Here is a 57,671-nt window from a genome sequence, read left to right as displayed (position 1 = left end):
GTGGATGAGTGTCAGTTTTTGAGTAAAGAACAGGTTAAGCAGCTGACGCATGTGGTCGATAATATTGATATTCCTGTACTCTGCTATGGCCTAAGAACGGACTTTCAAGGCGAACTTTTTAGCGGCAGTCATTATTTATTAGCTTGGGCCGATAAATTAGTTGAGTTGAAGACTATTTGCCATTGTGGACGTAAGGCTAACATGGTGGTGCGTCTTGATGGTGAAGGCAAGGTGATGCGCGAGGGTGAGCAAGTGGCGATTGGTGGTAATGAAAGTTACGAGTCTGTCTGTCGCAAACATTTTCGTGAATTTATCTGGGATGCGCATGAATATGTGGGATGAGGCTTCGTTAATAGCGTGTAATTATTAAGCGACTCATTCTTTTTATGCGACTTAAATTAGTTCGTTTTGTTTTTAAGTCATACTGTCTGTTGCCTTAATCGCTGAAAATACCTTGATATCAACAAATTAATATTTGGCAAAATGTACTATCAGCTTAACATGAGTATTGATTAGTGGCGGTTGTGGGTCACAGGCACCCTTCTTTACAGTGAAGTTAGGTTTGATAAAGTGTGGAACATAATGGGTACTAAGACTAATTAATAGAGCCGGATAATGGCTAGATGAGTTTGATATCTTGCTTTACTGAGTGGCAACGGATTTGCTGAGTTGCATGAAAGATGAATATTTTAGTGTTTTTTTGGAGCTGTTTTGCCTAATTCCACATCAGAGATGAAGTTCGAAAATTATCGTCCTCGTCCACCACAACCTGAGCCTAAAGCTAAGGTTAAGCCGCCGCGTAAAGCCAGATCAAAGGGCAGGGTCTGGTTCTTATTTTTCATTCTGATTTGCTGCGCTGCATTGCTGATTGGACTTGAGGTTAAAACTTCGTTTTATCAAGCAAAATTCATCAATCAATATGCTAAGACGCTCACCTATGAATTAGAAAGCTCACCGAGCCAAGCGGTTATTTATCCTAGTTATGGTCCTTTCGATGAGCGCCATGGCTACAGTAAGTTACCTCAGTATATTGATAGGTTACTGCAACGAAATTTTCAGGTAACGCAACAAGTGGCGTTTTCGCCAGCGTTGCAGGAATACGCTCAACTTGGATTTTTTCCGCCTTACCATGAAAAGGCCCAATCTGGATTGACGCTGCTCGATTGCCGCAATACTGATTTATACGAATTTGCCTATCCTAAACGGGTTTATCAGGACGACGATAAGATCCCCAATGAAATCGTTAATACTTTACTGTTTATTGAAAACCGCGAGTTATGGACGACGGAAGAGAAACTCAATCCTGTGATCGACTGGCCACGCTTTGTGGTGGCAGGTATGAGTCAAATTGCTGAAATGGTTGGTATGAATGTCTCTACCGCGGGTGGCAGTACACTCGCGACTCAGATTGAGAAATTCCGCCATTCTTCCCAAGGTTTAACCTTGAGTATTAAAGATAAGTTACTGCAAATTGGCTCGGCCAGTGTGCGCGTGTACCAACAAGGTGAAAACACTGAACCTGCTCGTAAGCGCATCGTTCAAGATTATCTGAATACCGTGCCATTATCTTCGGCGCCAAATCATGGTGAAGTTCATGGTATTGGTGATGGATTGTGGGCGTGGTTTGGTACCGATTTCGATACTGCAAACAAGCTGTTAGCATCGCCGCAGATCAAAGGTAATGCCACCAAGCGCGGACAAGTATTCCGACAAGTGGTTGCCTTGATGATCGCCCAACGTCGTCCGTCCTACTATCTATTACAAGGTCATGAAGATCTTGAAAACTTAGTCGATAGCCATATCCGTTTACTCGGCCAGTATTATTTGATTGATCGTGGTCTACGTGATGCTGCACTCGCGCAGAAATTGCAGTTTAAGGTCGCCAAGCCGCAACGTAATACCCAATCTGGCGCAGATAAGGGCGTGAACACAGTTCGCATTCGCACCGCAGGCATGTTAAATGTGGGGCTGTATGATTTAGACAGGCTCGATTTGACGGTCAATAGTAGCTTACACAGTGACTTACAGCAGAAAGTCAGTCACTACTTACGCAGTCTGGCGCAAGTGCCTACCGCGGAGAAAGTGGGTCTGCTTGGCGAACGGTTACTCGACCCAAGTCAACTGCAAAACGTACTGTATAGCTTTACGCTTTATGAGCGCACTGAGACCGCCAACCGAGTTAGAGTGCAGACGGATAGTACCGATCAGCCTTTTGATATTAACGAGGGCAGCAAGTTGGAATTGGGCTCAACCGCTAAATTGCGGGTGATGGCGACCTACTTAGAAATCATTGCCGAAATCCACGACAAGTATTCCAAGAAACATGGGATTGAATTGGAATCCATCATTATCGAACCTAGGGATCATTTAACCCGTTGGGCGATTGATTACTTGATTTTGAATCCCGACAGACGTTTAGACCGCATGTTAGATGCGGCGTTACAGCGAGAATATTCAGCCTCAACCAGTGAACAGTTTTTTACCGGTGGTGGGTTGCATGTGTTTAATAACTTTAAAAAAACAGAAGATTTAAAAACGCCAACACTTTACCAAGCCCTGCAGGATTCGGTTAACTTGCCGTTTGTGCGCCTCATGCGCGATATCGTGAATTACAGCAGTAGTATGCAAAACGAGGGCAATATGGCCCAGTTGCTGCGTAATGATAAAGATCCGCGCCGTGACGAATATCTGCGAGTATTTGCTGATAGAGAAGGTAATACCTTCGTTACTAAGTTTTATCGTAAGTACAATAAAGTGGCTGCGAATGAGCGTTTCGACATATTTTTTGATGGTTTGTCCCAGTCGGAGCAGCAGTTGACGGCAGCGTATCGCTATTTACTGCCCGATGAATCTATGGCGTCATTTAAGGCTTTCTTGAAGCAAAGATTGCCGCAGGTGAGCTATACCGATGGTCGTATTAAGAGCTTATATAACAAGTACGGTCCGGATAAATATAATTTGCCAGATCAAGGCTATATCGCACGGGTGCATCCCTTAGAATTGTGGGTGCTGGATTACCTTAATCATAATCCTGATGCCAACTTGAACGATGTTAAGCAGGCGAGTGAAGCACAACGTCAAGAGGTTTACCGTTGGTTGTTTAGGACGCGGCATAAAAACGCCCGTGACGTACGAGTGCAAGTGATGCTTGAAGTTGAAGCCTTCCTTGACATACATCAACGTTGGGCGCGTTTAGGTTATCCCTTTGATTCTATGGTGCCATCCTTAGGCTCAGCGCTGGGTAGCTCGGGTGACCGACCCGCAGCCTTAGCCGAGCTGATGGGCATTATTCAAAATGATGGCTATCGTTTGCCCACAGTGCGTATCAATCAGCTGCATTTCGCCGCAGATACGCCCTATGAAGTGAGATTACAGAATCAGAACACCCAAGGTGAGCGGGTAATGCGCCATGAAGTAGCACAAGCCTTAAAAGCGGCGCTGGCGAACGTAGTGCAAAACGGCACCGCACGTCGTTTAAAGGGCATTTTTACCGATGAAAAAGGTGGCATGTTAGCCATAGGCGGGAAAACCGGCACCGGTGATAACCGTATTGTGACTCAGATGCAGCAAGGTAAAAAAGTGGCGACTACGGCGATGAACCGCACCGCGACCTTCGTGTTTTATCTAGGTGACAAATACTTCGGTACTTTGACCGCCTTCGTGCCAGGCAGTAAATCCGATGATTTTAGTTTTACCTCGGCGCTGCCATTGCAGGTGATGAAGGGCATGATGCCTATTTTAGCTCCCTATGTACAAACCGAGCAGGGCATGTGTGTGGTGAACGAATAAAGGCATGAATTAAGTGCCACGCCAACGACAAAGAGTGTTCCTGATGAACACTTTTTGTCGTTTTAAGGCTTAAATTCTCTATCGATTGAGTTTATTGCTGTGGTTAACATGGTTTAGTTAAAGCACTGTGATAAAAGTGCAGCGATTAAGATTACTGCGGCGATAACTGGTAAATTTTTGATTTAGCTTCATCGGTTACGAGATAAATCAGTCCATCTGGCCCTTGCACGACTGAGCGCAATCTTTGCCCTAATTCAGTTTTCAGTAGCCGCTCTTCTTTAATTATCTTGTCGCCATCAAGCACTAAACGCACCAGTGTTTTTCCCTTTAGGCTGGCGAGTAACAGATTATTTCGCCACTGTGGAAATTTATCACCTGTGTAAAACATAAAGCCCGCCGTGGCAATAGAGGGAACCCATTTGTAGACGGGTTGCTCCATTCCTGTCTTATGGGTGCCTTCGCCGATGTTGCCGCCACCATAATTCTCACCATAGGTAATCACTGGCCAGCCATAGTTTTTAGCCGCTTGGTCAATATTGAGTTCATCGCCGCCCTGGGGCCCATGCTCGCCCGTCCACAATACTTTGCTGACGGGATTAATCGCCGCGCCCTGCATATTGCGATGACCAATAGACCAGATCTCGGGTAAGGCGCCAGCCGTATTGACGAAGGGGTTATCCTTAGGCACTGAGCCATCGGCATGAATACGCACCACTTTGCCTAAATGATTGTCTAATGTTTGGGCGCTATCTTTTTCGCTGTAGCGATCGCCAAGCGTGATAAACAAAGTGCCATCAGGCGCCCACACTAAACGAGATCCAAAATGGTGGCCGCTGTTGACTTTAGGTTGTTGACTAAAAACGCGAGTGAGATTTTCAAGCTTGTTACCATTGAGCGTGGCAAAACTGACCGCTGTGCTATTGAGCTCACTTGCATCACCTTCAGCGGGTTCTGAATAACTGAAATAGATTTTTTTGCTGCTGGCAAAATCTGGCGCAAGCACGACATCAAGTAAACCACCTTGACCTTTGGCATACATAGGCGGTAAACCCGTTAAGGGTTCACCCACTTTGCCTGCGGTGCTGACAATGCGCATTCTGCCAGCACGTTCAGTCACGAGCATACTGCCGTCGGGTAAGAATGCCATACCCCAGACATTCTCTAACCCTTGGGCTATGGTTTTTACCTGAATATTACCCGTTTCCGTTTTGACGCTAATGGTCGCTGCGCTAGCGGTTTCGGTGTAAATAGCCGGTGAGCATGCAATAAGACACAGGGCAAGATTTAAGGTGCTTAGCTTCAAGGTCTTTGGCATTAATTTACTCAGTCTTAAGGTCCTCAGCTTCAAGGTCATCAGTTTCATCGCTATCCTTAATCACACTGTTCTCCTATAGGATGGATCAGAGTAACAAGTCAGTCACATAAGGGCAATTTATCGGCGAGACCTTATATCAAAACTCGCCTGTCCAGCTTTTATGAGCTTAAGCTTCACAAATCAAAAGTCTAACGTATGAAAACTAACGCATGAAAAACTAGCGCATGAAAAAGCCTAAGGCCATCGCTAAACCGACGATCACAATAAAGCCGCGTAGCAAGGGCTGTGAAATACGGTAGGCCAGCGCCGCCCCCACATAACCACCGACAATCGTCATAACGGCAAGCAGCAACAGATATTGCCCATCGATCACATTGCCCGCGGCATAAACCACAACGGCGATGGCGGTGAGCAGGGCTGAAATCAGATTTTTAAGTCCGTTCATCCCATGTAGATTGGTTTGCCCCATCAGGCCAAAACTTGCGAGTAGTATGATGCCTAAGCCACCATTAAAATAACCGCCATAGATACACACAGCCGACAGCATTATCAGTGCCGTCATCGGACTTAACATTGGCGTAGAGGTGTTTTCGCCTTGCTCAGCGATTCTTCGTTTGAGTAACCAAGGGCCAACAATAAAGGCCGCGGTGGCCAGTAGAATTAGCCAAGGGATCAGCTTTGCGAAGACTTGCTCGCTGGTGGTCAGCAAAATACCCGCGCCAATACTCCCGCCAATTAAAGCAATTAAGATCAGATTCTTAAGGCTAAGACTCGCCGGATATTCGATATCCTTTCTAAAACGCCATGCGCTGGCGATATAACCGGGCAGCAGCGCGGCTGTCCCCGTGGCATTCGCCGCAATCGGTGGAACCCCGACAAACACTAACGCTAAAAGGGTAATAAAACTGCCACCACCGGCAACTGCATTGAGCATGCCGCCTAAAAAGCCAGCGAGTGCAATAATAAGCCAGTCCATAGATACCGCTCCTTTGGACAATGAGAGAGATAAACAGAGCGCTAAAAATGTGTCTGTTATTATGAGTCAATCTAAGCACTCACCCTAACAGGATGATTTCGATATTGAAAGTCGCGTAATGATTCGTTACATATCGCCATTCGTGAAGGTGAAGATATAGGATGAGTGAGCAGGCTTTTACTTGCTTAGTGCTAGGGTACTTGATCCCAAATACCAGACATAAAAATAACCGCTGCTATGGCTTCACTTTGCTCGGTAAAAATATCTTCTCCCCAACAGTTTTGCCCACGTTCTTGGTAGTAAACATGAAAGGTACTGAGCATAGGTGTTCGAATGCAATACCAACCATCGAAGGTATTCTTAGCAAAATTGACCCAATACTGCGCATCAGCAGTTTGGATTTGCTGAACAAGTAATTCATTTTGCGATAGCAAAGCCACAAGCTCATTCTGGGTGGTGATTTGATGCTCGGCTTTTATAGCCTCGAGAAGATTTTTAAGTTTTATCATGGGATCCTTTTCATTCATCGAGAGTATCTACATCACTTTTAACGAATGGCCGCGGAGATGGAGGATTGGATTAATGCTTCAAAAATATCTGTTTGCCCGGCAGGAATAAGCTGCCTGTGAATTTCGCGGCGTTTCGCACTGTCGAATAAACGCTCCGCAACCCAGCCGGTTAAATAGAGTGAGGAAAGGCAGCCGCCCGCAGTGGCAATATTGCCATTAATCACGAGGGCGCAGTCTTCTACATCGACGCCCATGGCAACTAGGGCAGGTTTTGCATCGGGGTGAGTCGTTGCCGAGAGATTGTCGAGTAGCCCTAATTTGGCAAAGAAGAATGACCCCGCGCAGATACTGCCAAGCAATTGTCGTGTGGGATCTAATTTAAGGGCGGACATAAACTCAGTATCAGCAAGTGCCGCAGGTACGCCTTTGTAACCACTGCTGAATAATACCACGTCGGCATCAGCGACTTCGGCCACATGACCATCGGTTGCAACCGTCATCCCCAAGCTTGATATGTGGCTAGGTTTGGTCCCGAGTACTTTTACTGTCCAATCGGTTTTTGTACGGCCGAGAATATCGCGCATTAAGAAGAAATCGATATCGGTAAATTCATCAAATATCACAATCGCAATCTGGTACATAAGCTTTCCTCTGGCTTACATTGTGGATGACTTAAGGCTTGAATATGCTCAACCTTAAGCCTTGGGTCCTCAATATGAATAGAATCATGATTTTATTGGTTATCCATTTTTTATGAAAATTTGGTTAATCAAAATCTTAACCAGCACTAAACGATGGCAGTCGCTTGGCGAAAATAGCATGGGCATCAAAATCTTGGCTTTGCATTCTGGTTAATGTGTTGGTTAACACTTCATCGGCTGCATCTTCAATCCGCAGGATCTTCTCTGCTGCGACATAGTCGCTAAACGCTGTGCAGACTTGTTCAAACAAAGCCGTTACATCGCCAAAGGCCGGATGACTGAACTGCGGATTAGGCAAGCCCCTGAGGTCACGAAGCTTTAGCAGCATTAACGCCGTCAAGGGTATGTATGATAGATGTCCATTGTGGAACTCAAAAAAACACTTTTTATCCCCGATGATCGCTTGTTCTACCTGATCATTGCAGAGGGTTTGCAGCATAGTGCTGATGAATTCGATATCCTGTGTATCCCAGTTATCTAAAAATGACGCATAGGGGAAAGGAGCAGTTTTTCGCAGTGTCACTTGCACTTCAGTGGTAAAAGGCGGCTCGATATGCCCCAGATAACGGCCATACAGCTGCACCAAAAAATCGCCAATAAAGCCATGGGAGCGAACAATCCAGCCCGAACACCGCGCGGTTGCATCAGCGTGGTACAGCTCGTCCGCCTCGCGTTTAAGCCCAGCTAACAGCATCAGCACAAGCCGAAACACGCTGATTGTAGACCACATAGCGTTTGCTATCCCGCCAGTTTTTTCTATCGATGAGCAATATTTATAGTAATCAATGGCGGTTGCAAAATAACCGTAAGCGAGCGAGCGCATCAGCGGCTTAGGCTCAAGCAAGCCCGATTCAATATAGGTAAGTTGGGCTACATAGCCCCAATGACACTCGGGTACACCAAACTCAGCTCCAAATAATTCCCACTGGCGAAAATCCTCATCAAACTCACGATATTGTTTCACTCTCTCGAAACCATCTGTCATCCCACTGTCGATATAATCGGTCAGTAAATACTGGTCATATTCAAAGACGTTTTTGGCATAATCGCGCATATGTTTACGACTGCGCTTATTGAGAAACTTGGCTAACATCTTGAGCATCCTTATTATTTAGGCTGCGGCAAGTTTACCGCAACGGCGCTAAATATCACTATCTGTAGCACTTTTGAAGCAAGCATTAAGCGACTCCGTTGTAGCGATGGTGAACACACATTCGCCAGCAAAGAACCTTGCTAACATATGGTGTTATCAGTTTAATGCGCGACATTGTTCATTATTGAATATGCTGGGATGGGGAGTAAACCGCACTAATGCGTTGGCGACCATCGGAAAAAGGGACTTTTTCGTTGAGCCCCCAAGGATGGGTTTACGACGTGTCGCCAGAGCATTAGTGCTGTTTATGGCGATAAGCTCTCAAAAAGTTCCTAGACTGCAAAAGCTCACAAAAAACAAGGTTTGTAGTGAACAAGCTGGTGGTGAATTTTACTCATGGTTCCCCGTTTTCGCGGGGATGACAAAAGCAACGAGGCCCAGAATCATTTTTTGGGCCTTGTTGGTATCGTAAAACGTCGGTTAACGCTCAAAATTCTTTAGGTTAAAGCTTCAAACTAACTTGAGTTTCAACCTTAGCCGCTATACGTTACTTGCGCATTTTAGAGAACGCTTAAAACACCATTTCTGGTACATGCTCTGGCACGATTAATTTGCCAGCAGTTTTGCTGACGATTTCTTCTACGCTCACGCCTGGGGCGCGCTCTAGTAGATGGAAAGCGCCATCTTTGATTTCGATAAAGGCTAAATCTGTGACAACGCGTTTAATGCAGCCGTAACCTGTTAGCGGCAATTCGCACACGGGTAGCAGCTTAGAATTGCCGTATTTATCGGCGTGCATCATAGTCACGATAATGTTTTCGGCGCCCGCGACTAAATCCATCGCGCCGCCCATGCCTTTGATGAGTTTGCCGGGGATCATCCATGAGGCGATAGAGCCGTTCACATCGACTTCAAAGGCGCCGAGTACGGTTAAATCCACATGGCCGCCACGGATCATGGCAAAGCTTTCCGCCGATGAAAAAAATGAAGCGCCTTTGACTGCGGTAACGGTTTGTTTGCCCGCATTGATTAAATCGGGATCTATGGTGTCTTCGGTGGGGAATTCACCCATGCCGAGTAGGCCGTTTTCTGATTGCAGCATGACTTCCATGCCTTCGGGAATGTAGTTGGCCACCAGTGTTGGAATGCCGATACCGAGGTTGACGTAGTAGCCGTCTTTTAATTCTTTGGCGACGCGCTGAGCCAGTTGTTCTCTTGATAATGCCATGATATCTATCCTTTCTATTTGGCTTTGACGCTTTGGCCTTTACTCTTAGGTTTTTACCCTTAATTTTTTACTTTAGGGAGCTAAGTGCCAATTGCGTTAACTGTGTTTCAAGGTTTTGCCAGCGCCTTTTATTTCGCGGCTTTTACCGTGCGCTGCTCGATACGTTTCTCGAACGTGCCTTGAATAACGCGGTCAACATAGATGCCCGGCGTGTGGATATGATCTGGGTCTAGCTCACCTGGCTCAACAATAAACTCGGCTTCAACCACAGTGATTTTGCCCGCGGTCGCCATCATAGGGTTAAAGTTGGCAGCGGTTTTACGGAATACCAAATTACCCATGGTATCGGCTTTCCATGCGCGCACTAAGGCAAAATCTGCGGTCAGCGACTCTTCTAACACGTAATGGCGACCTTTGATTTCGCGGGTTTCTTTACCATCAGCGACTGGCGTGCCGTAGCCTGTAGCGGTGAAAAATGCCGGAATACCTGCGCCGCCTGCGCGGATCTTTTCCGCCAGCGTGCCTTGGGGCGTTAAAATCACGTTCAGTTCGCCAGAGAGCATTTGCTGTTCAAAGGTGGCATTTTCACCCACGTAAGAGGCGATCATAGTGGCGATTTGGCGATGTTTTAACAGTAAGCCAAGGCCGAAATCATCAACGCCCGCGTTGTTCGAAATCGCCGTTAAGCCGTTAACGCCCATCTTAACCATTTGATTGATTAAGCCTTCTGGAATGCCGCATAGGCCAAAGCCGCCGACCATAATGGTCATGTCGTTTGATAAGCCTGCTAACGCTTCTTCATAGCTGCTGACGACTTTATTGAGTCCTGCCATTGTGATGTCCTTTTATGCTTTATAAAACGCGCTGCGAATGACGCGCATTTTTAATAACGGTTGTTGGTGTCGTTAATTATTGTTGTTCTATTTTGCTAACAGGGCTGTGGCCACTTTCGAACCGTTTTTACGATTCAACTGCGTGCTGATCGCTTGCCCTGCTAACGCGAGTTTTGGTAAATCGATACCCGTTTCGAATCCCATGCCGTGCAGCATATACACTAAGTCTTCGGTGGCAAGATTGCCCGATGCGCCTTTGGCATAGGGGCAACCACCAAGACCCGCAACCGAGGAGTCAAACACCCGCACACCTAAGTCTAAACAGGCCAAAATGTTGGCTAATGCTTGGCCATAGGTGTCGTGAAAGTGTAGCGCCAGTTTATCCATAGGCACACGTTCAGCCACTGTTTGCAGCATTCTACGGGCCTTTTGCGGCGTGCCTACACCGATAGTGTCGCCGAGTGATATTTCGTAACAGCCCATTTTGTAAAGGATTTCAGACACACGGGCCACTTCACTGACCGCTATCTCACCTTCATAGGGGCAGCCGAGCACACAGGACACATAGCCGCGCACCGGAATATTGTGTTTTTTTGCTAATTCCATCAAAGGGATAAAGCGTTCAATCGACTCTTCTATCGAGCAGTTGATATTGCGCTGACTAAAGCTTTGTGAGGCGGCGCCAAATATTGCCACCTCACTCGCTTTTGCATCCAGTGCCAGTTCAAAGCCTTTGACGTTGGGTGTGAGCGCGCTATACACCACGCCGCTTTGACGCTGTATTTGCTTGAGCACATCGGCAGAATCGGCCATTTGTGGCACCCATTTAGGTGACACAAAGCTGCCTGCTTCGATACGCTTAAGCCCCGCACCTGCCAGCGATTCAATCAAGGCGATTTTAGCTACCGTCGGCACAGCGACTTCGTTTTGCAGGCCGTCGCGCGCGCCCATCTCGAAGATGCTGACCCTGTCTTTGGCGTTCGCTGCTTGGCTTAGATTGGCTAACGACATCTTAGGCTTCCTTGGTCGCAGTGGGCTCAGCTTCAATCCCATTTAATGACGCTAGGTTTAACGGCTCAACGTTAAGCAAGGTTGCGCCATCGGTGACCAGCTCGCCCGCTTTAAAGTAGAACTCAGTGACTATGCCATCAAAGGGGGCTTCGATGGTGTATTCCATCTTCATGGCTTCCATCACCAGCAAACCTTGGCCCGCTTTAACTTGTGTGCCGACATCGACTAAATGGGTCACTACCGTGCCGTTCATGGGCGCTTTTAACTTGTCAGCATTGCTGGCTTGTTCTTCGACCACGAGTGTTTGCACAGCTTTAAAGTGGTAACTGCCGGAGGATAAAAACAGCGTAAAGTCATCACCTTGGGCGCTAACGGGCACTTTACTCTTATGGCCGTTGATTTCGGCGAGCAGTAAATCTTGTTTCAGCTCGCCATTTAGCAACCAATCTTGTCCGTGCAGCGGTAGCTGATACATGCCGCCTAAATCGAGCATCACTAACTGCTGCAATTCATGGGCATCATCGAGCAGGGCAATATTGTGCTGGCTGCAGCTGTTGAGTCTAAAGCCGCTGACTTGACCCCAAGGCGAGTAAGGATCGGCGCTGTTGATCGCTTGTGCTTTGGCGGCTTCTTTACGGGCAAGCACTTGATACAGCGCGGCAAAGGCAAGGGCAGTGTCAGCTTCGCTTGAAGCTGTGCCAATTAAGGTGTCGCCATAACGGCCAATAAAGTCAGTGCTAAAGTCGGCATTGGCAAACGCTGGGTGTTCGGCAATGTTCGCTAAAAACTCAATGTTGTGCTTAAGGCCGCTGATTTGATACGACTCTAAGGCATGCACTAAACGTTGCAGGGCGCGTGGGCGCGATTCATCCCAGACGATAAGCTTGGCAATCATAGGATCGTAGAAGTTACTGATCACATCGTTTTCACGAATGCCCGAATCGATACGCACGTATTTGCTTTGCTCGGGTTCGCGCAAAAAGTTGAGCTTACCGCTGGCGGGTAAAAACTCATTCTGTGGATCTTCGGCATAAATACGCACTTCAAAGGAGTGGCCGTGAATACGTACTTCATCTTGCTTAAGGGGCAGTGGCTGACCACTGGCGACCATCAATTGCCATTTCACTAAATCTTGGCCTGTGACCATCTCAGTCACTGGATGCTCAACCTGCAGACGGGTGTTCATCTCCATAAAATAGAAGCTATTGTCTGTATCTAGCAGAAACTCTACAGTCCCCGCGCCAACATAATCGATGGCTTTGGCTGCCGCGACGGCTGCTTCACCCATTTGGGCGCGCAGTGCATCGCTTAACCCTGGCGCTGGCGCTTCTTCGACCACTTTTTGGTGGCGACGTTGAATCGAACAATCGCGATCCGATAAATAAATCGCGTTGCCAAAGGTGTCGGCAAACACTTGCACTTCGACGTGGCGCGGCTGGCGTAAATAACGCTCCATCAATAACTTATCGTTACCAAAAGAAGAGGCCGCTTCACGGCGCGCCGAGTTAACGGCTTCCATGATTTCGCCTTCATTCTCGACGATACGCATGCCTTTACCGCCGCCGCCATAAGCCGCTTTGATCAGCATAGGGAAGCCGATTTTCAGTGCCTCCGCTTTTAAGGTCGCATCGGTTTGGTCATCGCCGTGGTAACCGGGCACTAAGGGCACGTTTGCCGCTGTCATAATAGATTTAGCGGCGCTTTTACTGCCCATGGCATCGATAGCATCGCTACCTGGGCCAACAAAGACGATGCCTGCGGCTTCACATTTACGGGCAAAGTCGGCGTTTTCAGATAAGAAACCGTACCCAGGGTGAATGGCTTGGGCGCCGGCTTTTTTGGCGATATCGATAATCAAATCGCCCTTTAAATAGGAGTCTGCCGGCGCACTGCCGCCTAGATAGAAAGATTCGTCGGCCATGGCGACATGGCGCGCTTCTTTATCGGCATCGGAATATAGGGCAACGGTGCGAACGCCCATGGCATGGGCCGTTTTGATGATGCGACAGGCGATTTCACCGCGGTTAGCAATTAATAGTTTAGTAAACATGTGCTTGGTCAACATCAAAGAGCTCCTTGGGTATCACTTGGCTTTTGCATGGGCTTGGAGGGCGTTGAGTGTGCTTGTTGCCAGTTAGGCTGACGTTTCTCAAAAAAGGCGTTTAAGCCTTCTTGGCCCTCGGTCGATACCCGAATGCGGGCGATACGCTCGCTAGTGTAATCAATGGTTTTTTGGTCTATCACGCCGTCTTCAAGATGCGACAGCAGTGTTTTTACCCATGCCATGCCTTGCGGGCTATTGGCTAGTAGCGCGTCAATCATAGGCTTTGCGGCGGCGTCTAAGTCATCGCTGATCTCATGAATGACGTTAAGCTTTAATGCGGTTTCTGCACTAAAACGCTCGGCGGTCAGCATGTAGCGGCGCGATGCACGGATACCCATAGCGCGGGCAACGTAAGGGCTAATTACCGCAGGAATTAATCCGAGTTTTACTTCGCTTAAGCAAAAGCTGGCGCGCGTCGTGGCGATAGCGATATCGCAGGCGCAAATCAGCCCCAGTGCGCCGCCAAAGGCTGCGCCTTGCACCAATGCAATGGTGGGTTTTGGAAAGGTATCTAAATCCTGCATCAGTTTTGCTAAGGCTTTGGCATCATTTAGATTTTGCTCAAAGTCCATTTTGGCTTGTTTGCGCATCCAATTGAGATCGGCGCCGGCGCTGAAGTTTTTGCCGTTTGCTTTGAGTACCAGCACTTGGCATTGCTTGTGCTCAGCAAAATAGCTAAGGACGCTAATCATCTCGCTAATCATCACTTCATCGAAGGCGTTGTGTACTTCTGCTCGGTCAAGAATAAGCTCGGCAACGCCGTGATTGAGCGCATGGCTCACGTGCTGTAAGTTGCTTAAATCTTTTGTGCCGCTAGCGCTGTTTAATGTGTCTGTCATTATTATTTTCCTATCTTCTTGTGTGACATATGTTTTTCACATGTGCCTTTTACATACGGAATACACCAAAGCGGGTGTCTTCGATAGGAGCATTTAATGCTGCCGATAGGGCAAGGCCGACCACATCACGGGTTTGCGCTGGGTCGATAATGCCGTCATCCCATAAACGGGCACTGGCATGATACGGATGACCTTCTTTGTCGTACTGGGCGACAATCGGCGCTTTAAAGGCTTTTTCATCCTCAAGTGACCATTCTTCACCTTTACGGGCTAAACCGTCGCGGCGCACTGTGGCGAGAACGCCTGCGGCTTGCTCTCCGCCCATCACAGAAATACGGGCATTAGGCCACATCCACATCATGGTCGGTTCGAACGCGCGGCCACACATGCCGTAGTTACCCGCGCCGTAGCTGCCGCCAATAATCACAGTAAATTTAGGTACATTGGCGCAAGAAACCGCGGTTACCATTTTGGCACCGTGTTTGGCTATGCCTTCGTGTTCGTACTTTTTACCCACCATAAAGCCAGTGATATTTTGTAGGAACAGCAGCGGAATTTTGCGCTGGCAGCACAGTTCGATAAAGTGCGCGCCTTTTTGCGCCGACTCCGAGAACAGAATGCCGTTGTTGGCGACAATGCCGACTGGGTAGCCGTGAATACGGGCAAAACCGCACACTAAGGTCGCACCATAGTTGGCTTTAAACTCATCAAAATCAGAATCATCGACGATACGGGCGATCACTTCCTTGACATCAAAGGGCTTTTTCAAATCAGTGCCGACAATGCCATACAGTTCGCTAATATCGAACTTTGGCGGTTTGACAGGACTTAAGAGTGATTTGATTTCTTTTTGATGATTCAGGCGTGATACCGCGCGGCGGGCAAGCTCTAACGCGTGCTCATCGTTTTGGGCTAAATGATCCGCTACGCCGGAAATTTTAGTGTGCACTTCGGCGCCGCCTAACTCTTCGGCGCTGACTTCTTCACCAGTGGCCGCTTTGACTAATGGCGGGCCTGCTAAGAAGATAGTGCCTTGATCTTTTACGATAATCGATTCATCCGCCATGGCCGGCACATAGGCGCCGCCTGCAGTACATAAGCCCATCACCACTGCAATTTGCGGTATGCCTTTAGCGGACATTTGCGCTTGATTGTAAAAGATGCGGCCGAAATGGTCGCGGTCGGGGAAGACTTCATCTTGGCGGGGCAGGTTAGCGCCGCCCGAGTCGACTAAATAGATGCAAGGCAAGTGACAACGGCTGGCAATATCTTGGGCGCGAAGGTGTTTTTTAACGGTAATCGGGTAGTAAGTGCCGCCTTTAACCGTGGCGTCGTTGGCGATGATCATGCACTCGACACCGCTTACGCGGCCGATACCGGCGATAATACCCGCAGCGGGGACTTCTTCGTCATAGACTTCAAACGCCGCGAATTGCGATAGCTCTAAAAAGGGTGAGCCGGCGTCGAGCAGTTTTTCAACCCGTTGACGGGGAAGTAATTTACCGCGGGATAAATGACGCTCAAGCGCCACTGGGCCGCCGCCGAGTTCGATTTTGGCTAGTTTAGTTTTAAGATCGGCCACGAGGGCGGCCATATCAGCGGATTTCGCTTTAAATTCATCGCTACGGGCGTTAATACGACTGCTTAATTGCGTCACTTTGGTTGTCCTTCTCAAGCGGAAATTCGGTGTGTAGAGCTATCGATTTTGAGTGTTTATCGATACTTAGGGCTAATGGCGCGCAGTGTCCATTAGCCCTATGGCGACCTATTTAGTCTCGTTAAATAGCTCGCGGCCAATCAGCATGCGGCGAATTTCAGAGGTGCCAGCGCCGATTTCATACAGCTTGGCATCGCGCAGTAAACGGCCGGTGGCGTATTCGTTGACGTAACCGTTACCGCCTAGCAGTTGAATCGCATCCAGTGCCATTTTAGTGGCGAGCTCTGCGCTATAGAGGATGGCGCCCGCCGCATCTTTACGGGTGGTTTCACCGCGATCGCAGGATTTTGCCACGTTATAGACATAGGATTTGGCGGCATTCATGCCTGTGTACATGTCGGCTAACTTGCCTTGCACTAGTTGGAATTCACCAATCGATTTACCAAATTGCTCACGCTCGTGGATGTAAGGCACAACGATGTCCATACAGGCATTCATGATCCCCAGCGGACCGCCAGACAGTACGACGCGCTCGTAATCGAGGCCGCTCATCAGCACTTTTACGCCGTTATTGAGTCCGCCTAAAATGTTTTCTTCTGGTACTTCTACATCTTCAAACACCAGTTCGCAGGTGTTAGAGCCGCGCATGCCGAGTTTGTCGAGCTTTTGCGCTTGGCTAAAACCTTTCGAATCACGTTCAACGATAAAGGCGGTAATACCGTGTGCGCCTTTGGTTAAGTCGGTTTTCGCGTAAATGACATAGGTGTGTGCATCTGGACCGTTAGTGATCCACATTTTGTTGCCGTTTAAGATGAATCGGTCGCCTTCTTTACGGGCATGCAGCTTCATCGAAACCACGTCAGAACCTGCGTTTGGCTCACTCATGGCCAGCGCGCCAATATGCTCACCGCTCACCAGTTTTGGCAGGTACTTGGCTTTTTGCGCTGCATTACCGTTACGGTTGATTTGATTGACACACAGGTTTGAGTGGGCGCCGTAACTTAGGCCGATAGAAGCGGATGCGCGGGAGATTTCTTCCATTGCAACGACGTGGGCTAGGTAGCCCATGTTCGCGCCGCCGAACTCTTCGGGTACAGTTACTCCGAGCAGTCCCATTCCTCCAAGCACAGGCCAAAGTTCATTGGGAAAGGCATTGTCGTGATCCACTTTCGCGGCAATTGGGGCGATTTCATTCGCGGCAAAATCCTGCACTGCATCGCGCAGCATATCGACGTCTTCGCCTAGGCCAAAATTCAGACTTGTGTAGAGAGAGTTCATTGCTTGTGTCCTTTCAGATGTTCTAATTTCAGATTGTTATAGTTTTTATGATTTTTAGGTGCTTGAGTCTTTTAAATCTTGTACTTAAATCCGTAGTCGTTATCGCTATCAAATTGATTTGATTTTGTGTCAACGGGGATTTAGGCTTTTGCCGTTTTGTTATCTTCTAAGGCTAAACGGCACTGCTGCTCGGCGGAATTGAGTTCCATCAATACGACTTTGATGTCGTCCATTTGCTGTTGTAGGGCGGACTTTTTTTCTTCCACTAGCGCCAGCATGGTATTGAGCTGTGAGGTGCTGCTCTTGTCGGCATCGTATAATTCGAACAAACGACGGGTTTCTGCCAAAGAAAAGCCCAAGCGTTTACCGCGCAGAATGAGCTTGAGACGCACCCTGTCTTTGAGGCTATAAATACGGGTTTGACCGCGGCGTTTTGGCTTAAGCAAACCTTGGTCTTCGTAAAAACGAATACTACGAGTAGTGATATCAAACTCTTTTGAGAGATCACTGATCGAGTAAGTCGTTTGTGGTGTGTTCGTTGCGCTCATTCATGCACCCTAAATAATCAGTTTTAAGCAAGATATATGAAGTTTACGTAAAGGTAAAGATTTTGGCTTTTATTCTGTTGGCAAAAAAGTGTCAATCCCAATTGCCATAAGCCTGTGCAGCGAGATTAAAACGTATGCTTTAAATTAGTGTTCTCACATAAAACCACAAATATCTTCTGGTTATAGGCTAACGTCTAATAGTGGGCTTTAGACCTCCTTGCTAATAATAGAAGCAGGAAGGGGTAGTTATTGCGGCTGACGATGTGAGTCGCAGTCCTGATTGGAGGACATATGTTGACCGAACAGCAAAATGCATCTTTAGCGCAAGCCACAAATCAAAAACAGAACCAACAAAAACATCAAGCGTTGCACCAAGCATCCTTGCTTAATAAAGCCGAATTCTGGGGAGAAGCGGCGAAGACGCTCGATTGGATTAAACCGGCGCAAACGGTGCTCGATGAATCGCAGGCACCGTTTTATCACTGGTTCGCCGATGGTGAGATGAACACTTGTTATAACGCCGTTGACCGCCATGTGTTGGCTGGACGCGGTGACCAAGTGGCTATCCAGTATGTGAGCCCAGTGACAGACACTGAATACGGCATTAGCTATGGTGAGTTACAGGCTCAAGTGAGCCGACTCGCGGGCTTTATGCAATCTATTGGTATAGGAAAGGGCGACCGTGTGGTGATTTATATGCCTATGGTGCCGGAAACCGCCTTCGCTATGCTGGCCTGTGCCCGCATAGGTGCGATTCATTCGGTGGTTTTTGGTGGCTTTGCTGCCAATGAGCTCGCGACTCGGATCAATGATGCTAAGCCTAAATTGGTCTTGTCGGCATCTTGCGGCATTGAGCCTTCGGGCGTGATCCCTTACAAGCCTCTGTTAGATAAAGCGTTAGCTCAGTCAGTACATCAGGTTGATCACTGCCTAATTTTGAATCGTAGCCAGTATCAGGCCGATTTATTTGAGGGCCGTGACTTAGATTGGCAAGCCGCATTAGCAACTGCACCTAAGGCCGATTGTGTTGCGCTTAAGGCTACCGATCCCTTGTATGTGCTTTATACCTCAGGCACCACGGGTCAGCCTAAAGGTGTGGTACGCGATAATGGTGGCCATGCCGTGGCTCTGGCTTGGTCGATGCAGCATATTTACGATATTCAAGCGGGTGATGTGTTTTGGGCTGCGTCCGATGTGGGTTGGGTTGTGGGTCATTCTTACATTGTGTACGGACCGCTGCTGGTGGGCGCTACAACCTTAATGTATGAAGGCAAACCTGTTGGTACGCCAGATCCCGGCGCATTTTGGCGCACGATTGCCAAATATAAGGTCAAAAGCTTCTTCACCGCGCCGACGGCCATTCGCGCAATTAAGCGTGAAGATCCTGACGGTGAATATCTACAAGGTGTTGATTTAAATTGTCTTAAAAATGTGTTTTTGGCGGGGGAGCGTTGCGATCCCGACACTTTAGTTTGGGCACACACTAAATTCGCTAAACCTGTTATTGATCACTGGTGGCAAACCGAAACGGGCTGGCCTGTCGCAGCAAACTTGATGGGTACAGCACCGGTTACCATTAAACCAGGTTCGCCAGCTTTACCTGTACCGGGTTATGCGGTTGAAGTGCTGGACGAATTAGGTGAGCAAGTTGCGGTCAATACTTCAGGTAATGTGGTTATTAAATTGCCTCTACCGCCGGGAACCTTAACGACACTGTGGCAAAATGATCAACGCTATCAAGATAGTTACTTGTCTATGTATCCAGGTTATTACTTAACTGGCGATGCGGGTTATACCGATGAAGACGGCTATCTCTACATTATGAGTCGTATTGATGACATCATAAATGTGGCGGGGCACAGGTTATCGACCGGACGTTTTGAAGAAGTCTTGTGTCAACATCCTGATGTGGCCGAAGCGGCTGTGATTGGTGTGGATGATCAGCTTAAAGGTCAGGTGCCTTTAGGATTAGTGGTGCTGAAAAAGGGCGTGACGATCAGTGATGAAGAGCGGCATAAACAGCTTATTACCTTAGTTCGTCAAGAGATTGGTCCCGTCGCCTCCTTTAGGTTAGTGAGTGCCATTCAAAAATTACCTAAAACGCGCTCTGGTAAAATTTTACGCGGTACTATGCGAAAAATTGCCGATAATCAGCAATATACTGCACCTGCGACCATAGAAGATCCACAAACCTTAGAGTTAGTGCGTACCGCGCTCACTCGCATGGGTTATGCCGATGCCTTAGTGTAAGAAATATAGAGCGTAAAGGCTTTTATAGAAAGAGTGTAAAGGTCTTATAGAGAGTTGAAATATCAAGGCGATAGTAAACTGACCAAGTTTGCTATCGCCTTTTTGCGCATGGCATTTCTTATTTCGGCAAAATCAAAGATTGAAATTTTCACCTCAAATTTGCTAGTCTTGCAGGCTCATCACGTACAGCTATATCACCTACAGTTTTACTGTAATCAAATGGCTTAGGGACGACCCTAAATACGCCTAATCTAATATGGGGACGACCCCTTTATGGGAGTTCACTATGAGTTGGTTCTTATTAGTTCTTGCGGGTTTATTTGAAATTGGTTGGGCTATAGGGCTTAAATATACCGACGGTTTTACGCGTTTGTGGCCAAGTATCTTTACAATAGCGTCGATGGCAGTGAGTGTGTTGCTACTAGGACTCGCGGTTAAGCAGCTACCTATCGGTACGGCTTACGGCGTGTGGGTCGGTATTGGCGCTATGGGCACCGCAATTGCGGGAATTATCCTCTTAGGAGAAGGCGTTAGCTTACTTAAAATCGCCAGTTTGATATTGATATTACTGGGTGTTTTAGGGCTTAAACTTGCCCATTAATTGACGGTTCTATTAGGGCGTGTTGACGTTTCGAGATTAAATTTTGTTCGCTCTGGCAAGCTCGTGATCACGAAACGAGGAGTGACGTGTAGTTATTCTACTCAAATGACGAGTGACAAAGAGCAAGAGCTTGCCAGACGAACCCTTCGGGCAGCGTTTGGCTGGCGTTTCTGCTGCGTTATCGCCCGTTTATGTAGAATAACTACACTGCTCGGGCTTTGCCTTGCATAAAAGCCAGCCAACTCGCTGCAAAAACAACCCTGAAACGTCAACACGCCCTAGATAAAATGAGACCTAAACGATTGGTACTTTCGGCACAATCGAAATTGCCAATCGTATGTCTCTGGTAATTAAGTTACAAAGATCGGTATAATTACCCCTCAAAATTGGTTAGCTCTAACCTCTGTGACCCGTGGGAATAATATAATGCAAAACCACAGCAATCTTAATGATATCGGCGTAATTGGCCTTGGTGTTATGGGTAAAAACCTTGCGCTAAACATCGCAGATAACCAATATCACGTCAGCGCGTTTGACCTCGATCCTGTTAAAGTTAATGGTGTAATACAGCAAGAAAAACAGGAACGTGCTGGACTCGAGTCTCGCATTCTTGGCTGTGCTAATCTTACCGAAATGTTAGCCAGTCTCACAAAACCCCGTATTTTTGTGCTTTCTGTTCCCGCGGGTGCACCCGTCGATGGTGTCTGTAGTGCTTTGATTTCTGCCGGAATTGAGTCCGATGATATTGTGATCGATACTGGTAACAGCCTATGGACTGACACTGTTGAGCGTGAAGCGCGCTACAAAGGTCAGTTTGTATTTTTCAGCTCTGCAGTTTCGGGCGGTGAAGTCGGTGCGCGTTTCGGTCCATCACTTATGCCAAGCGGCGATATCGATGCATGGCATCACGTGGCACCTATTTGGAAAGCGATTGCCGCTAAGGTTGATGCCAAAACTGGGCTACCTATCGAACGCTTCGAGCCGGGTAATCCCGTGACAGAAGGCGAGCCATGCACGACTTATATTGGTCCTGCGGGTTCTGGCCATTATGTGAAGATGGTGCATAACGGTATTGAATACGCTGACATGCAGTTGATTTGCGAAGCCTATCAAATGCTGCATGACGGTTTAGGCATGAGCGCTGCAGAAGTGGGCGATGTGTTTGAACGCTGGAACAAAGGTAGTTTAAACAGCTATTTGATGGGGATCAGTGCCGAAGTCTTAAAACAAGCCGATCCATTAACGGGTAAACCGCTGGTGGAAATGATCTTAGATAAAGCGGGCCAAAAAGGCACAGGTTTGTGGACGGCCGTGAGCAGTTTACAAATTGGTTGCCCTGCACCGACGATTGCTGAAGCTGTGTATGCGCGCGCCGTAAGTACCCAAAAATCCTTACGTCTACAACTTAGCCAGAAATTGGCTGGGCCAAATGCACCTGTTATCGATGACGCACAAAAAGCACTGTTGATCGAAGCCCTTGAAAGCGCGTTATATTGCGCGAAAGTGTGTTGTTACGCCCAAGGCTTCCAGTTGATGGCGATGACGGCTCATGAACAAAAATGGCAGTTAGACTTTGCTGAAATTGCAAAAATTTGGCGTGCGGGTTGTATTATTCGCGCGACTTTCTTGCAATCAATCACTCAAGCCTATGAAGACAAATCTGATCTTAGCAATCTGTTGATGGCGGACAGTTTTGCGTCTGCCTTGTCTGAAAAGCAAGGCCTATGGCGTACCGCAGTCGCGACAGCGGTGATGCAAGGCATTCCAGCACCTTGTATTAGCTCGGCTCTGGCGTATTACGACAGTTACCGCTGCGAAACATTACCGGCGAACTTACTCCAAGGTCAGCGTGACTTTTTCGGCTCTCATACCTTTGAGCGTATCGATACGCCTGCTGGCGAGAAATACCACTTAGATTGGAGCGCCAAAGAGCGCACCTTAGCTAAGGTTTAGTCTAAGGTTCTGCCCGCTAACAAAATGAAAAACGCCCTTATCAAGGGGCGTTTTTTTTATGGTCGATGATTTTATAACGGTTTATGACTTTTTGACTTCAATTCATTTTAAGTCACTAAGTTAAATCTTAAGCTTGAATTCCTAAGTATTCAGCTCAGATGAAAAGGCGATCAGCTTTTGCCAGAGTGCTTGGGCGACAGGGCCTAAAGGTGAGTGGGGTTTTCGCATCACATAGTAATCGAGTTGAATGTTGTTTTGTCTTTCGCGTAGATCCAATGCAATCAATGCGCCTTGTTTGAGTGAATCTTCAATCATATAGTGCGGCAGCTTGCCCCAGCCCATACCACTTTGAATAAGCATTTTCTTGGTATAAAAATCATTAACATACCAACGTCGTTGCCCCGCCTGTACCCCAAACTCAATATTCGCAGTGCCTGAGCCCGTATCTTGGATCACGATTTGGTATTCATTAACGAGCTCTCGTGCGTAGGTCAGTGTCGGATGACGCTCAAGCATGCGCGGCGCGGCAACATCGAGAAGGCTACCGGAAAATAAATAGGCTAATTCTAAATGGCTCGAACGTATGGGTTCTATTCCGCCTGCGGAGATGATGATTTCGGCTTTATCTTGATTCAGCGCTTCGAGCGCACCAGTTAAAAACTCTTGTTTGAGAATAATTTGGGTATAGGGAAACTCATTTTGAGTCAGCTCTAAAATCGGCAAAATTCGAGCGAGATTAAAGGAGGCTTCAAAAGCTAAGGTGATGCTTGCTTCGTTACCTTTGGCTAAATGCTTCGCTACTTGCTTCATTTCTTGCGCTTCATTCAGTACCCGCAGGGTATGTTGCAGCAGTTTTCGACCTTGCTCAGTGATGGCGAGTCGATAACCTTCGCGATTAAACAGGATAAGATCGAGTTGGGATTCTAACTGTTTGATACTTTGGCTAATGGCGGGTTGGGTTTTATGTAACTTGTCACTGGCAGCTTTGAGTGAGCCCGCCTCAGCTACGGTTTTAAACATCAGCAGTTGGTCTAAGGTCACAAGGATTGCTCGCAAGTTATAAATTATTAGTTTATGAGATATTAGATTTTATTCCATATTTATTTATCTTTTATCGGCTCATAATCGATTCCATTCTCACTCGTCGTCTGCGAATTTATACCCAAGACTGACGGCAATATCACGTTTAATGGGGTGTGTGCGATGCGATTTTCAAACTTATGTGATACCAAGGGTTCAAGTATCAATGGCTTAGAGGTTGATACACAGAAGTTATTCCTTTGTGCCAATACACTCAATCGCGCCGCTGCAACCGTCACATTGGCGATGAGCATAGTGTTTTTCATCTCGGGATTTGCCAAGTTATTTGGCATGTCTATGTTCCATGTTCCGTTCACATTAATGAATCTTCCCACCGGATTTGGCTATTTTATTGGTTTGATGGAAGTGATTGGCGCCCTTGGATTGTGCCTACGTGACTACCGAGTGCTATCGGCGAGCGGTTTACTGGCGATTATGCTGGGGGCGATTTATTTCCACTTTAACTATGAAGCGCCGATTAATGCACTGCCGGCATTGAGCTTATCGGCAGGACTCTTTCTGATTATTAAACTCGATGAAATTGTTGAGCGTTTAGTGCGATTTCAGCGGCAGTTGGTGCAGAGTCGTTCCGCATTTTAAGCGTGCATTGAAGTGTTATGTAGAACCGTGAGTTAAGTGAGAAATGCTGAGTTTAAAGCCAGTAGTACAGATATAAGTTAATCAACACGAGAGGATTATGATGCAAGTTAACGCGAGTCGTATGCCTGTGCTATTTGTGCCCCATGGTGGTGGCCCTATGCCTTTGCTCAATGATGTTAATCATAGGGAGTTGCGTGCATTTTTAACTTCAGTAACAGCGCCAATGCCAACTCCGAAGGCGATTGTGTTGATCACTGCCCATTGGGAAGAATCTGTGGTGACTTTGTCGAGTAGCCCAAAGCCAAGTATTTTGTATGATTACTATGGATTTCCACCTGAGGCTTATCAGCTGACATATCCTGCACCCGGTGAGCCAGAATTAGCCGCACAGATTGCGAATATGCTATCGGATAAGGGCATCGCCGCCCGCTTAGATAGCGAACGCGCATTTGATCACGGTACTTTTGTACCACTTAAGTTGATGTATCCTGAGGCGAATATTCCCGTGGTGCAGATGTCGTTAGTCCACAGCCTCGATCCTAAAATCCATATAGCGATTGGGGAGGCTTTAGCGCCGCTGCGGGACCAAGGGGTGTTGATCGTGGGGTCTGGCATGTCGTTTCACAATATGCGGGCATTTTTCTCAAGCGATCTCACAGTGCAAAGCCGCAGTGCAGAATTTGATCATTGGTTGACGCAAACTTTAACGGCAAGTGTTAGTTTTGCCGAGGTAAAAACAGCGTTAATTCATTGGCAATCAGCCCCTGAAGCGCGTTTTAGTCATCCGCGGGAAGAACATTTATTACCGCTACATGTGTGTTTTGGTGCAGGCCATCATGGTTCATCCCATGCCGAACGTAACTTTAATGGTATTTTGTTAAACACGCTGATCTCTGGTTATATCTGGCAATAAATGGGGTAGGATTTCCCTCGTCGATAATCAGCCAAATTAAAGTCGTGCTGCGGCCAATAAAAAAGGTTCGTATCTATCGAAGATATGAACCTTTTTTATTCAGGATCGCCTGTCCTAGCTTAATGGTTTTACCCTCATGCGGTAAAAACTAAACCCACGCTAAACAAGGTACTGAAAATCATGGTTAACTTAGCTGTACGGCCGAGTAACGGATTTAAGGCTTCACCAGAAACGGCATAAAAATCGCTACTGAGTTTGCGGGCAATAAGCAGAGATAATCCCGCAAGTAGTACTGGTAAACCGGGTAGAATACCGAATAAAAAGCCAGCGATGACTAGACCAAAGGGCAAATAGATTAAGGCTTGATAAAGCACTTTTGCCTGAGCTTCGCCGATACGTACTGCTAGAGTATGCTTGCCAGCTTGGGTGTCGGTACGGATGTCGCGAGTGTTATTCACCAACATAATCGCAGCGTTAAATAAGCCAATCGCACAACCTAATAACCAAGCATTAACAGTCGTATCGCCCGCCTGCAGATAATAACTTCCCACCACTGCCACTAACCCAAAAAAGACAAATGCCGCTACTTCACCGAGCCCATGGGAGGCGAGGGGATAGGGGCCACCACTGTAGCCAAGAGCACCTAAAATAGCGGCTGCGGCGAGAATGGCGATGGGCCAGCCTCCGTGCCAAATCAGATATGATCCCACGGCAAGCGCCATTAAGAGACCAAATATCATGGCATTGCGAACGCTTGTTGGTGAAATTAAACCACTTTGAGTCACGCGAACGGGCCCTAAGCGCTCGTCTGTATCTATGCCGTTTTTAAAATCAAAATAGTCGTTAGCGAGGTTGACGGCGATTTGTAATAAGACAGCACACAACATTGAAGTGGCAGCGATTAACCAGCTGTAACTCTCAAGATGCAGGGCGAGAATGTTGCCTATCAGTAGGGGACCTATGGCCGCGGGTAGCGTACGGGGTCTTATTGCTAAAATCCAAGGATTCATGGCGTCCAGTCGTTATTGGTAAATGGAAATGGTACCGAGCAAGGGCTCAATTAGCGCATAGCATAACAAGATTTAACACGAAAGTGAGCACTATCTAATAAACGCATTTAACAGAGTTTGAATTGGCGCACATATGTTCACTGATGCAGGATGAGATTTGTCGTTAAGTTCAAAGAAAATCAAAAAAGTCTGTGTTTCCATAGTTAATGTTGATGGAGGCTTTGTGCTGTCCATGACATAGGCGTAACGCTAAATACTCTGTTTAGTAGATAGCATAGGCGGTTGTTACCCTATGCTCGTTATTTTTTGCCGCTACAACAATGCCGATAAGGACATATTTGGATGCGTTTTGACAATAAGGTGGCATTAGTCACTGGGGCTGCGGCTGGGTTAGGTCGAGCGTATGCCATCATGTTGGCTGAACGGGGGGCAAAAGTGATACTCGTCGACCAGCCGTTATCGTCCTATGAGTCAATTTCCACCGACGGCGCTCAGACGAGCCAAGCTAACTTAGAATTAATGCAGACCTATTGCAGCATTATTAAACTTGGTGGAGATTGCATTTATTTTGTGCTTGATGTGAGTCAGCGAAATGAAGTGAATAGCATGATCGAAGAGGTGATCCTACGCTGGCATCGCATTGATATCTTGATTAATAACGCGGGCGTTTATGGTGCTTGTCCCTTTGAGCACATTAAACTTGAGCAGTGGCAACGGCAATTGGATGTCGATCTCAATGGCAGCTTTTATCTCACTCAAGCTGTTTGGCCTTATATGCAACAACAGCATTTTGGCCGGATAATGATGACAACGGGAGCCTCGGCCTTGTTCGGTGACTTGCATCAAGTTGGTTTTAGTGCGAGCAAGATGGCGCTGGTCGGCATGGTGAATAGCTTATCATTAGAAGGTGAAATCCATAATATTCGAGTCAATAGTTTATGCCCTCAGGCCGTAACCGCGATGACGGCCAAACATTTAGCGAGTGCGATTCAGCCGCTATTTTCCTTTGAATCATTAACGGCTACTACGGCTTTCTTGGTGAGTGAACAGGCGCCAAATGGTCAACATCTACTCGCCGGAGCGGGCAGTGTTAGCCACGGCATGTTTGTCGAGTTTCAGCCTATGTATTTTAATGAAGGTCTTTTTACGCCAGATAACCTCGCGCAGCAGTGGCCACAGTTACACCAATCCTTCCCCGTGACTTTGCACTCCTGTGGAGAGGATAAGGTTTTGTCTTGGTCTAAGTTAAGTGCGCTAGAACATCACATTAAAATCGATTGATTCATCATGCTTGTATTTGAACTAAGCCTGCATCTATAGCGATTTAAATGCAGTAAATGGCCGTAGATGCTAACCACAATAAATAACATAGACACTCCAGCGTGCCTCGTTTAATTCCTCACCGTTGGAGTGATGATTTGATTGTGAATCATCGATAGAAGACTGGTCAGCTTAAGGCTAACTGAGTTACCCTTTAAGATTAATTGCTAATTACGCAGTAGGATCCCATGAGTCAGGTATTAGACGATCTTTTATCATTACTTTCCCTTGAGCAAATTGAAATTGGCCTCTTTCGTGGTCAAAGCCAAGATCTGGGTTTTGGGCATGTGTTTGGTGGTCAAGTGATGGGCCAAGCACTGAGCGCCGCAAAACAGACTGTAGCTGCTGAGCGTAAGATCCATTCATTACATTCTTACTTTTTACGTGCAGGTGACGAGAAGTTGCCGATTGTTTATGAAGTAGAAAATATGCGTGATGGCGGTAGTTTTAGCGCTCGTCGGGTTAGTGCTATTCAAAAAGGTCGCCCCATTTTTCATATGACCTGCTCCTTCCAAGAACCTGAGGAAGGCTTTAATCATCAAGCTATTATGCCGCAAGTGCCCGGACCTGAAGGTTTGTTGAATCAGCAGGAATTGGCGCTGACGATGCGGGATAAAGTACCGCCGAGCATACTTGAAAAGTTTATGGCCGATGCGCCAATTGAGATGCGATTGGTCAATCCACTGCACCCTTTTGCGCCTAAAGAAACCGAGCCGTACCGTTATGTTTGGATGAGGGCTAATGGTCCTATGCCAAATGATGCCCATATCCATGAATATTTACTCGCTTATGCCTCAGACTTTAACTTTTTAGTCACGGCAGCTCAGCCCCACGGTGTATCCTTCTTAAGTCCTGGGGTACGAATGGCGACGATCGACCATGCGATGTGGTTCCACCGTCCGATTAATATGGGAGAGTGGTTGCTTTACAGTATCGATAGCCCTAATGCTAGCGGTGGCAGAGGTTACGTCAGAGGGCAGTTTTTCAATCAACAAGGCGAGTTAGTGGCTTCTTCTACCCAAGAAGGCCTGATACGCATGGTAAAAGGACGTTAGTATGTATCTGAAAATAAAATCGTTTATATTGTTCTCTCTCATGGCTGTCTTGCTCAATGGCTGCGTGACTGTAACACCTGATCAACCGATTATCATCAATGGCGCAGCTGGCTATCTAGAGAAGATCCCATTACCTCAAGGCTGCCAAATCATTATTGCCATTATTGATTTGAATACTCCAGGTGTCATCGTCGCACAAAAAACCTTCAATATCGCCAGAGCACCTGTGCCATTTAAATTTACATTGCCCGCTAAATCGATCGATAAAAGTATCCAATATGGCGTAGTGGCGATGATTAAGTTTCAAGACCAAGTGATCTTCCAAACCTATGACAGGTTCCCAGTTATCAATAATGATAAGTTCACGACAGAAGTGTTAATGAAGGCGGTGATGGCTAATTAACCACTGGCCACAACTGCAATAATATTTTTCTTATATTGATGAAGATTTAGCCCTTTCAATTCGATATTGAAAGGGCTTTTTTGTGGTCAATAATCCGCTTGCTATGCTGTAAATGTGAGATTAAGTATTAACTTGCTCTATACAGGATTAAGAATATTAATGCATAAGTTAGTTAATTTTTATAAGGGGTATCATTTTGTAAAATATCATACAAATACAATATGTATATATTTTGTTAAATTAATGATGTGATTTTTGTTGTTTATTGTTTCGTAAAAGATCTTTTGCATTTATTTTGTAACTAATGATATTTATAAAAAAGAATATTTATTTACGGGTATTCATTCTGTTTAACCTAAGAGTATTTTTGAGCTGACACTTAAAGGTTAAATTTAAATATATGATTTAATGTTTATTATTTGTTTTTATCGATTTTTATACTACGACTTATCGTTGGGACATAAAACAGTCTGATAAAGGTTATATGGATTTATTTTAACAAGGTATGAGGTTGTTCATCATTTACTGAATTGCGTTCTGTTAACTTACTGTTTTAATTTGTATCATCACGTGTTACAAATTATCGCGATAAAACTCAGTGATCATCATCACAGTAAATTGAATGGTTATTCATAAAAAATGTCAGTTACGGGTGATGTTTTTGGTTGCCGCAGCGTTTTCATGCCACCGAAACCTGAGTTTTATAAATCATACAACTTATAAGAATTAGGGAAGTCACAATGAAAACTAAAATAGCATTAGCAGTGTCTATGGCACTGTTATCGTCGGCGGCAAATGCACAAACCGTATTATCACCTACGGGTGAAACCTTGCAGTTAGATATTCAAAGTGAATTACAAGTCACTTCATTACGCGGTAACGCTGCCGGAGCTGAGGTTAAGTTTGTACCTGAAGCAGATTTAGGTGAGGGTGAATATACTTATATCGTCCGTTTACGTGATAGTTCGGTTGCTAATTACCAAGGAACTATTCCAGGATTAAAAGCGACTAGTTCACAAAGAGTGCAGGTAAACGGTACTTCAAAAGTTGCTGTGAACGGTAAACTTGATGCTTCTAAAGCTGAAGTCAAAAGTTATGTTAGTTATTTGAAAGTAAAACAGAACCGATTTTTAGCTAACGCGAGTGCGGCTATTGGCACCAATCTGCAACCATTAACGACATATCAGTATGCGTTAAACGGTATGGCGGTTCGCATGACTCAAGCTCAAGCGAAGAAAATGGCTGAGTTACCTGAGGTTGCGTTTGTTGAGCGCGAGCGCATGGAGCAAATGGAAACCGACGTCAGTCAAGCGCTTATCGGTTCTCCTAATGTATGGGATGGCAGCGCCACTGGCACTAAAGCGATGGGGGAAGGCGTGATCGTCGGTATTATCGACTCAGGTATTAACTCAGATCATGCTTCATTCGCTGATGTTGGCCAAGATGGCTATGACCACACAAACCCATTAGGTCAAGGCATCTATATTGGTGATTGTAAAACTGATTTCGCGAGCATGTGTAATGACAAGTTGATTGGAGTTCGCAGTTACTCTGAGATAACAAATAACTACGACGATGCAAAAGTGTTTGGTGACACCCCTCCAGCTAAAAATGGTGAGGATTACGGTGGGCATGGTACTCACGTTGCGAGTACCGCAGCAGGTAACATCCTAGTGAATGTGCCTTATGTGCAAGGTGAAACAGGTAAGTTAGAAAGCGATGGCATTGCGACAGGCCTTGAATTTAAACAAATCTCAGGTGTTGCACCACATGCAAACATCATAGCTTATCAAATTTGTAATCCGGGTAATGCGGGCGACACTTATTCAGGGTGTCCAAGTGCACCGATTTTAAAAGCCTTAGATGATGCGATTAAAGATGGCGTCGATGTGCTTAACTTTTCTATCAGTGGCGGTGGAAACCCGTGGAATAGTGCGACGGAACAAGGCTTTTTAGCCGCGCGTAATGCGGGGATTTTTGCTGCAGTGGCTGCGGGTAACACACGTGCCGCGACAAACACGAGCCCTGCGATTAATCAAACACCTTACTCTACGCCTAAAAATGCACCTTGGTATACTTCGGTAGCTAACTCGACTCATAACCGTGACATAGTACGCGCCGTGGAATTTAATGGTAAAAACTATCATTACACTGCTGGTTCTGGTCCGGTTCAAACTGAAGTGCTCAAAGGTGTTCCCCTTTATGCTGGCGCAATTGATGCGACCAATTTTGAAGCCTGTAAACCGTTCCCAGCAGATGCCTTTAAAGACAAGATCGCCGTTTTAAGACGCGGTGTTTGCTCATTCGATATCAAAGTGGCCGCAGCAATGGAAGCTGGCGCTAAGGGTGTGATTGTTTTCAATAGAGATGGTGAAAATAATGCGCGTCTGACTATGTCGGGGCTGGATAAATTGAATATTCCAGCGGTATTTATTGGTGATATTGATGGCTTAGAATTGATTGCTGCTATGGCGGCAAATCCTGCTCTTGAAATCACGCTGTCTCCAACCCCTAAAGTTGCCAGTAAAGAAGCGGATGTTTTATCTACCAGTTCATTGATTGGACCTAATCTGACTAACGATGTACTCGTACCCTATGTTGCTGCACCGGGCAGTGACATCTACGCTGCTTATTCCGACCAACAGTTTGGCCATGATGAAACAGGTACAGATCCTGCCGATTTCACTTTGATGTCAGGTACTTCAATGGCGAGTCCTCACGTTGCCGGTGCTGGTGCGTTACTTAAATCGCTACATAAGGATTGGACGCCAGACAACATTCGTTCTGCGCTAATGATGACGTCAACGACAGCCCAAGCCATGAAAAAAGCCGATGGTAAAACCGTTGCTGATCCGTTTGACGTAGGAGCCGGTCGTATTCGTGTTGATTTAGCGGCAAAAACGGGCTTAGTGATGGATGAAAGTGCCTTAAACTACGAGATTGCTAATCCTTCGACAGGTGGCGATCCACGTAAGCTAAACATTCCAAGCATGGCTGATTCACGTTGTATCGATACTTGTACTTGGACACGTACTGTTACTGCAACGGCTGATGGTAGCTGGACTGCAAAAGGCGTTTCCGCAACGGATAAATTCGCGTTAACTGTGACGCCAGAAAGCTTTAATCTCAAAAAAGGTGAAAGCCAAACGATTACAGTGACTGCGGATGTGACTGACGTCGGTGCAAGTTGGGGCTTTGGTAACTTAGTATTAACGTCCGATACTTTCCCAACGGCTAATATGCCGATCGTAGCTAAGATAGCTAAACGCGATTTACCTGCTTTGGTTAATGTTTCAGCCTCACGTGATGCAGATGAACGTAATTTGGCGCACTTGAAAGCGATTGATCTACCCGGTGTTGCGGCGACAGTGACTGCACTTAAATTAAGCGCTACTTATGAATCAAGTGTGAAACAGGATTCAAATACCGATAGTGCATTTGATGATTTGGCCGATGGCGTAAAAGTATTTAGCTTTAATGTTGAAGATAAAGCTTTATATTTCAATGCATCAATCGGTAATACAACCTCTCCTGACTTAGACATGTTTGTGATACTCGATAAGAAAGACGGTAGCAAGCTTTCTATCGCGGCATCTTCTGCGTTTGGCGGTTCAAAGGAAAGTGTATCCATTAAGAACCCAGTGAAGGGTGAGTATATTGTCGTTGTACAAAACTATCAGGCATCTGCAGCCGATGCGGATGATGCCTTTAGTTTGAAACAAGTAACCTTATATGATGAAGCGGGTGATAACTTAACTGCAAATCTTACGGGTGATCATAAAGATTTCAATGTCAACTTAGCATGGAAACAAGCGATGCTAGTGGGAGATGCTGGCATAGCTATGCTGACGCTGACCACCACTGATGACAAAGTCGCACCTGTTAAAATTCCGGTCGTATTTGAGCGCGTTAGTGATGACGTATTACCTCCTCTAGGCAGTACTGTTTCTGGTGAATTAACACCTGGCACCGCTAAAGTGATGAAGACACGTATTGAAGCGAACAAAACGCAAGAAACCCGTGTTTACACCCTAGAGGCGTTATTACCTGAAGGTCATGAAGTGGCTAATATTAGCCATCAAGGTGCGCAAGTGGGCAATAAGATCACTTGGACTATCGAAATGGCCTCTGCTGCTGCGGCATTAGATGTCACATTTGACTTAGTGCCACGTAAGGCGAGTCAAGGCAACATAGTGGCATTGACCAACAAAGTGAATAACGACTCGGCTGAAATCTTGAAGCAGGAGTATCAATTTGATGTTCCAGAAGTGGCGCCAGTCGCTGTGATTGAAGCTCCTGCCACTGTCCAAGAAGGTAAACCTTTGTTCATCGATGCGAGCAAGTCGTCGGATGCCAACAATGATCCTTTGACCTACAAATGGACTCAGTTAGGGGGCACCAGCTTTAACTTTGACGCTAATGCGGCCAAGCTTAATCTCGTTGCACCAAACGTGAGTGGCTCTGCTCAGACTGTTTCATTCCAACTGACAGTATCTGATAACCACGGCAATAAAGATTCAAGTGTTGTGTCTGTATCTGTGACTGAAACACCAGCCAAGAAAGATGATGGTGGTGCCTTAGGTTGGTTAAGCTTGTTGTTGCTACCTTTTGCTTTTGGTCGTCGTAAACAAGGCTAAACCCTCAGAGTAAAATCGGAAGGTTTAATGGTAAGAGAGAAGGGCTGATATTGATATCAGCCCTTTTTGTATTTGCTGGTTTGTGTTAGCGATTTGACATTAAAAAATCGACAAATGCGCGGTCTGCTTGGCTGACGGGGCGCTGCTTTTTCCATGCAATATGGAGGTTTAAAAATACCGGTGGATCGAAGGGTTTGGCTAAAATGTCATCTTTTGAGCTTATCGCCATCTCAAGTACACTGGTGATCCCAAATCCTTGGGAAACAATCTGTTTAATCAGATTAATCAAATTGGTCTCGAAGGCAATATTGGGCTTTTTGCCTAATTCTTTGGCTTGAGAGAGTATCCACTCTCGGTGGAAATAACCTGTTTTGAACATCACTAATTCATGGTCGAAAAAGTCATGTAGACTCACAGCGCTATGTTCCGCTAAAGGGTGTTCGGCACCCATGGCGATCACCATTTGCTCACGGATCAACAGCTGACTATCAAATTCGGGCTGTAGGTCTTGGGCGGTAATGATCGCAATATCCACTTCTTCCTGTTGCAACATGCGCAGTGCATCCCGTGTCCCGCCTTCAAACAGTGATAGTTTCAATTCGGGGTATTTATGCCGAAAAGCCATTAAGCGCGAGGGGAGATAGAAAGAACCCAGCATGCCCGGCACGGCAATGCGGACCTCTCCCGAGGTGAGATTGGCCATGGCGCGGATTTGCGCTTCGGCCTGTTTAACCTGTTTCAGGATCAAAGTGGCATGTTGATGCAGGACTAAACCTTCGGCCGTGAGTGTGAGCAGTTTATCATTCTTGTTGCTCGTACGATTGACTAAGGTGACGCCGAGTGCGACCTCTAAGCGCTTGATACTTTGGCTTAACGCGGGCTGAGCCATATTCAGTTTCTTGGCTGCGGCGGTAAAGCTGCCGGTATTGGCAAGGGCATCTAAATGTTTGAGTTGGCGAATATCCATTAATCGGGCTCGTACTATTTTATCAGTGGCAAGAAGTGTACTTTTGGTGCGCTATTTCTATAACAAAAATCAATGATTACGATAGATATTATCTATTATTGTTATGTTATGCCCAGTGATAATCTTTGTCTATCCTATGAGTGATACTTGGTTGAGGCTCCCGTGCAAGCCGTATTAGATACTATGATTGACAATAAACAGCGTGACACCCGATTGATGTGGGCGCTCTGCGTCGCTTCAGTGGTGGTCTATATCAACTTGTATTTAATGCAAGGCATGTTGCCGCTGATTGCGGAACATTTTGCGGTATCAGGCTCTAAAGCGACGTTAATCCTGTCGGTAACCAGTTTTTCCTTAGCCTTTTCATTGCTCTTGTATGCGGTACTGTCAGATCGTATCGGTCGACACACTCCAATCATTGTCAGCTTGTGGTTATTGGCATTGTCTAACTTACTATTAATCTGGGCGCCGGATTTTAATGGATTAGTGCTAGTACGATTGCTACAAGGTGCATTACTCGCTGCCGTACCTGCGATTGCCATGGCGTACTTTAAGGAGCAATTATCACCAAGCACTATGCTGAAAGCCGCAGGCATTTATATTATGGCGAACAGTATTGGCGGGATTGTTGGACGTCTGCTCGGTGGTTTAATGTCGCAGTTTTTATCTTGGCAAGAATCTATGTGGTTGCTGTTTCTAGTGACGTTAGCGGGGGTGGCTTTAGTGAACTATTTGCTGCCTTCACTTGCCGATGCGCAGTCGATGTCACCCAGTAACACTGAGCCTTCCTTATCAAAACGCGCCCGTTTAGCGCAAGATCTTCATGGCTTTAGTCATCATCTGACCGATGCGCAAATGCGTTTGGTCTACGCGATTGGCGGCTTGACCTTTATGATGATGGTGAATCAATTTAGCTTTATTCAACTGCATTTGATGGCTCCACCCTATGAATGGAGTCGTTTCCAAGCCACCTTGATTTTTCTGTGTTATTCCAGCGGGACTATTGCGTCGTATTTCACTGCGAAATGGCTCGCCAAATTTGGTCAACATAAATTATATCAATGGTCTTGGTGCGTGATGTTGCTCGGCAGTTTACTGACCCTGTTTGATACCACTTTGACCATTAGCTTAGGTTTTTTAATGACCGCCTGTGGGTTCTTCCTTACCCACAGTTGCTGTAATTCCTTTGTTGCAATGCGGGCCAGTCGTGATCGAGCTAAGGCGACGTCACTCTATTTATGTTGTTATTACTTAGGTGCTGCGATTGGCGGCCCTTATTTGATGATGTTTTGGCATGAGGCGCAGTGGCGCGGTGTGGTGATGGGATCGTTAACCTTATTAGCCTTGATTGCCTTAGCAATCACCCGTTTGCATTACCATCAAACTCATGTCAAACGGGCGTTGGTCTAAAGCTTAAATATGCCCTTTAGTCATCGGAATTAATGTATTGTTTGCGGTCTAAATCGTATTTACGCATTTTGTCGTAGAGGGTTTTGCGGGGCAGTTCTAGCTGCTCCATGGTCTGCTTAATACTGCCCTTGTTGTGGCTAAGTGCTTCTTCAATCAGTACCCGTTCAAAAAACTCTACCCTTTGTAGCAGGGACATACTCGAGTGCAGGCTTGGAGTATTGCCTAACGTGCCAGCAAAGGCGGCTTCTCCGCCCAGTAGCACAAAGCGTTCAGCGAGATTACGTAACTCACGCACATTGCCTGGCCAGTCGTGGGAAGTAAGTATCGCGTTTTGCTCCGCATTTAAGGCGATAAGCGCTTTGTGATAGCGTGCCGATGCGACGCGGGCAAAGTGTAAAAAGAGTAACGGAATATCTTCACGGCGATCTCTCAAGGGAGGGATGGGCACAGTCACCAGATTTAAGCGATACAACAAGTCTTGGCGGAATTCCCCAGTGTCACACAGGCTCTTTAAATCTACTTTAGTGGCGGCGATTACCCGTATATCAAGGCTGATGCTTTTATTTGACCCTAAGCGTTCAACCTTACGGTCTTCAAGTACCCGCAGCAGTTTTACTTGCAGCGACAGTGGCGTACTTTCAATTTCATCTAAAAATAATGTACCGCCGTTGGCGTATTCAAACTTACCAATGCGCATCTTATCGACGCCAGTAAAGGCCCCCGCTTCGGCGCCAAAGAGCTCACTTTCAATCAGGTTTTCGGGGATTGCACCACAGTTGATGGCGACAAAGTTGGCTTGGCTGCGGCTGCTGTGGTCGTGTAAATAGCGGGCGACAAGTTCTTTACCTGTACCGGTTTCGCCTTCAATTAACACATCCGCAGGCGTATCTATCACTTGCGTTATGATGTGGCGCATACGGTTGATGCCGACACTGTTGCCCAAAATACGAGGGCCCGGTACGCTTTGGCTTTCGAGATCCTTTTTAAGCTTGCGGTTCTCTAAGGTCAGACTGCGTTTTTCTAAGGCGCGTTTAACTACATCGAGTATATGTTCGTTATTAAAGGGTTTTTCGAGGAAGTCGTAGGCGCCTTGTTTTAACGCATTGACTGCCATGGCTATATCACCAAAACCAGTGAGTAGCACGACGGGGAGATCGGGATCTTGCAGACGGATTTGTTGCATTAAGCTGATGCCGTCTAATTGTGGCATGTTGACATCCGATATCACCATTCCCGCCCAATCTTTATGCAGCAACTTAGCGATACCTTTGGGTTCTGTGGTGGCGAGCGCCTTAATGCCCTCCAGTTCAAATAGTTGAACGAGAACTGTGCCTATGTGCGGCTCATCGTCGATGATGAGAACAGAATAATCTTGAATTGAATTGGGCACACTCATAAAACTAACGTTCCTCGAGCAAGTAAATAGGTAAAATAATCTGGAAAATAGCGCCACCCTCTTCGGCATTGGCAACGTTAATTTGGCCTTGCATGGATTCGATAATACGTTGTGAAATCGATAAGCCTAGCCCCAGTCCGTGCCGTTCGTTGGTGGTAAAGTAGGGTTCGAAGATTTTCTCCATTTGGCTTTCACGTACACCCGGGCCTGAATCTTGGATACTGATGCAAAACTTATCCTCACTGGTCACGCGGATAATCAATTGGCGTTTAACCGATTGTTGCATAGCGACAATGGCGTTGCTCATAATGTTGACAAACACTTGTTGTAATCTAACCTTATCGCCCCAAACCTGATAGTTGCCGTTGGGTAATTGCACATCGAGTTCAACACCCTGTTTATCAATTGCAGGTTGAACTATGGTCAGGGCTTGCTTGATACAGCGGCCAATATCGGTTGCGCTATCAGCGCCTTGGCTCTTGCGGGTAAAGCTTTTAAATTGCCCAACAATATCGGCTAATCTGTCGGTAAGTTCAATAATAATCTTGATATTATCCAGTGCCTTATCTTGCATATCACGGGCGAGAAAAGTTTGGGTATTTTGGGCATAGCTGCGAAGTGCCGCGAGTGGTTGATTGAGTTCATGGTTAATACTGGCGGATAAACTTCCGATCACTGTCAGTTTTGCCGCTTGGATCAGTTCATCTTGAGTATCTTTGAGCTGATTGTTAGCCTGTTGTAAGTCCTGAGTACGTTCTTCAACTCGCTGTTCTAACAGGCTTTGTGCTAGTTGCATTCGGTGTAGATTGCGACGGCGCTCGGCGTTAAATAGGATGCTGAGTGCCAGCAAAAGATAAATACTGGCTGACAGTAACATCAGCGCGGGCAAAGAGGTCAGTAAAGGTTTGATTGGCGCTAAGATGTGTACTCGCCAGCCTGCCTTAGCCATTGATTGGTGGATGTCCATGTATTGTTCATGGTCTGTACCCGTTTGCAGTTGGTAGAGCATAGCTTGACTACCACTTTCATAGGGCGGCTTCATCAACAACTCTCCTATGGGACGTTCTGCATAGCGTTTAGAGGCATTAAGGGCATATTGCTTGGCTTGGGTAAGCGGGGTTAATGACTTTAACCGCCATTCATCGATACTGGAAATAAAGACGATATCTTCAGGATCACTGATAAGGAACTGATACTGCCCCGCAATTGCGATACTGGTACTTTGTTGCTCTATGTCGGCAATGTTAACTTTGACTATGATGGCCCCAAGTATGCCTTTACCACCTTGTTGATAAATAGGGTAAGAGAAATAAAATCCGCGCTTATCTGAGCTGGTACCCACTGCGTAATAACGGCCTAGATTGCCCGAGATAGCATCTGTGTAATAGGGTCTAAAGGAGTAGTCCTTGCCAATAAAGGAAAAACTTTGTTGCCAGTTACTGGCGGCAATGGCGATACCTAAGGCATCAATCAGATAGATATCGGATGCTTCGGTGACATGCTGAATTTCTTCGAGATATAAATTAAGCTCTTGGACTTTATCAGGATTCTGCTGGTCGTTCAGGACATTGGCGAGCATTGGGTTAGTCGAGAGCACGTGGGGAATACTTTCGTAGCGCGATAGTGCACCATCGAGAAAACTGACTAATTCCTTTAGTTGTTTCTCCGATTGCTTTTGGATCTCGATTTTACCTTGATGCAAATGCACCCAGTAGGTCAGTTTGAGGGTTGCAAATAGGCCTGCAAGTAACACAACGGTCAGAAAGAGGCGTTTCTTGGCCTTAGGCGTCATGGGCAACATGGTGGTTATCCTGATAAAGCAACGGGATCAATAACTGATACTGCGCATAATAAAACAAAGCGAGCCTGACTAGGCTCGCTTAAAATCTATCTGTAATCAAGGGGTAATCTCACAACCTTGAATTGCAGACTAATATCCACGCATCGAATCCAACCATTCAGGTAAGAAGAGTGAAATCTGTGGTACGTAAGTAATCAGGGCTAAGAAGGCTAGCATCACGAGTAACCAAGGCAGAACCGACTGAATCACCCAACCAATACTGCGCCCCGTGATCCCCGCGGTGACAAAGAGATTGAGTCCCACCGGCGGCGTTAGCATACCGATCTCCATGTTCACGACCATGATGATACCTAAGTGGATAGGATCTATGCCTAATTGCGTTGCAATAGGGAACAGAATTGGCGCCATAATGAGTACAATCGCCGATGGCTCCATAAAGTTACCGGCAGCAAGCAACAGTAAGTTAACGATGATCAGGAATCCCCAGGCGGGTAAACCCATGCTAACAATATACTCAGCAATAATGTGAGGGATACGTTCTGTGGTTAATACATGCGCAAATAGCATAGCGTTAGCTATGATAAACAGCAGCATGATACTGACCTTGGCACCATCGCGCACAACATGACGTATGTCTTTGTCGATAGGCGTTTTAATCAGTCCTAAGAACATATGACCTAAGTTACGCGCAGTTGCTTTGGCTAAGTTTTCACCTTGATTACGCCATGCCACGTCTTTTAATGGCCCGATATCACGGTAGCCAAATACCGCAATAAGGTAAGCATATACACAAGCCACAGCTGATGCTTCGGTTGGGCTAGCGACGCCACCATAGATAGAGCCTAATACGATAAAGATGAGTGCTAATCCACCCATTGCCTTGGCACTTGAAATCCCCAGTTGTTTAACGCCAGGAAAAGGACGTGAGGGCAAGTTTTTAAAGCGGGCAACGATATAAATGACGATCATCAATATAAATCCCATCATTAAACCTGGGATTAAGCCTGCCATAAACATTTTTGCAGCCGACACTTCAGTTGCTGCGGCATACACTAACATGACGATTGAAGGTGGGATCAAAATCCCGAGAGTGCCAGAGGTCGTGATCACGCCTGCAGCAAATTTTTCGGGATAACCTGCTTTTACCATGCCGACTATGACGATAGAACCAATTGCCGCAACAGTCGCAGGAGATGATCCAGAAACCGCAGCAAACAGCATACACGCCATAACGGATGCCATTGCTAATCCACCACGGACATGTCCAATACTGTCCATGGCAAAATCGATAATCCGTCTAGCGACACCACCCGTTGATAGGAAGGCGGATGACAGAATAAAGAAGGGAATTGCGAGTAAAGTGTAATGCTCTGATGAAGACTCATACAGCTTGAGTGCAACTGAAGCTAAGGAGTCATTCGAGAACAATAAAATCGTCAGCATGCTGGAAAAACCTAATGCGATAGCGATAGGCATACCGAGAAACATACATACGAATAGGGCGGTAAATAGGGTTGCAATAGCCATTATTTAGCCTCCTTTTGGTCAGAGACTGGATCTACTTTAGCGTTTTTAGCGCTCTCATCGATTAAATGCATACTTTCTTTCGCTTCATCGGCAAATTGGAAGCCTGAGACTTGGTCACGCAAAATGGCGATAAAGAGTTCGACAAAACGCCAAGTCAACATAAAAAAGCCAATGATTAAAATACTTTGAGATAACCAAATCGGTATTGCGCCATCTTCAATATCGATTTTTAAAGTGTTCCAAGCAAAATCTGGATCAAGACTTTTTAATATAAATTGTGGGAAATGAATGTCTTCCATAGGCAAACCGATTTGATACATCTGGCTTAAGTAATCCCAACTGCCTTTTAAAAAGAGTCCGCAGTAGACGATACAAACAAAGGCAGTAATAAGAGATACTATCTTTTTAGCCTTTGGCGCTAAATTTTTAACAAACGCATCGACACCAATATGGGCACCGACTTTAACCCCATAGGACATACCAAATAACACAAACCAACCGCAAAAGGTTAATGTAAGTTCTTGGATCCAAAGAAAACCCGTGTTGAAGAAGAAGCGAGCGACGACTTCTGAAAACACTAACAGCGTCATCAGAGTGATCAATAAATTGAGCACACCTTCTTCAACATAACCAAATATTCGCGATATCACAGCCATAATCCCCTCGCTGAAATGGCCGCCTAAGCTCGGTTGAGCTTAAGCGGCTATTATCATTATTATTTATTTGCAGCTACAGCAGCATCAATCACATCTTTACCGATTTGATCTTCAAACTTAGCCCAAACAGGTTTCATTACCTCAACCCATTTTTGACGTTCAGCAGGAGACAGAGTTACTAACTGTGAACGTTTAGAATCAAGGATTAACTGTTTGTCTTCATTGTCTTTTTCAGCGGCAATCTTGTTACCTAATGCGATAGATTCGTCTAAAGCTTCTTTGATGATCTTACGTTTGTCAGCAGGTAGACCTTTCCAGAAAGTGTCAGAGGTCACGACCATATAGTCGAGAACACCGTGATTACTTTCAGTGATTTGGCTTTGCACTTCATAGAACTTTTGTGAATAAGTATTTGACCAAGTGTTTTCTTGACCATCGATAGCGCGGGTTTGAAGTAGGGTAAATACTTCAGAGAACGGTTTTTTCACAGGGATTGCACCAACAGCATCAAACTGGGCTGCTAGAACATCAGATGCCATAACGCGGAATTTCAAGCCTTTTGCATCAGCAGGATTTTTAAGTGGTGTGTTAGATGAGAACTGTTTCATACCATTGTGTAAATAACCCAGACCGACAATCCCTTTACGGCTCATGGAGTTCAGTAATGTTTGACCAGCTTCACCTTGTTGGAAACGGTTCACGGCATCCATATCATTGAATAGGAAAGGTAAATCGAATATTTGTAGACGTTTAGTGTAACGCTCAAACTTTGAGAGTGAAGGCGCGACAAATTGTACGTCGTTTAACAGCAGTGCCGCTAGTTCGTTGTTATCCCCAAATAACTGTGAGCTAGGAAATACACTGACTTTGTATTCACCTGGTAAACGTTGTTCAACGAGTTCTTTAAATTTAAGTGCCATTTGGCCTTTAGGTGTGTTTTCTGCCACTACGTGTGAAAACTTAATTTCAATCGGTTCTGCAAATACGTTAAAACTGGTCGCAAATACGGAGGCAACAGCGAGCATTTTGACTAAGGTTTTGAGTGGACGGGTCAATCCAGTTTGTTGATTCAATATCATCTTGAGTTCCTTTTTCTGTTGTTAGGATTTGTCCTCAGTCTTGGTTAGTTTGTTACCAAGTTTGAGTAGGAATACAGCCTTGATTTCCCTGAGGTCTGTCTTACTAAAGGCAAATACCACGCCAACTTACACTGGCTTCTGTAAGTGTTTGGTTACTAAAGTGTAGTTCATTTGATGTTTGTCACACTTTTAGTTTGGTGGGTGAGATCTCGCTCACAGTGATTTTGTGTTTGGGTGGAAACCCACCCATAGTGAAGATCGGCCCCAAATTGACGGCTCTTGTCGTTGCAGATAAATTAAACAAACTTAGTTATTTTGAGATCAAAAAAAGCCGTAAAATTATGCGATATAACGACAAATATTGTGGTGGGCTGCTTTAGGAGGAGAAGTGTAGGTGAGATGTGAAGTCTATGGAGGTTAAGTCGATAGCTATCGTAGTCAATCAAGACACAATTCATTTGATGCTGTTAGTCATCCTCTAAAAGAATACGTTTAAGGATAGCATCGCTAGGTAACAAGGCTAAATGGCCTTGTTCATCAAAGTACCAACCGGTAATAAAGCCTTTTTGGCGCATGCTGACGAGATTATGCATGACTTCCCGCGCTTCTTTTAGAGCCGTTTGCTCATCGCAGGCGTGGGTATGCTTTAAATAAGTGGCGATATTGGCAAGAGAAGCGGATTGACTGACGCTGGCCATAATGTTGATCTCCAAAAATGCTAAAGCAGAATGAAATCAGGCTGAGTGTCGATAGTGCTTAGTATTTAACGAAATATAAAATGCCGAATAGCATAACTTATCACTCGCTGATTGAGATCAAGCATAGTTGAGTAAGCGCGTGGGTAAAGTTTATTGGGGGAGATATATGGTGGTCGCTACTGGGCTCGAACCAGTGACCCCCTCCTTGTAAGGGAGGTGCTCTCCCAGCTGAGCTAAGCGACCTGGGATATAACGTGTGTATTGCAGAATATGGTGGTCGCTACTGGGCTCGAACCAGTGACCCCCTCCTTGTAAGGGAGGTGCTCTCCCAGCTGAGCTAAGCGACCTGGGATATAACATGTGTATTGCAGAATGTGGTGGTCGCTACTGGGCTCGAACCAGTGACCCCCTCCTTGTAAGGGAGGTGCTCTCCCAGCTGAGCTAAGCGACCTGGGCATTCTTAAACTACACAATTTTTAAGTCATTTTTCACTAAATAATGGTGGTCGCTACTGGGCTCGAACCAGTGACCCCCTCCTTGTAAGGGAGGTGCTCTCCCAGCTGAGCTAAGCGACCTGGGAATGACTTTTACACATTAATACATCAAGTTATATGGTGGTCGCTACTGGGCTCGAACCAGTGACCCCCTCCTTGTAAGGGAGGTGCTCTCCCAGCTGAGCTAAGCGACCTAGGATATAACATTTTGTATGCCATAATTTCTTTGTAGAAAATATGGTGGTCGATACTGGGCTCGAACCAGTGACCCCCTCCTTGTAAGGGAGGTGCTCTCCCAGCTGAGCTAATCGACCTCGCTGTGTGGAGCCGTATTATAGGGAGGTTCGATCTAGTGTCAACGCTTTTTAGTGAAAAAAGCATTGGTCGCGCTATTTTTGTCCACATTGGCTTAATGCTAATCACGCCGCCGATCAAAGTGTTATTTAATTCGCCAGTCAATGGTACGTAATTTGGACGCTCGCGATTAAATACGAGTTGAACTCATCCCATTCACCTGACTTTTTTGTGGTAAAAGTGCTGAGGAAGTGAGTGATTTATAAAAATTAGCGCACTAACAGCATGAGTGCATTGATAGTGTATAGATGCGCGTGTTCGATGGCGCAGATATTTATAGTCGAAGGAATATAGGTGTAGAGATTTAGGGGTTGGAATATAAAGCCTGAAAAATCTTGTCAAGTGTTAGCATTCATCAATGGTGGTGATCGCAATAGTGCCACCTTTATATATCGCTTTATATTGGCTTTCCTATAAAAGGGAGGGATTCGCGACACGATTTAACCAGATAAGTGATACTGTGAAGCTTGTCCCATTTGCAGCGCCTGCTTTGACTGTTAGAATAAGCCCACTTTTTTTTATCGTGATTGTCTTTATCTAGACGACTTTATATAGGTTAGTGTCCCATTATGACAACTAAGACGCGTTTTGCCCCTAGTCCTACCGGTTTCTTGCATGTTGGTGGTGCCCGTACTGCACTTTATTCTTGGTTACAAGCCCGTGCCAATAACGGTGAGTTTGTATTACGTATTGAAGACACTGATATTGAGCGTTCGACTCAAGCTGCTTGCGATGCGATTTTAGAAGGCATGAACTGGCTAGGTTTGACATGGGACGAGGGCCCATATTACCAAACTAAGCGTTTTGACCGTTATAACGAAATCATTGCTCAAATGTTAGAAAAGGGCACAGCGTATAAATGTTACTGTTCACGTGAGCGAATCGATGCCCTAAGAGAATCACAGGCCGCTAACGGTGAAGCACAAAAGTATGATGGTTGCTGTCGCGACTTACCCGCTCGCGAGACTGATGAACCATTTGTAGTGCGTTTTAAAAATCCAATCGGTGGTTCAGTGGTATTTGATGATCATGTTCGTGGTCGGATTGAATTTTCTAACGATGCATTAGATGACTTGATCATCGCCCGTACCGACGGCGTGCCAACCTATAACTTCTGTGTGGTGGTTGATGATTGGGATATGGGGATCACTTGTGTGGTGCGTGGTGAAGATCATATCAACAATACCCCGCGTCAAATCAACATTCTTAAAGCATTAGGGGCGCCGATCCCAGAATATGCACACGTATCTATGATTCTAGGTGATGACGGCGCTAAGTTGTCTAAGCGCCATGGCGCTGTTAGCGTAATGCAGTACCGTGACGATGGCTATTTACCAGAAGCACTGCTGAACTATTTAGTGCGTTTAGGTTGGTCACATGGCGATCAAGAGATTTTCTCATTAGAAGAAATGAAGCAATTCTTTAAGTTGAGTGACATCAACAAAGCCGCTTCTGCTTTTAATACCGATAAACTGGTGTGGTTGAACCAACACTATATAAAGAGCCTAGATCCAGAATATGTGTCAACACACTTACAATGGCACATGGACGATCAAAAAATTGATCTGTCAAATGGCCCAGCATTAGCTGAAGTGGTCACTGCATTAGCTGAGCGCGCTAAGACTCTAAAAGAGTTAGCCGCATCTAGCCGCTATTTCTATGAAGATTTTGCTGAGTTTGATGAAGCACAGGCGAAAAAGCATTTACGCGGTGTTGCGTTAGAGCCATTGCAACTGGTGCAACAGAAATTATCAGCATTAACTGAGTGGACAGCTGAAGCTATTCATCAGGCAATTGAAGATACTGCGACTGAATTAGATGTGGGTATGGGTAAGGTCGGTATGCCTTTACGTGTTGCAGTAACAGGGGCAGGGCAGTCTCCAGGCTTAGATATCACACTATTTTTAATTGGAAGAAGCCGTTCTGAGCAAAGAATATCCAAAGCGATTGAATTTGTAGCAGATAGAATAAATTCCTAAAAAAACGAGTTGACACTTTTAGGTGCGCTGCATAGAATGCGCCACGCAGTTGAGACACAGTCGAGCAAATGCTTGCAGTGCACTTAAATGTAGTTCGATAGGTTTGGGGTTATAGCTCAGCTGGGAGAGCGCTTGCATGGCATGCAAGAGGTCCACGGTTCGATCCCGTGTAGCTCCACCAAACTTACCGTAGATGTTAAACGGGAACCTTTTCTAGTGAAAAGTTCAAATTAATATGTCCAGGGTCCCCTTCGTCTAGAGGCCTAGGACACCGCCCTTTCACGGCGGTAACAGGGGTTCGAATCCCCTAGGGGATACCAAATATTGGTTCCTAGCAAATAACTAACGTGTTGTTTGGTAAGAACAAAATCTAAATTTCTGCTGATACATATACTGCTAAAGTTAGCTGTGTTGACAAAAATTTGGGGCTATAGCTCAGCTGGGAGAGCGCTTGCATGGCATGCAAGAGGTCCACGGTTCGATCCCGTGTAGCTCCACCAATTTACTGCCTTATTAAGCAGAAACGAAAGTTTAAATTAATACACCCAAGGCACACTTTGCTACCTAGAAGAGTGCCTATGATACCGTAGATGTTAAACGGGAACGTTAAGTTCAAATTAATATGTCCGGGTCCCCTTCGTCTAGAGGCCTAGGACACCGCCCTTTCACGGCGGTAACAGGGGTTCGAATCCCCTAGGGGATACCACATTTTGGTTCCTAGCAAATAACTAACGTGTTGTTTGGTAAGAATAAGGCATTTGCTTCCTAGCCTACTGAAGTGAATGTGTTACAAAGCTCGGTTACGAGTTAAAACATAAGTCCGGGTCCCCTTCGTCTAGAGGCCTAGGACACCGCCCTTTCACGGCGGTAACAGGGGTTCGAATCCCCTAGGGGATACCATCTATATTTTATAGAGAGTGGTTCCTACCAAATAACTAACGAGTTGTTTGGTAAGAACGAGACATTTGCTTCCTAGCCTACTGAAGTGAATGTGTTACAAMGCTCGGTTACGAGTTAAAACATAAGTCCGGGTCCCCTTCGTCTAGAGGCCTAGGACACCGCCCTTTCACGGCGGTAACAGGGGTTCGAATCCCCTAGGGGATACCACATTTTGGTTCCTAGCAAATAACTAACGTGTTGTTTGGTAAGAACAAGGCATTTGCTTCCTAGCCTACTGAAGTGAATGTGTTACAAYGCTCGGTTACGAGTTAAAWCATAAGTCCGGGTCCCCTTCGTCTAGAGGCCTAGGACACCGCCCTTTCACGGCGGTAACAGGGGTTCGAATCCCCTAGGGGATACCATCTATATTTTATAGAGAGTGGTTCCTGGCAAATAACTAACGAGTTGTTTGGTAAGAACAAGGCATTTGCTTCCTAGCCTACTGAAGTGAATGTATTACAAAGCTCGGTTACGAGTTAAATCATAAGTCCGGGTCCCCTTCGTCTAGAGGCCTAGGACACCGCCCTTTCACGGCGGTAACAGGGGTTCGAATCCCCTAGGGGATACCAATTTTAATCAAGGTTTATCGAAACTTTGATTAAAGACAATAAACCACCTCAAGGTGGTTTTTTTGTGTCTAAATTTTGAGTATTAAATTGAGATCTCCCCGATTCATTTACGAGTCATACGCCCCGAGTTATTTGCCGAATTTACCCAACAATTCAAACCATCCACATTAATACCAATTGTATTAAATATCTGTTCATTCAGCGGGAGTTCAACGCGCTTTAGACAAGGCGAAGGCTTGAAGGCATAGTGGTGCTCTGTCGAAAGTCTTAAACGCAGTATAAAGCGCGTTGAAACCCGCCCTTCGGGAGCCACACTTAAAAGGGAATAACCATTTCTGCGTCAATGCGCCTTGGATTGAAATGCCTGTGAGGCTCTGAACTGATTAAATATTTAATGTGATTGGTATAAGATAAATAATGCTTCGAGAGGCTTACTTCCTGTGGTGAAGTCATTCTGTTTAATCGTGTGACAAAGATTATTGAAGCGTTTTCCTGCTTAACTTTGCGCTAATCCATGGCTCAAACTCACCTTTCGGATTGTTCAGTGTGTTGGCACTTTGAATGCTGCCACTTTCAATACTGATAAGTTGAATCGTTAAGCGCGATTTATCTCTTGTTTCCAATCGTTCAACGAGTGAAGTTTGAAGTGAGCCGTTCACACGGTAGCCATTGTAATAGATGAATCGTGTATTACTGCGGTGAATATGAGCGTGAGAAGAGTGAAGCTTTGTGGGAAGAGGGCAGAATTAGGCGGAAACTTATTTGAGATAAAAAAGGCGACACTCACTGCTGAGTGTCGCCTTTCGTCATCTTACCTTTGGCTTAGTCTACACCTAAGAATCCACCGGTTTGGTGGGCCCATAATTGAGCATAAATCCCGCCTGCGGCGATGAGTTCATGGTGCGTGCCTTGCTCAACGACTCGGCCTTGATCTAATACAATTAACCTGTCCATCGCGGCAATAGTCGAAAGTCGATGGGCAATCGCGATCACTGTCTTGCCTTGCATTAATTCATACAAACTTTCTTGAATAGCAGCTTCGACTTCGGAATCTAGTGCAGATGTGGCTTCATCAAGCAGTAAAATGGGCGCATTTTTCAATAAAACCCGCGCGATGGCGATACGCTGTCTTTGGCCACCAGAGAGTTTTACGCCGCGTTCACCCACTTGGGCATCTAAGCCATGATTACCGTTAGGATCACTGAGTTCCTGAATAAAGTCATAGGCTTGAGCTTGTTTAATCGCGCGATCAAGTTGCTCTTCACTGGCACTGGGATTGCCGTAAAGAATATTCTCGCGAATGGTGCGGTGCAAGAGGGAGGTATCTTGAGTTACCATGCCAATTTGCGAACGCAGTGAATCTTGCATAACCATCTTGATGTCTTGATCATCGATATTAATCTGACCTTTTTCAACATCGTAGAATCGCATTAGTAGATTCACTAGGGTCGATTTACCAGCGCCAGAACGCCCCACTAAGCCAACTTTTTCACCTGCTTTAATATTCAAATTCAGATCTTCAATCACGCCAGTCTGCTCACCGTAATGGAAACACACTTGGTTGAAATCAATCTTGCCATGATTGACGACCAGCGCCTTGGCGTTTGGCTCATCTTGGATGATCGTTGTTTTCGATAAGGTGTTCATTCCATCGGTAACCGTGCCGATATTTTCGAATAACGAACTGATTTCCCACATTATCCACTGTGACATGCCGTTTAAGCGCAGTGCTAAACTGACCGCAATGGCGATGGCGCCGACCGTGATTGCGCTATCGGTCCATAGGGCTATCGATACTGCTGCAATACTAAAGGCCAACAGATAGTTGATGATTTGCACGCTGACGCTGATGCCCGTCACTAAGCGCATTTGGCGATAAACCGTGTCTAAAAATATCCGCATACTGGATTTGGCGTATTCGGCTTCTTTTTGTGTGTGGGCGAATAGCTTCACTGTGGTGATGTTGGTATAGCTGTCGACGATACGGCCTGTCATGGTTGAGCGCGCATCGGCTTGCTCGGTAGAGACACTTTTTAGTCTAGGCACAAAGTACCATTGCAGACCAACATACAGTGCAAGCCAGACGAGCATAGGTATGACTAAGCGCAGATCAGCGCTGGCAATCATCACCAGCATAGAGGTGAAATACACTAAAATGTATACCAACACATCGAGCAATTTCATCACCGTTTCGCGTACGGCTAAGGATGTTTGCATCACTTTCGTGGCGATTCTGCCAGCAAAATCATCTTGATAAAACGATACACTTTGTTTTAGCAAATAACGGTGTGCAAGCCAGCGGATCGACATAGGATAATTGCCGAGCAAGGTTTGATGCATGATAAGCGCATGCAGTAATACCAATATTGGCATCACAATTATCACCATACCTCCCATCAGCATTAAGGTCGTGCCTTCGTCTTGGAATAGCGTTTCGGGATTTTTTTTCACAAGCCAATCAACTAATTGGCCCATGAACCCGAACAGTGACACTTCAAGCATGGCCAGCATGGCGGTCAGCACTGACATTAAGATCAGCGGCAGTTCGTAGCCCTTAGTGTAGTGGCGACAAAAAGCATAAACCCCTGTGGGTGGTTTAGTGGGTTCATCATCGGGTAGGGCTTCAACCCAGGATTCAAATCGTTTAAACATGAATTAACTCTATGGTGAGATAAAAAATAGTCGGCTCTAGCATATACCCAAACAACCTGAAGATGCAGGATTCAGCGGGAATTTAACGCACTTTAGGCAAGGCGGTTATTTGCAGACCTAGTGGACTAAGTTAAAAATAACCAACACGGCATAAAGTGCGTTAAAACCCGCCGGGACGGAGCGTCTAGGACACTCCACTTCCGTGTTGCACCAATTCAAAAGGTGGCCGACATTCTGTCATTGATGCGCCTTGAATTGAAGCACCCTAGACGCTCTGAAACTCGTATCTTCAGGTAGCTTGGGTATATAAGATTTCATGCCCTAAAAGCATTGAAATGATTGAGTTCCGTTTTCCGCTAGTGCTACATGCTAGTTTTACGTAAAGTAATGAACAAGAAATTAATTGTGAGCGAATATTGTCGGGCGTGATGAAAAATGAGTGCAGATAGAGTGTCTAAGAGTGCGATTAAGCGTGATGAAATAGATTCGGTGCATTCACTGGAGTCCAGTGCGGGGCTACTTTCTGCGTCCATTTGCCGTGAGGCGAGGATGAGCCGCGATCCGCGTTTTGATGGTAAGTTTTTTGTGGGCGTATTAACGACGGGCATTTATTGCCGTACCGTGTGTCCCGCCGTCGCGCCAAAAGAGCAAAATGTGCGTTATTTTGATTCGGCCGTGAAAGCCGCACAGGCTGGATTACGCCCGTGTTTGCGTTGTCGGCCCGACAGTGCGCCAGGTTCAAATCCGTGGAAAGGCACTGGCACTACGTTGGCGAGGGCCATTAGTTTAATTGAAGCGGGTGCCTTAGCGGGGAAATCATCGGGCGAACCTGCGTCGACTGTGACACAATTGGCTGACAGATTAGGGATCAGCAGTCGTTATCTCAATAAGCTCTTTACCGAAGGCTTTGGCACTTCGCCAAAACAATATGCCTTATATCGGCAGTTACTGTTTGCTAAACAATTATTGCACCAAACCCAATTACCTATCACTCAAGTCGCGATGGCGGCGGGTTTCAACAGTATTCGCCGTTTCAATGAGGCGTTTAAGCAAACCTTGCAATTGACGCCGACGCAGTTAAGAAAGAGTGCATTAACCAAAGCGGCAAAGGAGTCCATGATTGAGCCACTAACAGGATTAGATGAGATTGATACTATGGGTGAATTTGTGCCGCACTATGGATTAACCTTGTATCAGTATTATCGGCCGCCATTGGATTGGGCATCGCAGCTGGCGTTTTATCGATTACGTGCGGTAACAGGGATGGAATGGTTCACGCCGCAGATGAGTCATCCACAAGCGAGCGATGTCGTTGGCGATGAGGCGTCCGTGGTAGATGAGGCCAAAGCTGGCGATAATGGGCTCGAATATGGTCGCTGTTTTGCCCTAGGTAAGATGCGCGGCACAGTGCACATTATCCATGAGCCTAAGCTAAATCGCTTCAAACTCGCGATAATGTTGACCGAAGACTCTCCTGTCGATGAGCTGCAATTGCTGGTCACTGAAGTGCGACGCATTTTAGATCTCGATGCGGATATGCTGTTGATTGAACAAGGCTTAATTGCGCTACCAAGTTTAGGATTAACACCGTTTTCGGGATTACGCATTCCCGGTGCAGGCTCCTTATTTGAGGCGGCCTGCCGTGCGATTTTAGGCCAGCAAGTGACTGTAGTGCAGGCGAGTAAGCTACTTAATCAATTAGTTGAAGCCTATGGCGAGCGCTTTAGTCTCAATGGTTGCGAGTATCGTTTATTTCCTACACCCGAGGCCATTCGTGAGGCGAGTCTAACTGAGCTAAAAATGCCCGGCGCTCGTAAGTTAGCCCTCAATGCGCTCGCGGCGTTTATCTGTGATCATCCTGAGGCGAGGGTCGATGATTGGCTCAGAGTTAAGGGCATAGGTCCTTGGACAATCGCGTATGCTAAGCTTCGCGGTTTGGGCGATCCCAATGTGTTTTTGCATACCGATTTGATTGTTAAAAAGCATTTGCTGGCCTTGTATGGCAAGACCCATAGGCTGGATGAAGCCGCTGCGGGTGCAGTCAACTACCCGCAGCTGTGCCAGCAACTGAGTCAAGAAATCGCGCCTTGGGGCAGTTATTTAACTTTTCAGCTTTGGCATCAATAGCGACTAAAACGATCTAAGTTGAAGACATAAATAGAGAGATAAATTATGAAACATGCGATTCGTCAATTGAGCCAAGCGCCGAGTATTGCTGCGTATCAGCCCTGTGCCGTAGATACTTTTATGAGTCCTGCCGGAATATTGCAGTTAAATGCCAATGCCTATGGACTGAGTCATTTAACCGTTGTCGGCTCGGATCGCACTGAGATTACGCTTGCCAAGGCGAGTGAGGATGCCCTCAATCAAGCTAAGGCGCATATTCGCGAAACTCAGACGCAGCTTGCGAATTACTTTGCGGGTGAGCGGGTTGAATTTGATTTAAAGCTCGCGCCCAAGGGCACTGAATTTCAGCGCGACGTATGGCAAGCCTTGCTCAATTTAGATTACGGCCAGAGCTGCAGTTATGGGCAGATTGCCGAGCAAATCGGTCGGCCTAAGGCAGTGCGCGCCGTGGGCGCGGCCAATGGCGCCAATCCCATTGCGATTATTGTGCCTTGCCATAGAGTAATAGGCAAAAATGGCAAGTTAACGGGTTACGCCTACGGGCTTGCGATGAAACAGCAGTTGTTAACGCTGGAAACTGACAAGCACTGCCTCGATATTTAAGCTAGAATAGCCGCCTATTAAGATATTGGTGAGCAGTTAAACTTTCTATGACTCAGGCTTCTTCCTCTGCGGCAAGCTTTGCCCAACTCGGCATTATTGCACCTTTGCTAAATCGACTAACCGAATTAGCGTATGTTTCGCCCACACCAGTACAGGCGGCGACGATTCCCGCTGTGCTCGCTGGGCGGGATGTGTTAGCCGGCGCCAATACGGGCTCGGGTAAAACGGCAGCCTTTGCCGTGCCGCTGTTGCAGCAACTTGTTGAAGCAAAAACAGACGATAAGACAGGCGCTTATGTTCGTTGTTTGGTCTTAGTACCAACCCGTGAATTAGCCCAGCAAGTCGCAGACAGCTTTTTGTCCTATGCTTCGCATTTGAATGGCAAGCTAAAAATTGTCGCCGCGTTTGGCGGTGTGTCAGTCAATGCGCAAATGCAGAGCCTACGCGCTGGTGCTGACGTATTAGTGGCAACGCCGGGTCGTTTGTTAGATCTGTTGTCCAGCAATGCCATCAAACTTAACCGCGTTAGTGCCTTAGTGCTCGATGAAGCCGACCGCATGTTAAGCCTTGGTTTTACAGAAGAATTAGCCCAAGTACTCGATGCGTTGCCCGTCAAGAAACAAACCTTATTATTCTCAGCGACATTCCCTGAAGAAGTCCGCGAATTAACGGCAAAACTGCTGAATGATCCGCTTGAATATCAATTTCAAAGTGAACAAGAAAGCACGATTCATCAACGGGTGATTACCGTTAATCGTCCGATGAAAACCGCATTATTGGCGCATCTGATTAAAGAACATCAGTGGTCACAGGCGTTGATTTTTGTGAGTGCCAAAAATACCTGTAATCATTTAGCGCAAAAATTGTCTAAACGTGGGATCAGTGCCGAAGTGTTCCATGGCGATAAAGCCCAAGGCGCACGTACGCGAGTGCTCGATGGGTTTAAAAATGGTGAGATCAGTGTGTTAATCGCCACTGACATTGCCGCCCGTGGTATCGATATCGATAAACTGCCTGTGGTGATCAACTTTGATTTACCAAGAAGCCCAGCGGATTATATGCATCGCATTGGCCGTAGTGGCCGCGCCGGTGAAGCGGGCTTAGCTGTGACCTTGATTTCCCATGAGGATTATCACCACTTTGGCGTGATAGAGAAAAAGAACAAGCTTAAGTTAGTGCGTGAGCAAATTGTCGGTTTTGAAGCCGATGACGAAATGCCAGCCGAACTGTTAGAACAAGCTAAACCTGTCGCCAAGCCCGAAGGTTCGGGTAAAAAAAAACGTAAACAGTTACCGCCTGCCAATGCTGAATTTTGGGGTAAAAAATCTTAAGTCGTTGGAAACAAGCTATTCTTAGCTTATCTCTGGCGTTCCTTGTCATCTCACTTGTCGTAGGTAAGGTTTATGCAACACTTATTCTGGTTAGTTGAAGGTAAAGTCGCAGGGCGCAGTGGTCCCAATAAAGATCCTTGGGATTTGCAGGCGCTTAAAGAGGCCGGTATTGGTGCCATTCTATCGGTCAATGGGGGCGAAGGCTGTGAGCCTAGCACCTTTAAAAAGCTCGATTTACGTTACGAATGTATTCCCTTTTCGCGCAATGTGCCGCCCCAAGATGGGGATGTGGCGATTTGTGTCGCTCAATTGCCCAAGGCATTAGCTTTTATTCAGCAGTGTGAAGCCGATGGATTACCTGTGGTGATCCATTGCCGCTCGGGTAAGGATCGCACCAGTCTTATCATGGCCTATTACTTGATGGTCAATGGTGCAGCGCCATTACATGCGGTGAGCCAAGTTCGTAATATTCGCGATATTGCTTTTACTGCCGAAGGTTGGGATCAATTCGCCTTTGATGTCTTGTATGCATTGCAAGACTAAGCACTTGTCGGCGATTGGCATCGAACCTATTAATAAATAGGTAATAATAGTTTCATTCGTTTGACCTTAGTCATCAAAATTTTACTGTGTTAAGGTTAAGCTATCCGAAGGTTGTTTTTAGTGAGTTATTTATCTAATTATGAAAAGTAAGGCAAGTCAGTCACAGGGATTACTACTGTTTCGGTTATCACAGACTCAAGTGTTTGCCTTAGGCACGTTGAAAGTGCGTGAGCTGGTGCCGTACACACAGCTAAGCAAAATTCCCCAATCTCATCCGACGATTCTTGGCGCTTCAACGATTCGTGGCCATACGATTCCTATCATCGATATGGCGGCTGCGATTGGCTATCGGCCGATAGCCCCTGAAGAGCGCGAAAAATGCTACATCATCATCACTGACTGTCAGCGGATGATCATTGGCTTTTTAGTGCGCGGTATCGATAAGATTATTGAATGTAATTGGCGCGATATTGAGGCGCCTTCTGCCAATTTGGGCAAGAATGCTTACTTGACTGGCGTGACTCGTTTTGAGGACCAGTTAGTACAATTGCTCGATGTTGAGTTATTGCTGTCGAAAATTTTCCCGAATAACCCACAGGCAAATCGGGCAATCTTGACCGATGTGCAGCGTGAGAAACTCAAACCCATGAATATCCTGTTAGTGGATGATTCTAAGGTGGCACGTAAGCAGTTATCCGACGCCCTTGATATGATCAACATCCCTTATCGAGTGACCGCCGACGGTAAAGAAGCCTTAGTCATGATGGAACAAGCGGCACTAGAGCATCATCCCATAGATATTCTGGTGAGTGATATCGAGATGCCGGGACTAGATGGTTACGAACTGGCATTTGAGGTGCGTGATAATCCACTGACTGCCAAGGCCTACATCATTTTACACACGTCTTTATCCAGCGAAATAAGCGTGAGTCAGGCCCACCAAGTGGGGGCAAATGAAGCGCTGACTAAGTTCGATGCCCACGAGTTGATTGATGCCATGTTGCGTGGTGCCGATTTAGCCATGAAGCAGCGCCAATAAGGCGCTTGTTAGTTTTTTGTATGCTTTTTGCGGGACAAGGGTAATTTAGTTAGCTTATTTCCCCGCAAAACTAGACAAGTCTAGTTACATCCTATAAAAACCTTATTGGCCTCATTTCCGAAGGTGCGCGTTGGGGATCTCAACCGAAATATAATAACGACAGGTTAAACCATGAAACAAGAATCATCATTATTAGCTAAGTTGGCTAATGGCAGTCTCGTATTACAAATCTTATTAGGGATTATCGCTGGTGTGGTGTTAGCGAGTTTTTCACCCGATAGCGCAAAAGATATCGCCTTCTTAGGCAGTTTATTCGTTGGAGCATTAAAAGCGATTGCTCCAATACTGGTATTTATCTTAGTAGCATCATCGATTGCCAATCAAAAGAAAAATACGCAAACCAATATGCGCCCAATTGTGATCCTGTATTTATTGGGTACCTTTGCCGCGGCGTTAACTGCTGTGATTTTAAGCTCTATTTTCCCCACGACTTTAGTTTTGGTTGCTGGTGTGGAAGGTACAAGTCCTCCACAAGGTATTGGTGAAGTGATCCATACCTTATTATTTAAACTGGTTGATAATCCAGTGAATGCGTTAATGACGGGCAACTATATTGGTATTCTTGCTTGGGGTGTGGGTTTAGGTCTAGCCTTACATCATGCTAGCGATTCGACTAAGCAAGTATTTGCCGACATGAGCCACGGCATTTCGCAAATGGTGCATTTCATTATTCGTTTAGCACCTATTGGTATTTTTGGTTTAGTTGCTGCGACGTTTGCTGAAACCGGTTTTGCCGCAATTGCGGGTTATGCGCAGTTATTGGCTGTGTTATTAGGTGCGATGGCCATTATTGCGTTAATCGTTAATCCTTTAATTGTTTACGTGAAGATTAAACGTAATCCCTATCCGTTGGTATTTCGTTGTTTGCGTGAAAGTGGCGTGACGGCATTTTTTACCCGCTCGAGTGCGGCGAATATTCCGGTGAATATGGCGCTGTGTGAAAAATTAAATCTGCATGAAGACACTTATTCAGTCTCTATTCCCTTAGGTGCCACCATCAATATGGGCGGCGCGGCGATCACTATTACGGTATTGACCTTAGCTGCGGCGCATACCTTGGGCATTCAAGTCGATTTACTCACCGCATTGTTATTGAGCGTTGTCGCCGCTATTTCGGCTTGCGGCGCCTCGGGTGTGGCGGGTGGTTCATTACTGTTGATCCCACTGGCTTGTAGCTTGTTTGGTATTTCTAATGATGTCGCCATGCAAGTAGTCGCTGTCGGCTTTATTATTGGTGTGGTTCAAGATGCAGCCGAAACCGCATTGAACAGCTCTACTGACGTTATCTTTACCGCTGCTGCTTGTGAAGCCGCTGAGAATAAAGCTAAACTGCGTTAACGAGGGCTGTTATTCGTATTGAAAAGTATTATGGAAGCAGTCACTTAGGTGGCTGCTTTTTTTATGGGAGTCGTTATGATCTTTTTTGATTTTAAAGTGCTAGATGCCGCAAAGCCCTGGTATGGAATAAATGACACTGTGATGGGCGGTTTGTCCCGCAGTAAGATGACGGTGTCACCTTTAGGCTATGGTGAGTTTAGTGGCCATGTGTCGCTGGCAAATGGCGGCGGGTTTGCTTCAGTGCGTTGTGAGTTTAGCCCTATAGATGTCAGTGGATTTACTGGGATCTATGTCGAACTCGATGGCGACCGACCTAAAGATTATAAAGTGAATCTAAAGGATGTCGACACACCCCAAAGCACGGTTTATCAAGCGCCTATGCCCGCGCCAAGTCATCAAACGTTTG

At 46.1% G+C, this 57,671-nt stretch carries 44 protein-coding genes and 14 tRNA genes (2 of these 58 cut by a window edge); 28 read left to right on the top strand and 30 right to left on the bottom strand.

Annotated elements, in window-relative coordinates; genetic code table 11:
* Both L5M38_RS00765 and L5M38_RS00760 read left to right on the top strand, forming a co-directional pair.
* Positions 1-342: the 3' portion of a thymidine kinase gene (locus L5M38_RS00765; protein ID WP_028761119.1), read on the top strand. The gene continues 255 nt to the left of window position 1, outside the view; the window shows 342 of its 597 coding nt (coding positions 256-597); its start codon lies off the left edge, out of view; it ends in the stop codon at positions 340-342.
* Between the two features lie 369 nt (positions 343-711).
* Positions 712-3,789, top strand: a complete 3,078-nt coding sequence (locus L5M38_RS00760) for a transglycosylase domain-containing protein (protein WP_263178031.1) — start codon at positions 712-714, stop codon at positions 3,787-3,789.
* A 151-nt stretch (positions 3,790-3,940) separates the two neighbouring features.
* On the opposite strand, the gene L5M38_RS00755 is transcribed toward L5M38_RS00760, so the two are convergent.
* From L5M38_RS00755 to L5M38_RS00695, 13 genes are all read right to left on the bottom strand, one after another.
* Complete coding sequence (locus L5M38_RS00755) at positions 3,941-5,152, bottom strand: PQQ-dependent sugar dehydrogenase (protein WP_263178029.1); 1,212 nt, start codon at positions 5,150-5,152, stop codon at positions 3,941-3,943.
* Positions 5,153-5,321: 169 nt separating this feature from the next.
* Positions 5,322-6,080 carry a sulfite exporter TauE/SafE family protein gene (locus L5M38_RS00750; RefSeq protein ID WP_263178027.1) on the bottom strand — a complete coding sequence of 253 codons (759 nt, stop codon included), beginning with the start codon at positions 6,078-6,080 and terminating at the stop codon, positions 5,322-5,324.
* A 191-nt stretch (positions 6,081-6,271) separates the two neighbouring features.
* Complete coding sequence (locus L5M38_RS00745) at positions 6,272-6,589, bottom strand: cytoplasmic protein (RefSeq protein ID WP_263178025.1); 318 nt, start codon at positions 6,587-6,589, stop codon at positions 6,272-6,274.
* 38 nt (positions 6,590-6,627) lie between these two features.
* Positions 6,628-7,230 carry a DJ-1/PfpI family protein gene (locus L5M38_RS00740; protein ID WP_113940987.1) on the bottom strand — a complete coding sequence of 201 codons (603 nt, stop codon included), beginning with the start codon at positions 7,228-7,230 and terminating at the stop codon, positions 6,628-6,630.
* A gap of 136 nt (positions 7,231-7,366) precedes the next feature.
* Entirely contained in the window at positions 7,367-8,383 is a 1,017-nt protein-coding gene (locus L5M38_RS00735; protein WP_263178023.1) for a hypothetical protein, read from the bottom strand.
* A gap of 571 nt (positions 8,384-8,954) precedes the next feature.
* Positions 8,955-9,611, bottom strand: coding sequence for a CoA transferase subunit B (locus L5M38_RS00730; RefSeq protein WP_105252045.1), 657 nt, complete (start codon positions 9,609-9,611; stop codon positions 8,955-8,957).
* Positions 9,612-9,739: 128 nt separating this feature from the next.
* Positions 9,740-10,444 carry a CoA transferase subunit A gene (locus L5M38_RS00725; RefSeq protein WP_219253343.1) on the bottom strand — a complete coding sequence of 235 codons (705 nt, stop codon included), beginning with the start codon at positions 10,442-10,444 and terminating at the stop codon, positions 9,740-9,742.
* Between the two features lie 87 nt (positions 10,445-10,531).
* Positions 10,532-11,455, bottom strand: a complete 924-nt coding sequence (locus L5M38_RS00720) for a hydroxymethylglutaryl-CoA lyase (RefSeq protein WP_263178021.1) — start codon at positions 11,453-11,455, stop codon at positions 10,532-10,534.
* A gap of 1 nt (position 11,456) precedes the next feature.
* Positions 11,457-13,520 carry an acetyl/propionyl/methylcrotonyl-CoA carboxylase subunit alpha gene (locus L5M38_RS00715; protein ID WP_263178019.1) on the bottom strand — a complete coding sequence of 688 codons (2,064 nt, stop codon included), beginning with the start codon at positions 13,518-13,520 and terminating at the stop codon, positions 11,457-11,459.
* The gene (locus tag L5M38_RS00710; protein WP_263178017.1) at positions 13,520-14,398 is read right to left on the bottom strand and encodes an enoyl-CoA hydratase-related protein; all 879 of its coding nucleotides are present in this window, start codon (positions 14,396-14,398) and stop codon (positions 13,520-13,522) included. Before L5M38_RS00710 ends, L5M38_RS00715 begins: the two co-directional genes overlap by 1 nt.
* A gap of 49 nt (positions 14,399-14,447) precedes the next feature.
* A complete protein-coding gene (locus L5M38_RS00705) occupies positions 14,448-16,055 on the bottom strand; it encodes a carboxyl transferase domain-containing protein (RefSeq protein WP_263178015.1) in 1,608 nt (535 codons plus the stop codon).
* A 108-nt stretch (positions 16,056-16,163) separates the two neighbouring features.
* On the bottom strand, positions 16,164-17,333 hold the full coding sequence (locus tag L5M38_RS00700; protein ID WP_263178013.1) for an isovaleryl-CoA dehydrogenase: 1,170 nt from the start codon (positions 17,331-17,333) through the stop codon (positions 16,164-16,166).
* Between the two features lie 140 nt (positions 17,334-17,473).
* Positions 17,474-17,881 (bottom strand): MerR family transcriptional regulator, encoded by a 408-nt coding sequence (locus tag L5M38_RS00695; RefSeq protein ID WP_006082318.1) that lies wholly within the window; start codon positions 17,879-17,881, stop codon positions 17,474-17,476.
* A 291-nt stretch (positions 17,882-18,172) separates the two neighbouring features.
* Between L5M38_RS00695 and L5M38_RS00690 the strand changes: the two genes are divergently transcribed.
* The 3 genes from L5M38_RS00690 (at position 18,173) to gndA (ending at position 22,685) form a co-directional block, all read left to right on the top strand.
* Positions 18,173-20,131, top strand: a complete 1,959-nt coding sequence (locus L5M38_RS00690; protein ID WP_263178011.1) for a propionyl-CoA synthetase — start codon at positions 18,173-18,175, stop codon at positions 20,129-20,131.
* A 286-nt stretch (positions 20,132-20,417) separates the two neighbouring features.
* Entirely contained in the window at positions 20,418-20,732 is a 315-nt protein-coding gene (gene sugE / locus L5M38_RS00685; protein ID WP_263178009.1) for a quaternary ammonium compound efflux SMR transporter SugE, read from the top strand.
* A gap of 426 nt (positions 20,733-21,158) precedes the next feature.
* On the top strand, positions 21,159-22,685 hold the full coding sequence (gene gndA / locus L5M38_RS00680) for an NADP-dependent phosphogluconate dehydrogenase (protein ID WP_263173677.1): 1,527 nt from the start codon (positions 21,159-21,161) through the stop codon (positions 22,683-22,685).
* A 141-nt stretch (positions 22,686-22,826) separates the two neighbouring features.
* Here gndA and L5M38_RS00675 read toward each other — a convergent pair whose 3' ends face one another.
* On the bottom strand, positions 22,827-23,726 hold the full coding sequence (locus L5M38_RS00675; protein WP_028761102.1) for a LysR family transcriptional regulator: 900 nt from the start codon (positions 23,724-23,726) through the stop codon (positions 22,827-22,829).
* 162 nt (positions 23,727-23,888) lie between these two features.
* Here L5M38_RS00675 and L5M38_RS00670 point away from each other — a divergent pair, with 162 nt between their 5' ends.
* Positions 23,889-24,365 (top strand): DoxX family protein, encoded by a 477-nt coding sequence (locus L5M38_RS00670; protein WP_263178007.1) that lies wholly within the window; start codon positions 23,889-23,891, stop codon positions 24,363-24,365.
* Positions 24,366-24,462: 97 nt separating this feature from the next.
* Positions 24,463-25,278 (top strand): DODA-type extradiol aromatic ring-opening family dioxygenase, encoded by an 816-nt coding sequence (locus L5M38_RS00665; protein ID WP_263178006.1) that lies wholly within the window; start codon positions 24,463-24,465, stop codon positions 25,276-25,278.
* A gap of 134 nt (positions 25,279-25,412) precedes the next feature.
* Here the strand turns inward: L5M38_RS00665 and L5M38_RS00660 are convergent, their stop codons facing one another.
* Positions 25,413-26,288: a 1,4-dihydroxy-2-naphthoate polyprenyltransferase gene (locus L5M38_RS00660; protein ID WP_263178004.1), complete on the bottom strand. Its 876-nt coding sequence runs from the start codon at positions 26,286-26,288 to the stop codon at positions 25,413-25,415.
* Between the two features lie 342 nt (positions 26,289-26,630).
* Here L5M38_RS00660 and L5M38_RS00655 point away from each other — a divergent pair, with 342 nt between their 5' ends.
* The 4 genes from L5M38_RS00655 to L5M38_RS00640 all read left to right on the top strand — a co-directional run bounded on the left by L5M38_RS00655 (position 26,631) and on the right by L5M38_RS00640 (position 33,703).
* Positions 26,631-27,569 (top strand): SDR family NAD(P)-dependent oxidoreductase, encoded by a 939-nt coding sequence (locus L5M38_RS00655; RefSeq protein WP_173243966.1) that lies wholly within the window; start codon positions 26,631-26,633, stop codon positions 27,567-27,569.
* A gap of 227 nt (positions 27,570-27,796) precedes the next feature.
* Complete coding sequence (tesB, locus tag L5M38_RS00650; RefSeq protein WP_113941000.1) at positions 27,797-28,663, top strand: acyl-CoA thioesterase II; 867 nt, start codon at positions 27,797-27,799, stop codon at positions 28,661-28,663.
* A 1-nt stretch (position 28,664) separates the two neighbouring features.
* Entirely contained in the window at positions 28,665-29,066 is a 402-nt protein-coding gene (locus tag L5M38_RS00645) for a YbaY family lipoprotein (RefSeq protein WP_028761096.1), read from the top strand.
* 740 nt (positions 29,067-29,806) lie between these two features.
* Complete coding sequence (locus L5M38_RS00640; RefSeq protein ID WP_263178002.1) at positions 29,807-33,703, top strand: S8 family serine peptidase; 3,897 nt, start codon at positions 29,807-29,809, stop codon at positions 33,701-33,703.
* A gap of 85 nt (positions 33,704-33,788) precedes the next feature.
* Here the strand turns inward: L5M38_RS00640 and L5M38_RS00635 are convergent, their stop codons facing one another.
* Positions 33,789-34,670, bottom strand: coding sequence for a LysR family transcriptional regulator (locus tag L5M38_RS00635; RefSeq protein WP_263176939.1), 882 nt, complete (start codon positions 34,668-34,670; stop codon positions 33,789-33,791).
* Positions 34,671-34,832: 162 nt separating this feature from the next.
* Between L5M38_RS00635 and L5M38_RS00630 the strand changes: the two genes are divergently transcribed.
* Complete coding sequence (locus L5M38_RS00630; protein WP_219234031.1) at positions 34,833-36,080, top strand: MFS transporter; 1,248 nt, start codon at positions 34,833-34,835, stop codon at positions 36,078-36,080.
* A 16-nt stretch (positions 36,081-36,096) separates the two neighbouring features.
* On the opposite strand, the gene L5M38_RS00625 is transcribed toward L5M38_RS00630, so the two are convergent.
* The 12 genes from L5M38_RS00625 to L5M38_RS00570 form a co-directional block, all read right to left on the bottom strand.
* Complete coding sequence (locus L5M38_RS00625; RefSeq protein ID WP_173497699.1) at positions 36,097-37,476, bottom strand: sigma-54-dependent transcriptional regulator; 1,380 nt, start codon at positions 37,474-37,476, stop codon at positions 36,097-36,099.
* A gap of 4 nt (positions 37,477-37,480) precedes the next feature.
* Positions 37,481-39,277 (bottom strand): ATP-binding protein, encoded by a 1,797-nt coding sequence (locus tag L5M38_RS00620; RefSeq protein ID WP_263178000.1) that lies wholly within the window; start codon positions 39,275-39,277, stop codon positions 37,481-37,483.
* Between the two features lie 129 nt (positions 39,278-39,406).
* The gene (locus L5M38_RS00615) at positions 39,407-40,804 is read right to left on the bottom strand and encodes a TRAP transporter large permease (RefSeq protein ID WP_028761090.1); all 1,398 of its coding nucleotides are present in this window, start codon (positions 40,802-40,804) and stop codon (positions 39,407-39,409) included.
* Positions 40,804-41,460, bottom strand: a complete 657-nt coding sequence (locus L5M38_RS00610) for a TRAP transporter small permease (RefSeq protein ID WP_181800891.1) — start codon at positions 41,458-41,460, stop codon at positions 40,804-40,806. The genes L5M38_RS00615 and L5M38_RS00610 overlap by 1 nt, the downstream gene beginning before the upstream one ends.
* A gap of 59 nt (positions 41,461-41,519) precedes the next feature.
* Positions 41,520-42,539 carry a TRAP transporter substrate-binding protein gene (locus L5M38_RS00605; protein ID WP_113941003.1) on the bottom strand — a complete coding sequence of 340 codons (1,020 nt, stop codon included), beginning with the start codon at positions 42,537-42,539 and terminating at the stop codon, positions 41,520-41,522.
* Between the two features lie 467 nt (positions 42,540-43,006).
* Complete coding sequence (locus tag L5M38_RS00600; protein ID WP_105252063.1) at positions 43,007-43,237, bottom strand: hypothetical protein; 231 nt, start codon at positions 43,235-43,237, stop codon at positions 43,007-43,009.
* A gap of 167 nt (positions 43,238-43,404) precedes the next feature.
* Positions 43,405-43,480, bottom strand: a tRNA-Val gene (locus L5M38_RS00595).
* 28 nt (positions 43,481-43,508) lie between these two features.
* Positions 43,509-43,584 (bottom strand) — tRNA-Val (locus L5M38_RS00590).
* 28 nt (positions 43,585-43,612) lie between these two features.
* Positions 43,613-43,688: transfer RNA gene (locus L5M38_RS00585), tRNA-Val, on the bottom strand.
* A 48-nt stretch (positions 43,689-43,736) separates the two neighbouring features.
* A tRNA-Val gene (locus L5M38_RS00580) sits at positions 43,737-43,812 on the bottom strand.
* 37 nt (positions 43,813-43,849) lie between these two features.
* Positions 43,850-43,925, bottom strand: a tRNA-Val gene (locus L5M38_RS00575).
* A 44-nt stretch (positions 43,926-43,969) separates the two neighbouring features.
* Positions 43,970-44,045, bottom strand: a tRNA-Val gene (locus L5M38_RS00570).
* A gap of 609 nt (positions 44,046-44,654) precedes the next feature.
* Here L5M38_RS00570 and gltX point away from each other — a divergent pair.
* The 9 genes from gltX (at position 44,655) to L5M38_RS00525 (ending at position 47,572) form a co-directional block, all read left to right on the top strand.
* Entirely contained in the window at positions 44,655-46,064 is a 1,410-nt protein-coding gene (gltX, locus tag L5M38_RS00565) for a glutamate--tRNA ligase (RefSeq protein ID WP_113941005.1), read from the top strand.
* Between the two features lie 105 nt (positions 46,065-46,169).
* Positions 46,170-46,245, top strand: a tRNA-Ala gene (locus L5M38_RS00560).
* 63 nt (positions 46,246-46,308) lie between these two features.
* A tRNA-Glu gene (locus tag L5M38_RS00555) sits at positions 46,309-46,384 on the top strand.
* A 104-nt stretch (positions 46,385-46,488) separates the two neighbouring features.
* A tRNA-Ala gene (locus tag L5M38_RS00550) sits at positions 46,489-46,564 on the top strand.
* 130 nt (positions 46,565-46,694) lie between these two features.
* Positions 46,695-46,770 (top strand) — tRNA-Glu (locus L5M38_RS00545).
* A 118-nt stretch (positions 46,771-46,888) separates the two neighbouring features.
* A tRNA-Glu gene (locus L5M38_RS00540) sits at positions 46,889-46,964 on the top strand.
* Positions 46,965-47,095: 131 nt separating this feature from the next.
* Positions 47,096-47,171 (top strand) — tRNA-Glu (locus L5M38_RS00535).
* 118 nt (positions 47,172-47,289) lie between these two features.
* Positions 47,290-47,365, top strand: a tRNA-Glu gene (locus L5M38_RS00530).
* 131 nt (positions 47,366-47,496) lie between these two features.
* Positions 47,497-47,572: transfer RNA gene (locus L5M38_RS00525), tRNA-Glu, on the top strand.
* 103 nt (positions 47,573-47,675) lie between these two features.
* Here L5M38_RS00525 and L5M38_RS00520 read toward each other — a convergent pair.
* On the bottom strand, positions 47,676-47,885 hold the full coding sequence (locus tag L5M38_RS00520; RefSeq protein ID WP_263177998.1) for a hypothetical protein: 210 nt from the start codon (positions 47,883-47,885) through the stop codon (positions 47,676-47,678).
* Between the two features lie 509 nt (positions 47,886-48,394).
* Positions 48,395-50,224 carry an ABC transporter ATP-binding protein gene (locus tag L5M38_RS00515; RefSeq protein ID WP_113941006.1) on the bottom strand — a complete coding sequence of 610 codons (1,830 nt, stop codon included), beginning with the start codon at positions 50,222-50,224 and terminating at the stop codon, positions 48,395-48,397.
* Between the two features lie 435 nt (positions 50,225-50,659).
* Between L5M38_RS00515 and L5M38_RS00510 the strand changes: the two genes are divergently transcribed.
* The 7 genes from L5M38_RS00510 to L5M38_RS00480 form a co-directional block, all read left to right on the top strand.
* The gene (locus tag L5M38_RS00510) at positions 50,660-52,351 is read left to right on the top strand and encodes a DNA-3-methyladenine glycosylase 2 family protein (RefSeq protein ID WP_263177997.1); all 1,692 of its coding nucleotides are present in this window, start codon (positions 50,660-50,662) and stop codon (positions 52,349-52,351) included.
* Between the two features lie 45 nt (positions 52,352-52,396).
* On the top strand, positions 52,397-52,954 hold the full coding sequence (locus L5M38_RS00505; RefSeq protein ID WP_263177995.1) for a methylated-DNA--[protein]-cysteine S-methyltransferase: 558 nt from the start codon (positions 52,397-52,399) through the stop codon (positions 52,952-52,954).
* A gap of 47 nt (positions 52,955-53,001) precedes the next feature.
* Positions 53,002-54,285, top strand: coding sequence for a DEAD/DEAH box helicase (locus L5M38_RS00500; protein ID WP_263166656.1), 1,284 nt, complete (start codon positions 53,002-53,004; stop codon positions 54,283-54,285).
* A gap of 72 nt (positions 54,286-54,357) precedes the next feature.
* The gene (locus L5M38_RS00495) at positions 54,358-54,828 is read left to right on the top strand and encodes a dual specificity protein phosphatase family protein (protein ID WP_263166658.1); all 471 of its coding nucleotides are present in this window, start codon (positions 54,358-54,360) and stop codon (positions 54,826-54,828) included.
* Positions 54,829-54,967: 139 nt separating this feature from the next.
* A complete protein-coding gene (locus tag L5M38_RS00490) occupies positions 54,968-55,867 on the top strand; it encodes a chemotaxis protein CheV (RefSeq protein ID WP_028761082.1) in 900 nt (299 codons plus the stop codon).
* A 171-nt stretch (positions 55,868-56,038) separates the two neighbouring features.
* Positions 56,039-57,265 (top strand): serine/threonine transporter SstT, encoded by a 1,227-nt coding sequence (gene sstT / locus L5M38_RS00485; protein ID WP_263173791.1) that lies wholly within the window; start codon positions 56,039-56,041, stop codon positions 57,263-57,265.
* 75 nt (positions 57,266-57,340) lie between these two features.
* Positions 57,341-57,671, top strand: the 5' portion of a protein-coding gene (locus tag L5M38_RS00480; protein WP_263177993.1) for a CIA30 family protein. Its footprint extends 194 nt past the window's final position; only the first 331 of its 525 coding nucleotides appear in the window; the start codon lies at positions 57,341-57,343; the stop codon falls past the right edge of the window.

The organism is Shewanella sp. SM101, assembly GCF_025654465.1.
Classification (GTDB): Bacteria; Pseudomonadota; Gammaproteobacteria; order Enterobacterales; family Shewanellaceae; genus Shewanella; species Shewanella oncorhynchi.
This window is presented reverse-complemented; position numbering and strand designations above follow the sequence as displayed.

Bases quoted from the DNA above. Each gene is read 5' to 3' on its own strand.
- L5M38_RS00755 (WP_263178029.1), bottom strand. From the start codon at position 5,152: ATGAAACTGATGACCTTGAAGCTGAGGACCTTAAGACTGAGTAAATTA.
- L5M38_RS00750 (WP_263178027.1), bottom strand. From the start codon at position 6,080: ATGGACTGGCTTATTATTGCACTCGCTGGCTTTTTAGGCGGCATGCTC.
- L5M38_RS00745 (WP_263178025.1), bottom strand. From the start codon at position 6,589: ATGATAAAACTTAAAAATCTTCTCGAGGCTATAAAAGCCGAGCATCAA.
- L5M38_RS00740 (WP_113940987.1), bottom strand. From the start codon at position 7,230: ATGTACCAGATTGCGATTGTGATATTTGATGAATTTACCGATATCGAT.
- L5M38_RS00735 (WP_263178023.1), bottom strand. From the start codon at position 8,383: ATGTTAGCCAAGTTTCTCAATAAGCGCAGTCGTAAACATATGCGCGAT.
- L5M38_RS00730 (WP_105252045.1), bottom strand. From the start codon at position 9,611: ATGGCATTATCAAGAGAACAACTGGCTCAGCGCGTCGCCAAAGAATTA.
- L5M38_RS00725 (WP_219253343.1), bottom strand. From the start codon at position 10,444: ATGGCAGGACTCAATAAAGTCGTCAGCAGCTATGAAGAAGCGTTAGCA.
- L5M38_RS00720 (WP_263178021.1), bottom strand. From the start codon at position 11,455: ATGTCGTTAGCCAATCTAAGCCAAGCAGCGAACGCCAAAGACAGGGTC.
- L5M38_RS00715 (WP_263178019.1), bottom strand. From the start codon at position 13,520: ATGTTGACCAAGCACATGTTTACTAAACTATTAATTGCTAACCGCGGT.
- L5M38_RS00710 (WP_263178017.1), bottom strand. From the start codon at position 14,398: ATGACAGACACATTAAACAGCGCTAGCGGCACAAAAGATTTAAGCAAC.
- L5M38_RS00700 (WP_263178013.1), bottom strand. From the start codon at position 17,333: ATGAACTCTCTCTACACAAGTCTGAATTTTGGCCTAGGCGAAGACGTC.
- L5M38_RS00695 (WP_006082318.1), bottom strand. From the start codon at position 17,881: ATGAGCGCAACGAACACACCACAAACGACTTACTCGATCAGTGATCTC.
- L5M38_RS00690 (WP_263178011.1), top strand. From the start codon at position 18,173: ATGTTGACCGAACAGCAAAATGCATCTTTAGCGCAAGCCACAAATCAA.
- sugE (WP_263178009.1), top strand. From the start codon at position 20,418: ATGAGTTGGTTCTTATTAGTTCTTGCGGGTTTATTTGAAATTGGTTGG.
- gndA (WP_263173677.1), top strand. From the start codon at position 21,159: ATGCAAAACCACAGCAATCTTAATGATATCGGCGTAATTGGCCTTGGT.
- L5M38_RS00670 (WP_263178007.1), top strand. From the start codon at position 23,889: ATGCGATTTTCAAACTTATGTGATACCAAGGGTTCAAGTATCAATGGC.
- L5M38_RS00665 (WP_263178006.1), top strand. From the start codon at position 24,463: ATGATGCAAGTTAACGCGAGTCGTATGCCTGTGCTATTTGTGCCCCAT.
- L5M38_RS00660 (WP_263178004.1), bottom strand. From the start codon at position 26,288: ATGAATCCTTGGATTTTAGCAATAAGACCCCGTACGCTACCCGCGGCC.
- L5M38_RS00655 (WP_173243966.1), top strand. From the start codon at position 26,631: ATGCGTTTTGACAATAAGGTGGCATTAGTCACTGGGGCTGCGGCTGGG.
- tesB (WP_113941000.1), top strand. From the start codon at position 27,797: ATGAGTCAGGTATTAGACGATCTTTTATCATTACTTTCCCTTGAGCAA.
- L5M38_RS00645 (WP_028761096.1), top strand. From the start codon at position 28,665: ATGTATCTGAAAATAAAATCGTTTATATTGTTCTCTCTCATGGCTGTC.
- L5M38_RS00640 (WP_263178002.1), top strand. From the start codon at position 29,807: ATGAAAACTAAAATAGCATTAGCAGTGTCTATGGCACTGTTATCGTCG.
- L5M38_RS00635 (WP_263176939.1), bottom strand. From the start codon at position 34,670: ATGGATATTCGCCAACTCAAACATTTAGATGCCCTTGCCAATACCGGC.
- L5M38_RS00625 (WP_173497699.1), bottom strand. From the start codon at position 37,476: ATGAGTGTGCCCAATTCAATTCAAGATTATTCTGTTCTCATCATCGAC.
- L5M38_RS00620 (WP_263178000.1), bottom strand. From the start codon at position 39,277: ATGTTGCCCATGACGCCTAAGGCCAAGAAACGCCTCTTTCTGACCGTT.
- L5M38_RS00615 (WP_028761090.1), bottom strand. From the start codon at position 40,804: ATGGCTATTGCAACCCTATTTACCGCCCTATTCGTATGTATGTTTCTC.
- L5M38_RS00610 (WP_181800891.1), bottom strand. From the start codon at position 41,460: ATGGCTGTGATATCGCGAATATTTGGTTATGTTGAAGAAGGTGTGCTC.
- L5M38_RS00605 (WP_113941003.1), bottom strand. From the start codon at position 42,539: ATGATATTGAATCAACAAACTGGATTGACCCGTCCACTCAAAACCTTA.
- L5M38_RS00600 (WP_105252063.1), bottom strand. From the start codon at position 43,237: ATGGCCAGCGTCAGTCAATCCGCTTCTCTTGCCAATATCGCCACTTAT.
- gltX (WP_113941005.1), top strand. From the start codon at position 44,655: ATGACAACTAAGACGCGTTTTGCCCCTAGTCCTACCGGTTTCTTGCAT.
- L5M38_RS00515 (WP_113941006.1), bottom strand. From the start codon at position 50,224: ATGTTTAAACGATTTGAATCCTGGGTTGAAGCCCTACCCGATGATGAA.
- L5M38_RS00510 (WP_263177997.1), top strand. From the start codon at position 50,660: ATGAGTGCAGATAGAGTGTCTAAGAGTGCGATTAAGCGTGATGAAATA.
- L5M38_RS00505 (WP_263177995.1), top strand. From the start codon at position 52,397: ATGAAACATGCGATTCGTCAATTGAGCCAAGCGCCGAGTATTGCTGCG.
- L5M38_RS00500 (WP_263166656.1), top strand. From the start codon at position 53,002: ATGACTCAGGCTTCTTCCTCTGCGGCAAGCTTTGCCCAACTCGGCATT.
- L5M38_RS00495 (WP_263166658.1), top strand. From the start codon at position 54,358: ATGCAACACTTATTCTGGTTAGTTGAAGGTAAAGTCGCAGGGCGCAGT.
- L5M38_RS00490 (WP_028761082.1), top strand. From the start codon at position 54,968: ATGAAAAGTAAGGCAAGTCAGTCACAGGGATTACTACTGTTTCGGTTA.
- sstT (WP_263173791.1), top strand. From the start codon at position 56,039: ATGAAACAAGAATCATCATTATTAGCTAAGTTGGCTAATGGCAGTCTC.